56 protein-coding genes (2 of these 56 only partly in view) are annotated in these 56131 nt (G+C 62.1%); 32 read left to right on the top strand and 24 right to left on the bottom strand.

The window, feature by feature from the left end:
• The 3 genes from HJ536_RS15330 to HJ536_RS15320 form a co-directional block, all read left to right on the top strand.
• Positions 1-543, top strand: the end of a protein-coding gene (locus HJ536_RS15330) for an aldo/keto reductase (protein ID WP_177158377.1). Its footprint begins 579 nt before the window's first position; 543 of the gene's 1122 nt are visible here — the last part of the coding sequence; the start codon falls outside the window, past its left edge; it ends in the stop codon at positions 541-543.
• A gap of 159 nt (positions 544-702) precedes the next feature.
• Positions 703-1437 carry a HupE/UreJ family protein gene (locus HJ536_RS15325; RefSeq protein WP_177158376.1) on the top strand — a complete coding sequence of 245 codons (735 nt, stop codon included), beginning with the start codon at positions 703-705 and terminating at the stop codon, positions 1435-1437.
• 18 nt (positions 1438-1455) lie between these two features.
• Positions 1456-2118, top strand: coding sequence for a transmembrane anchor protein (locus HJ536_RS15320; RefSeq protein ID WP_228028741.1), 663 nt, complete (start codon positions 1456-1458; stop codon positions 2116-2118).
• A 45-nt stretch (positions 2119-2163) separates the two neighbouring features.
• On the opposite strand, the gene HJ536_RS15315 is transcribed toward HJ536_RS15320, so the two are convergent.
• On the bottom strand, positions 2164-3177 hold the full coding sequence (locus tag HJ536_RS15315; RefSeq protein ID WP_177158375.1) for an alpha/beta hydrolase family protein: 1014 nt from the start codon (positions 3175-3177) through the stop codon (positions 2164-2166).
• Between the two features lie 138 nt (positions 3178-3315).
• On the opposite strand from HJ536_RS15315, the gene HJ536_RS15310 reads away from it, so the two are divergent.
• Together HJ536_RS15310 and HJ536_RS15305 are read left to right on the top strand one after the other, a co-directional pair.
• Positions 3316-4302 (top strand): helix-turn-helix domain-containing protein, encoded by a 987-nt coding sequence (locus HJ536_RS15310; RefSeq protein WP_177158374.1) that lies wholly within the window; start codon positions 3316-3318, stop codon positions 4300-4302.
• Positions 4303-4428: 126 nt separating this feature from the next.
• A complete protein-coding gene (locus tag HJ536_RS15305; protein WP_177158373.1) occupies positions 4429-6726 on the top strand; it encodes a xanthine dehydrogenase family protein molybdopterin-binding subunit in 2298 nt (765 codons plus the stop codon).
• A gap of 360 nt (positions 6727-7086) precedes the next feature.
• Here the strand turns inward: HJ536_RS15305 and HJ536_RS15300 are convergent, their stop codons facing one another.
• From HJ536_RS15300 to HJ536_RS15285, 4 genes are all read right to left on the bottom strand, one after another.
• Positions 7087-7719 carry a hypothetical protein gene (locus HJ536_RS15300; protein WP_177158372.1) on the bottom strand — a complete coding sequence of 211 codons (633 nt, stop codon included), beginning with the start codon at positions 7717-7719 and terminating at the stop codon, positions 7087-7089.
• On the bottom strand, positions 7716-8573 hold the full coding sequence (locus HJ536_RS15295) for an SDR family oxidoreductase (protein WP_177158371.1): 858 nt from the start codon (positions 8571-8573) through the stop codon (positions 7716-7718). Before HJ536_RS15295 ends, HJ536_RS15300 begins: the two co-directional genes overlap by 4 nt.
• A 75-nt stretch (positions 8574-8648) precedes the next feature.
• Entirely contained in the window at positions 8649-9011 is a 363-nt protein-coding gene (locus HJ536_RS15290; protein WP_177158370.1) for a glycine zipper family protein, read from the bottom strand.
• A gap of 79 nt (positions 9012-9090) precedes the next feature.
• Positions 9091-10140 (bottom strand): GlxA family transcriptional regulator, encoded by a 1050-nt coding sequence (locus tag HJ536_RS15285; protein ID WP_228028740.1) that lies wholly within the window; start codon positions 10138-10140, stop codon positions 9091-9093.
• 128 nt (positions 10141-10268) lie between these two features.
• Here HJ536_RS15285 and HJ536_RS15280 point away from each other — a divergent pair, with 128 nt between their 5' ends.
• Both HJ536_RS15280 and HJ536_RS15275 read left to right on the top strand, forming a co-directional pair.
• Positions 10269-11456 (top strand): efflux RND transporter periplasmic adaptor subunit, encoded by a 1188-nt coding sequence (locus HJ536_RS15280; protein ID WP_177158369.1) that lies wholly within the window; start codon positions 10269-10271, stop codon positions 11454-11456.
• A 10-nt stretch (positions 11457-11466) separates the two neighbouring features.
• On the top strand, positions 11467-13401 hold the full coding sequence (locus HJ536_RS15275) for a MacB family efflux pump subunit (RefSeq protein WP_177158368.1): 1935 nt from the start codon (positions 11467-11469) through the stop codon (positions 13399-13401).
• 4 nt (positions 13402-13405) lie between these two features.
• Here the strand turns inward: HJ536_RS15275 and HJ536_RS15270 are convergent, their stop codons facing one another.
• Positions 13406-14407: a LacI family DNA-binding transcriptional regulator gene (locus HJ536_RS15270; RefSeq protein WP_177158367.1), complete on the bottom strand. Its 1002-nt coding sequence runs from the start codon at positions 14405-14407 to the stop codon at positions 13406-13408.
• 243 nt (positions 14408-14650) lie between these two features.
• Between HJ536_RS15270 and HJ536_RS15265 the strand changes: the two genes are divergently transcribed.
• From HJ536_RS15265 to HJ536_RS15245, 5 genes are all read left to right on the top strand, one after another.
• Positions 14651-15952, top strand: a complete 1302-nt coding sequence (locus HJ536_RS15265) for an extracellular solute-binding protein (RefSeq protein ID WP_177158366.1) — start codon at positions 14651-14653, stop codon at positions 15950-15952.
• 79 nt (positions 15953-16031) lie between these two features.
• Positions 16032-16913, top strand: coding sequence for an ABC transporter permease subunit (locus HJ536_RS15260; protein ID WP_177158365.1), 882 nt, complete (start codon positions 16032-16034; stop codon positions 16911-16913).
• Positions 16914-16923: 10 nt separating this feature from the next.
• Positions 16924-17784, top strand: coding sequence for an ABC transporter permease subunit (locus tag HJ536_RS15255; protein ID WP_177158364.1), 861 nt, complete (start codon positions 16924-16926; stop codon positions 17782-17784).
• 12 nt (positions 17785-17796) lie between these two features.
• The gene (locus HJ536_RS15250; RefSeq protein WP_177158363.1) at positions 17797-18834 is read left to right on the top strand and encodes an ABC transporter ATP-binding protein; all 1038 of its coding nucleotides are present in this window, start codon (positions 17797-17799) and stop codon (positions 18832-18834) included.
• Complete coding sequence (locus tag HJ536_RS15245; protein WP_177158362.1) at positions 18831-19865, top strand: endonuclease/exonuclease/phosphatase family protein; 1035 nt, start codon at positions 18831-18833, stop codon at positions 19863-19865. Before HJ536_RS15250 ends, HJ536_RS15245 begins: the two co-directional genes overlap by 4 nt.
• Before the next feature lie 33 nt (positions 19866-19898).
• On the opposite strand, the gene HJ536_RS15240 is transcribed toward HJ536_RS15245, so the two are convergent.
• From HJ536_RS15240 to HJ536_RS15225, 4 genes are all read right to left on the bottom strand, one after another.
• Complete coding sequence (locus HJ536_RS15240; RefSeq protein ID WP_177158361.1) at positions 19899-20567, bottom strand: GntR family transcriptional regulator; 669 nt, start codon at positions 20565-20567, stop codon at positions 19899-19901.
• A gap of 14 nt (positions 20568-20581) precedes the next feature.
• Entirely contained in the window at positions 20582-21025 is a 444-nt protein-coding gene (locus HJ536_RS15235) for a MaoC family dehydratase (protein ID WP_177158360.1), read from the bottom strand.
• Entirely contained in the window at positions 21022-22164 is a 1143-nt protein-coding gene (locus HJ536_RS15230) for an acyl-CoA dehydrogenase family protein (RefSeq protein WP_177158359.1), read from the bottom strand. Before HJ536_RS15230 ends, HJ536_RS15235 begins: the two co-directional genes overlap by 4 nt.
• Before the next feature lie 65 nt (positions 22165-22229).
• Positions 22230-22595 (bottom strand): hypothetical protein, encoded by a 366-nt coding sequence (locus HJ536_RS15225; protein ID WP_177158358.1) that lies wholly within the window; start codon positions 22593-22595, stop codon positions 22230-22232.
• Positions 22596-22732: 137 nt separating this feature from the next.
• On the opposite strand from HJ536_RS15225, the gene dapA reads away from it, so the two are divergent.
• The 14 genes from dapA (at position 22733) to HJ536_RS15155 (ending at position 34990) form a co-directional block, all read left to right on the top strand.
• The gene (gene dapA / locus HJ536_RS15220; protein WP_177158357.1) at positions 22733-23605 is read left to right on the top strand and encodes a 4-hydroxy-tetrahydrodipicolinate synthase; all 873 of its coding nucleotides are present in this window, start codon (positions 22733-22735) and stop codon (positions 23603-23605) included.
• A gap of 70 nt (positions 23606-23675) precedes the next feature.
• Positions 23676-24653 (top strand): TRAP transporter substrate-binding protein, encoded by a 978-nt coding sequence (locus tag HJ536_RS15215; protein WP_177158356.1) that lies wholly within the window; start codon positions 23676-23678, stop codon positions 24651-24653.
• Between the two features lie 78 nt (positions 24654-24731).
• On the top strand, positions 24732-25250 hold the full coding sequence (locus HJ536_RS15210) for a TRAP transporter small permease (protein ID WP_176855663.1): 519 nt from the start codon (positions 24732-24734) through the stop codon (positions 25248-25250).
• Positions 25250-26536: a TRAP transporter large permease gene (locus HJ536_RS15205; protein ID WP_177158355.1), complete on the top strand. Its 1287-nt coding sequence runs from the start codon at positions 25250-25252 to the stop codon at positions 26534-26536. Before HJ536_RS15210 ends, HJ536_RS15205 begins: the two co-directional genes overlap by 1 nt.
• Positions 26537-26554: 18 nt before the next feature.
• A complete protein-coding gene (locus tag HJ536_RS15200; protein ID WP_176855661.1) occupies positions 26555-26965 on the top strand; it encodes a DUF3830 family protein in 411 nt (136 codons plus the stop codon).
• A gap of 18 nt (positions 26966-26983) precedes the next feature.
• Positions 26984-28483, top strand: coding sequence for a class I adenylate-forming enzyme family protein (locus HJ536_RS15195; protein WP_177158354.1), 1500 nt, complete (start codon positions 26984-26986; stop codon positions 28481-28483).
• 175 nt (positions 28484-28658) lie between these two features.
• Positions 28659-29861, top strand: a complete 1203-nt coding sequence (locus tag HJ536_RS15190; RefSeq protein WP_177158353.1) for a CaiB/BaiF CoA transferase family protein — start codon at positions 28659-28661, stop codon at positions 29859-29861.
• Positions 29862-29889: 28 nt separating this feature from the next.
• The gene (locus HJ536_RS15185) at positions 29890-31053 is read left to right on the top strand and encodes an acyl-CoA dehydrogenase family protein (RefSeq protein ID WP_177158352.1); all 1164 of its coding nucleotides are present in this window, start codon (positions 29890-29892) and stop codon (positions 31051-31053) included.
• 15 nt (positions 31054-31068) lie between these two features.
• Positions 31069-31464: an acyl dehydratase gene (locus tag HJ536_RS15180; RefSeq protein ID WP_177158351.1), complete on the top strand. Its 396-nt coding sequence runs from the start codon at positions 31069-31071 to the stop codon at positions 31462-31464.
• Between the two features lie 3 nt (positions 31465-31467).
• The gene (locus HJ536_RS15175; RefSeq protein ID WP_176855656.1) at positions 31468-31902 is read left to right on the top strand and encodes a MaoC family dehydratase; all 435 of its coding nucleotides are present in this window, start codon (positions 31468-31470) and stop codon (positions 31900-31902) included.
• Entirely contained in the window at positions 31899-32828 is a 930-nt protein-coding gene (locus HJ536_RS15170) for a dihydrodipicolinate synthase family protein (RefSeq protein ID WP_177158350.1), read from the top strand. The genes HJ536_RS15175 and HJ536_RS15170 overlap by 4 nt, the downstream gene beginning before the upstream one ends.
• A complete protein-coding gene (locus HJ536_RS15165) occupies positions 32828-33751 on the top strand; it encodes a dihydrodipicolinate synthase family protein (protein WP_177158349.1) in 924 nt (307 codons plus the stop codon). Before HJ536_RS15170 ends, HJ536_RS15165 begins: the two co-directional genes overlap by 1 nt.
• Entirely contained in the window at positions 33748-34035 is a 288-nt protein-coding gene (locus HJ536_RS15160; protein ID WP_177158348.1) for an EthD domain-containing protein, read from the top strand. Before HJ536_RS15165 ends, HJ536_RS15160 begins: the two co-directional genes overlap by 4 nt.
• Before the next feature lie 46 nt (positions 34036-34081).
• Positions 34082-34990: a LysR family transcriptional regulator gene (locus HJ536_RS15155; protein WP_228028739.1), complete on the top strand. Its 909-nt coding sequence runs from the start codon at positions 34082-34084 to the stop codon at positions 34988-34990.
• On the opposite strand, the gene HJ536_RS15150 is transcribed toward HJ536_RS15155, so the two are convergent.
• Positions 34980-35765 carry an HpcH/HpaI aldolase family protein gene (locus tag HJ536_RS15150; protein WP_177158347.1) on the bottom strand — a complete coding sequence of 262 codons (786 nt, stop codon included), beginning with the start codon at positions 35763-35765 and terminating at the stop codon, positions 34980-34982. The genes HJ536_RS15155 and HJ536_RS15150 overlap by 11 nt on opposite strands.
• A 218-nt stretch (positions 35766-35983) precedes the next feature.
• Between HJ536_RS15150 and HJ536_RS15145 the strand changes: the two genes are divergently transcribed.
• The 4 genes from HJ536_RS15145 to hydA all read left to right on the top strand — a co-directional run bounded on the left by HJ536_RS15145 (position 35984) and on the right by hydA (position 40333).
• Positions 35984-36553, top strand: coding sequence for a TRAP transporter small permease (locus tag HJ536_RS15145; RefSeq protein WP_177158346.1), 570 nt, complete (start codon positions 35984-35986; stop codon positions 36551-36553).
• Positions 36550-37827: a TRAP transporter large permease gene (locus HJ536_RS15140; protein ID WP_177158345.1), complete on the top strand. Its 1278-nt coding sequence runs from the start codon at positions 36550-36552 to the stop codon at positions 37825-37827. The genes HJ536_RS15145 and HJ536_RS15140 overlap by 4 nt, the downstream gene beginning before the upstream one ends.
• Before the next feature lie 54 nt (positions 37828-37881).
• On the top strand, positions 37882-38844 hold the full coding sequence (locus HJ536_RS15135; RefSeq protein WP_194245711.1) for a TRAP transporter substrate-binding protein: 963 nt from the start codon (positions 37882-37884) through the stop codon (positions 38842-38844).
• A 79-nt stretch (positions 38845-38923) separates the two neighbouring features.
• Positions 38924-40333: a dihydropyrimidinase gene (hydA, locus tag HJ536_RS15130; RefSeq protein ID WP_177158344.1), complete on the top strand. Its 1410-nt coding sequence runs from the start codon at positions 38924-38926 to the stop codon at positions 40331-40333.
• A 93-nt stretch (positions 40334-40426) separates the two neighbouring features.
• Here the strand turns inward: hydA and HJ536_RS15125 are convergent, their stop codons facing one another.
• Together HJ536_RS15125 and HJ536_RS15120 are read right to left on the bottom strand one after the other, a co-directional pair.
• Positions 40427-40756: a DUF2322 family protein gene (locus tag HJ536_RS15125; protein ID WP_177158343.1), complete on the bottom strand. Its 330-nt coding sequence runs from the start codon at positions 40754-40756 to the stop codon at positions 40427-40429.
• Between the two features lie 168 nt (positions 40757-40924).
• Positions 40925-41752, bottom strand: coding sequence for a phosphogluconate dehydrogenase C-terminal domain-containing protein (locus HJ536_RS15120; protein WP_176855649.1), 828 nt, complete (start codon positions 41750-41752; stop codon positions 40925-40927).
• A 115-nt stretch (positions 41753-41867) separates the two neighbouring features.
• Between HJ536_RS15120 and HJ536_RS15115 the strand changes: the two genes are divergently transcribed.
• Complete coding sequence (locus HJ536_RS15115; protein WP_338082442.1) at positions 41868-43217, top strand: four-carbon acid sugar kinase family protein; 1350 nt, start codon at positions 41868-41870, stop codon at positions 43215-43217.
• Here the strand turns inward: HJ536_RS15115 and HJ536_RS15110 are convergent.
• The 7 genes from HJ536_RS15110 to HJ536_RS15080 form a co-directional block, all read right to left on the bottom strand.
• Complete coding sequence (locus HJ536_RS15110) at positions 43214-43942, bottom strand: transcriptional regulator NanR (RefSeq protein ID WP_177158341.1); 729 nt, start codon at positions 43940-43942, stop codon at positions 43214-43216. The two genes, HJ536_RS15115 and HJ536_RS15110, sit on opposite strands and share 4 nt — an antisense overlap.
• A 72-nt stretch (positions 43943-44014) precedes the next feature.
• Positions 44015-45706 carry a D-apionate lactonase family protein gene (locus tag HJ536_RS15105; protein WP_177158340.1) on the bottom strand — a complete coding sequence of 564 codons (1692 nt, stop codon included), beginning with the start codon at positions 45704-45706 and terminating at the stop codon, positions 44015-44017.
• The gene (locus HJ536_RS15100) at positions 45703-46722 is read right to left on the bottom strand and encodes a Gfo/Idh/MocA family protein (protein ID WP_177158339.1); all 1020 of its coding nucleotides are present in this window, start codon (positions 46720-46722) and stop codon (positions 45703-45705) included. The genes HJ536_RS15105 and HJ536_RS15100 overlap by 4 nt, the downstream gene beginning before the upstream one ends.
• 12 nt (positions 46723-46734) lie before the next feature.
• Positions 46735-47793: an ABC transporter permease gene (locus HJ536_RS15095; protein ID WP_177158338.1), complete on the bottom strand. Its 1059-nt coding sequence runs from the start codon at positions 47791-47793 to the stop codon at positions 46735-46737.
• Positions 47790-49337 (bottom strand): sugar ABC transporter ATP-binding protein, encoded by a 1548-nt coding sequence (locus HJ536_RS15090; RefSeq protein WP_228028738.1) that lies wholly within the window; start codon positions 49335-49337, stop codon positions 47790-47792. Before HJ536_RS15090 ends, HJ536_RS15095 begins: the two co-directional genes overlap by 4 nt.
• A complete protein-coding gene (locus tag HJ536_RS15085; protein ID WP_177158336.1) occupies positions 49337-49984 on the bottom strand; it encodes a DUF2291 family protein in 648 nt (215 codons plus the stop codon). Before HJ536_RS15085 ends, HJ536_RS15090 begins: the two co-directional genes overlap by 1 nt.
• 65 nt (positions 49985-50049) lie before the next feature.
• Positions 50050-50997, bottom strand: a complete 948-nt coding sequence (locus tag HJ536_RS15080) for a D-ribose ABC transporter substrate-binding protein (RefSeq protein WP_176855641.1) — start codon at positions 50995-50997, stop codon at positions 50050-50052.
• A 138-nt stretch (positions 50998-51135) separates the two neighbouring features.
• Between HJ536_RS15080 and oiaX the strand changes: the two genes are divergently transcribed.
• A complete protein-coding gene (oiaX, locus tag HJ536_RS15075; RefSeq protein WP_177158335.1) occupies positions 51136-52383 on the top strand; it encodes a 3-oxo-isoapionate-4-phosphate decarboxylase OiaX in 1248 nt (415 codons plus the stop codon).
• On the opposite strand, the gene HJ536_RS15070 is transcribed toward oiaX, so the two are convergent.
• From HJ536_RS15070 to HJ536_RS15055, 4 genes are all read right to left on the bottom strand, one after another.
• Positions 52380-53105, bottom strand: a complete 726-nt coding sequence (locus HJ536_RS15070) for an NAD(P)-binding domain-containing protein (protein WP_177158334.1) — start codon at positions 53103-53105, stop codon at positions 52380-52382. The two genes, oiaX and HJ536_RS15070, sit on opposite strands and share 4 nt — an antisense overlap.
• The gene (locus HJ536_RS15065) at positions 53105-54133 is read right to left on the bottom strand and encodes a trans-3-hydroxy-L-proline dehydratase (protein WP_177158333.1); all 1029 of its coding nucleotides are present in this window, start codon (positions 54131-54133) and stop codon (positions 53105-53107) included. Before HJ536_RS15065 ends, HJ536_RS15070 begins: the two co-directional genes overlap by 1 nt.
• Position 54134: 1 nt before the next feature.
• On the bottom strand, positions 54135-54737 hold the full coding sequence (locus tag HJ536_RS15060) for a dimethylsulfonioproprionate lyase family protein (protein ID WP_177158332.1): 603 nt from the start codon (positions 54735-54737) through the stop codon (positions 54135-54137).
• Between the two features lie 155 nt (positions 54738-54892).
• On the bottom strand, positions 54893-56131 hold the 3' portion of the coding sequence (locus tag HJ536_RS15055) for a calcium-binding protein (protein WP_177158331.1). 747 nt of this gene lie beyond the right edge of the window; only the last 1239 of its 1986 coding nucleotides appear in the window; the start codon falls outside the window, past its right edge — the gene reads right to left on this strand; the stop codon is at positions 54893-54895.

Raw genomic sequence — 56131 nt, 5'->3', positions numbered from 1 at the left:
GGTCTTAGCGAAATGGGCCTTGGCACCCTGCGCCGCGCCCACGCCGCCCAACCGCTGGCGGCCGTCCAAAGCGAATATTCGATGCTGTGGCGCGGCCCCGAAGACGGCACGCTCGACATCTGCGCAGAGCTTGGCATCGGCTTTGTCCCGTGGAGCCCGCTCGGCGTCGGCTTCCTGACCGGCACAATTGACCCCGCCACCCGCTTTACCGAAGGGGACATTCGAGGGGTCGAGGGCCGCTTTGCCCACCTGACCGCGAACCTCGCCCTCGTCGCGCTCCTGCGCGAATGGGCCCAGCGCAAGGACGCCACCCCCGGACAGATCGCGCTGGCTTGGCTGCTGGCACAAGCGCCCTTCATCGTCCCGATCCCCGGCACAACCCAGATGCCCCACATGGAAGAGAACATCGGCGCCGCGAATGTCCGCTTCACAAGCGCTGAACTGGCAGAGCTGAACACCGCTGTCCGCGCAATCGAGATCAAAGGCAGCCGCCTGCCAGACTGGGTCGCGTCCCTGTCCGGGGTGGAGGCTGCCAGCCGTTAGGCACGGATCGCAGCGGAATACCGGCCTTCCGAGAGCCGCAATTCGACCAATGTAGACCTCGTTCCAAGGCGCTGATTTCGCGATGATATCGCCAAAGCAATGCACTGGGATTGAGGTGCGGGTCCAAAGCCCCCTGCCACAACGCACAAAGGTCAATCAATGAGAGCACCCACCAAACCCGCCGCGGCCAATGCCCTCTCGGCTGTGCTGGCCAGTCGGGTGTTCTGCGTGTTGGCGGCCATCTCGCTGCTCTTCTGGGCCGATAGCGCCATGGCCCACGCGGTCACGCTGGGGGACAAGGGCTATATCAAAGAGGTGACGGGCGTGAACCTGATCCCGTTCCTCTACCTTGGCGCCAAGCATATGGTGACGGGCTACGACCACATTCTGTTCCTGCTCGGGGTGATCTTTTTCCTATACGGGATGAAGGAGATCGCCATTTACGTGACCCTTTTCGCCATCGGCCATTCTACCACGATGCTGGCGGGGGTTTGGTTCAACTTCGGGATCAACAGCTACATCATCGACGCGATCATCGGGTTTTCTGTGGTCTACAAGGCGCTGGATAATCTGGGGGCCTTTCGCACATGGTTCGGAGTGCAGCCCAACACCAAGATCGCGACGCTGGTGTTCGGCTTCCTGCACGGGTTCGGCCTGTCGTCCAAGATCCGTGATTACAACATCTCGCCCGAGGGGCTGTGGCCGAACCTTCTGGCCTTCAATGTCGGGGTCGAGATTGGGCAACTGATGGCTTTGTCCGCGATCCTGATCGTGATGACCCGTTGGCGCGCCACGCCTTCTTTTGCGCGGCAGGCCTATGCCGTGAACGTTGCCATGATGACCGCCGGTTTTGCCCTGATGGGCTATCAGATCGCCGGTCTGATTGTTGCCTGAACCTGACAGGACAAGACGATGACCAAGACCCAATTCGATGCCTCCGGCCATATTCGCGGCGTAAATGCCTCGGGCGGCAGCCTGATCCGCGCTACCCTTGGCGCGGCTGTTGCGGCGGGGGTGATCCTGACGGTGTTCTGGCTGCCCGCCGAATACGGCATCGACCCGACCGGCCTTGGCCGCACCATGGGCCTGACCAAAATGGGAGAGATCAAGCAGGGTCTTTATGCCGAGGCAGAGGCCGAAAAGACCAAGCCCGTGACCGATCCGCAAATCCTGAATCGGCTCGACGCGATCGAAGCCCAACTGGCCGCGCTGGTTGCGAGTGGCGGCGTTGCTGTGACTGAAAATGTCGCGCCAGCCGAGGCTTCGGAATGGCACGACACCTGGAGCTTCACGCTGGAGCCAGAGGACAGCATCGAGGCCAAGCTGAAAATGACCGAAGGCCAGCAGGCGACCTTTGAGTGGACGGCGAATGGCGGGCTGCTCAACTATGACATGCACGGGGACGGCGGCGGCGAGATCAGCTATGAACAGGGCCGCAACCAGCCCGGCCAATCGGGCGTTCTGACCGCCGCCTTTGACGGGAACCACGGCTGGTACTGGCGCAATCGCACCGACCAAGACGTGACCTTCACCCTGCATGTTCGCGGGGATTATGAGCGGTTGCTGACCCCCTAAGGTTTTCAGGGGGCGCCTTGAAACGCGCCCCCGATCCGCTGCCTGTTACAGGCCAAGTTGCTGCGCAAGTGCATCCACAATCTCAGCATGGATTTCGGCGCGGTCCGTGCCCTCGGGGTCGGTGCAGACGGGATCATCCTGCTCTTCTTTCAGGATCGCCTCACCTTGGGGCGTGCAGACGGGCATGGCCGTGAAGTGGATCGCCGAAGGCATCTGAACCACCGTTGCATCGGGCAGCAGCCCTGCCAGCCCGCTGTCCTCAAAGTTGGTCGCCGACATCCGCGTTTGCGCGTCCCCGAAGCCGATCAGTTGGACATCCCCGACCAGCCCCTCCGCATTTTTCGCGTTCAGACCCCAGACAAATCCCGGATCAATGGCCGCCACCTGCGTGACACGGGGATCAGAGTAATCCGCGTTCCACAGGGCCGGATCGACTGCCTGCATTTGCACTTTGTCCGACAGCAGCATGTCGCACGCCTCCATCGTGGCGCGCTGATCCTCGCAGGTCTGGACAAACCCCGCGTGGTTGCCGATTAACCCACCCAAGGTCAGCGCCGTCCAACCGCCATAGGAAAACCCCGCTGCCATGACGTGGCCAAGGTCCAGTTGGTTGGCAAACTCGGGGGCCGCGCTGACACTGTCCAAAGCGGCAGAGAGGTCCTGCGCGCGGGTCCAGTGCTTGACCCCTTGGGACATGTCGAAATCACCCCAAGTCGAGTTGGGGTGGTTCACCATGATGACGACGGCCCCACGTTTGGCCAATTCCGATCCCAACCAAGCCTGAGCGCGGTCGGTGCCGCCGATCCCGTGGCTGAACAGGACCACGGGATGTTCGCCTGCCGCGATCGCCGCGTCCTGCCGGACTGGAACGCCGACGAAAACGGGACTGTCTGCATAGGTGGTCGTCTCGCCGGTGCCTTCGGCGGGATACCAGATCGCCACGCGGGCGGGCTTGTCGTGATGGGGCAGGGGCAGTTCACTGATCCGCAAACCAGCTCCCTCGGCCGAGGCACAGTTGGCGGCGGTTGCAAGGGCGATGGTGCAAAGGATGGTCTTCATAATGTTGGTCCCGTTGATGGTGTGGATGCCACCAACTGGGCCCTAACCGAGGGCGCTGGCGTCCTTTTTCCGGATTTAGGTCGCCAAAATCGCGATTTAGGCCTATCGAGGGGTCATTACCCCAGAGTTCATTTCCCGATGCCGGCCTTTCCCATTCCCGTTTTCGTCTCGATCGTCCTGAGTTTTGCCGCCCTGCGTCTGTGGCAGGAACGCCAGCAAGTCTCGATGCTGGCACTGCTGCTGATGGTTTGCGCAGCGCAGGCGATGATCATCGCGCTGGCGCAACATTACGGGGTCAAGTGGCTGCTGCCCGTGCAACCGGTGACGGCAGCGATGATCCCCGGTCTGGCGTGGCTGGCCTATCAATCGACCGCCGTGCGCCGCATGTCCCCCAAGGACCTGATCCACGGGGTTGTCCCTCTGGCGGCCCTGCTGGTGCTGGCGGTGGCGCCCGCGCTGGTGGACTTGCTGCTGCCCTGTGCCTTTGTCGGCTATGGGCTGGCGATCCTGATCCACGCCCTGCGCGGGACCGACGCGCAGCCCTTGATGCAACTTGGGCATGGCAACATGCCTACGCGGGTCTGGGTGGTGATCGGCGCGGCGCTGACCGCCTCGGCCATCAGTGATGTGCTGATCGTGGCGGCGCAAATTCAGGGCTGGCAGCATCTGCGGCCATGGATCATCTCGGTGTTTTCGGTGGGTAACCTGCTACTGATCGGGATGCTCAGCCTGTCCCCCTATATCCGGACCGAAGAGCCCCCCGCGCCAGAGCCCGAACCCGCAAAAGAGGACCCGGACCCAGAGCTGTGGCACCGCGTGACCACTCTGATGGCGCAGGAAAAGCCCTATCTGAACGCCGACCTGACGCTCGCCCAACTAGCCCGCAAACTGCGTGTCCCGGCCAAGACCCTGTCCAGCACGATCAATAGAGCCACAGGCGAAAACGTCTCGCGCTATGTGAACGCCGCACGGATTGCCGAGGCCCAGTCCGCCCTGATCGCCGGCAAATCCGTGACCGAGGCGATGCTGAGCGCGGGCTTCAACACCAAATCCAACTTCAACCGCGAGTTTCTGCGGGTGTCTGGCGCCAGCCCCAGCGACTGGTTGAAATCGCAGTCCACCTGACGCCCGACCCCACTTTCGCGCACAGGCGTATCGCGCATCCGGTGCGGCCACGGGGCTGGACAGATGCGAAACCGCGCCTACTCTGCACATCTGGAAACAGGGCCGCATAAGGGGGAGAGCAGGCGTATGGAAAAGTTCGGGAAAAGCCAGTCGGTCACACGCCGCGAAGATCTGCGCTTTCTGACCGGAGAGGGGCGCTATGTGGATGACATCGCCCCCGAAGGCGCCCTGCGCGCTGTGTTTGTGCGCAGCCCCGTGGCCCACGGGCAGATCACCGGTCTGGATGTCAGCGATGCCGCCGCGGCCGATGGGGTGCGCGCCGTCCTGACCGCCGCCGATCTGGAAGCCGCTGGCATGGATATCTCGATGCGCGGAATGGTGGCCAAGAACCGCGATGGCAGCCGTGCCGCCGCGCCCGTTCGCCCGATGCTGGCCAAGGATCGTTTGCGCTTTGTCGGAGAGCCTGTCGCGATCATCGTTGCGGACACGGTGCAGCAGGCCCGCGATGCCGCCGAACGGGTGGTGCTGGACTATGACGAACTGCCTGCGTCATTGGACTATGCGCCTGGCGGTCCACTGATCCACCCCGAGGCCCCCGACAACCGCGCCTTTGATTGGGCCACGGGCGACGAGGCGGCGACCGAAGCCGCCATCCAAAGCGCCGCCAAAGTCGTCACGCTGGAGGTCGAGGATAACCGCATCATCGTGAACTCGATGGAACCGCGCGGCTGCTTTGCCGAATGGGACGGCACCCGCCTGCACTTTGCGTTCAACGGCCAAGGCGTGTGGAACATGAAGCGCGACCTGTCCAAGGCAATGGCGCTGGCCCCAGAACAGATCCGCGTGACCAACCCAGATGTTGGTGGCGGCTTCGGCATGAAGGCCATGGGTTACCCCGAATATTTCGCGGTGGCGCAGGCGGCCCGTGCCTTGGGGCGACCAGTGCACTGGATGGCCGAACGGACGGAATCCATGCTGTCGGACAACGCGGGGCGCGACTTGGTATCGGTGGCCGATCTGGCCTTTGACGCTGGGAACAAGCTGATCGCCTATCGCGTGCGGACTCGGTGCAATCTGGGGGCCTATAACTCGGAAAACGGGCAAATGATTCAGGCCGCCCTCTTTGCCAAGGTTCTGACGGGCACCTATGACGTGCAAACCGTCTGGCTGAACGTCGAAGGCTATTACACCAACACCACGCAGGTGGATGCCTATCGCGGCGCGGGCCGCCCCGAGGCGATCTATCTGCTGGAGCGTTGCATGGACCGCGCCGCCCGTGAGCTGGGGGTTGATCCTTGGGAACTGCGGCGCATCAATTTCATTGCCAAGGATGCCTTCCCCTATGTCTCGGCCACCGGAGAAACCTATGATGTGGGTGATTTCGGGATGGTGCTGGATGCCGCGGGCCAAGAGGCCGATCTGGCCGGTTTCCCCGCCCGCAAAGCGGCCAGCGAAGCCGCAGGCAAACTGCGCGGCATGGGACTGTGCTATTACATCGAAAGCATCCTTGGCGATCCGTCCGAGACGGCCAAGGTGGTGTTCAACGAGGATGGCACCGCCAGCATCTATGTGGGCACTCAATCGAACGGGCAGGGCCACGAGACGGTCTATGCCCAGTTCCTGAGCGACCAGACCGGCATACCCGTGGACCGGATCACAGTGATCCAGGGGGACAGCGATCTGATCGCCACGGGCGGCGGCACAGGCGGATCGCGTTCGGTGACCACGCAGAATACGGCGACCTTGGCCACGGCCACCCGCATGATCGAAGCCTTCAGCGCCTATTGGGCCGAGAAAGAGGGCTTTGACCCCGCCGATGTCCAGTTCGATGACGAGCGGTTCCGCAAGGATGGCTCGAACCTAGCCCCCACCATGCTGGAGCTGGCCGATATGGCCCGCGCCGATGGGCGGACCGACCTGTTGGTCCACGAGGCCCGCACAACGCTGGACGCCCGCAGCTATCCCAACGGCGCGCACGTGGCCGAGGTCGAGATTGACCCCGAAACCGGCGTGACCTCTGTGGATCGCTACACGGTGGTGGATGACTTCGGCAACCTGATCAACCCGCTACTGGCCGAAGGTCAGGTGCATGGCGGCGTCGCCCAAGGGATCGGGCAGGCGCTGTCAGAGCGAGTCGTTTATGACGCCGATGGCCAGCTGCTGACGGCCAGCTTTATGGACTATGCGATGCCTCGGGCTGCGGATTGCCCTTGGATCGGGTTCAGCACCCGCGCGGTCCCCTCGACCGGCAACCCCATGGGCATGAAAGGCTGTGGCGAGGCTGGAACCGTTGGCGCCTTGGCCGCCGTGGCGAACGCTGTGCAGGACGCCCTGTGGTCACGCGGGGTGACTCGGGTCGACATGCCGCTCACGCCGATGCGGGTGTGGGACATGCTGAATCAGAGCGACATCGCCGCAGAATAAGGGCGATTCCATCGGCCAAAGGGGGCGATCGGCCCCCTTTTTGCTGCGCAATTCATGGCGCTGGATAAGAAACCCCAAATCCGCATGTTTTTGCTGAATTAATGGGCGATTTAGTGAATTTCAAATCAATTCCGTGCACTTATGGACGCACAGGTTGCTGCGACACATCCTTTAACCTGTGGCCATTCTGCATCAATACGACCGTTTCTGCGGGCGCAAAGCTGCACCGCAGCATTAATTCTTGTCCCTTCGGTCAGAGTCGGGCATCTTCTAGAGGTAGATGATGTCTCTCCTCCTCCCTGACATCATCTTGGAAATACAGGCGGCACACATCTCCTCCTCCCTTGTGTGTCGCCTTTTTTATTTCCCGCCACGCAGTAGCGTCAGCCCCACCGCCAGAAACCAGACAATCGCCCCAAGGCCAAAGGCCGCGCCCGCCGTGTCGCCCATCATCGGCACCACCGTCGCCAGCCCCGATACGCCCGTCAGCAGCCCCAAAGCCGCAATAGAGCGGGGCAGGCCAGTCCCGCTAACCAGCGCGATCCAGGCACCACCGGCTATTTCGTTCCCGCCGCCAAGACCCAATTCAACCGCGTGCAAAGTCGCCCACAGGTCTGCTGCCCCCGCTGGGTCGGCAGGATACAGAGACGCCGCACGCTCGACAGCGACATTGGCGATCATCCCCGCCCCGATGACCAAGGCGGCCCAGATCAGCCCTATCCCTTGGGCCACGGCAGCAGCATCCCCCGACCGCCAGCGGGCCAACGCCATAACCAGCACGGCCAAAGACAGCCCGTTCACCAGATAGATCACGCTGTTCCACGCAATCAGCACGCCCGGCGCCGCGTGAATGAAGGCGACCACTTTGGCCGCATCAATATCCGCACTGCCGTAGCCCAACGGGGCCAAAACAGTGAGCAGCAGCGCGAACCCCACCACATAGGTCGCGGCGCAGGTCAGGGCGGCGATGCCGCCAATCTTGGTCAGGGTCAAGACGGCTGCTCCCCTGCGGCAAGGGCCGCGAAATGGTCGCTCAGGTGGCGGGTGCCGTGCTGCTCGCCCACCATGTCCTGCCCCATCGCCGTCAGGAAAAACTGCGTGGGCCCGCTGATATGGGAGGGCATGACATACGGCACCACGGTCAGCGCGGCGCGGCGCAGCCAATCGGGCAGGCGCGTGATGCGGGCAGGTTGGCGCAACGCGGCAAAGGCGGTTTGCGCCAGTTCCGTATGGCTCAGCACATCGGGTCCCCCGATATCGATCCAGTCGCGGCCCGCATCAATCGCCTCGGCGCTAGCAAGGGCCAGATCGGCCCCGTGGATCGGGTTGATCCGCAGCTTGCCATCCCCGAACAGCCAGACGCGCCCCGCCTCGGACATCGCGAAAAAGTCCCCCATATCAGAGAAATAGCCAGACGGCGCTATCACCGTCGACCGGATCGCAGCCCCCTGAAGTGCGCGGACAAAGGCAGATTTCGCGGCGACCAGAGGCACTTCTGGCATCCGATCTGCGTTCAGCACATGGACATAGGCGAAATGGGGAACGCCCGCGTGCAGGGCCTCTTGCAGCAGGTTCAGGTTGGCCTGATAGTCCACATCGTGGTAGGTCAGCCCATCCCGCTGGCGCGTGATGCCAAGGGCCGAAATCACCAGATCAGCCCCCGCCATCACGCCTGTCAGGGTCTCGGGGCGGGTGGCCTCGGCCTGAATATGCAGATCGGCAAGGGGCAGGTCAGGGCGGGATTTGCTCCGCACCAAGGCATGGACCCGCCAGCCACGTTCGCGATAGGCGCGGCACAGATGGCGCCCCAGATAGCCGGTTGCACCGGCGACAAAGACCGTTTTCATATCAACCTCATTCTTGTGGTCACCCTAGCGGGGCCGCCGCTCGAAAACGCGGCGACCCAAGGGCGCAGTCGGCAATTAACCAACCACGCGGTGACCACGCCCCCGCAGACACTCGATCACGATGCTTTCGCGCCGCTCGCTGGCATTCACCGCGCTGGCGATCCCTCCGGCGAGGGCGCCAGCGATGGCGCCATCGGCCGCGGTGCTGTCGTCATCGGCCTCTCCCAGGAGGGCACCGGCCCCCGCGCCCAAAGCGGTCGCGCCAATCGTCTCTTGATCGAATTGGGTCTGGTTGCGGGCCAGCGCCTGACAGGCGGACAGATCGCTCTGAAACGCGGGCGAGGGCGCGCCATCAAGGATCGGGGTATAGTTCGCCCCGCTGTCGCCACAAGCGGCCAGAAGAACGGGAAGAAGAGCAGTAAGGTAAAGCGATTTCATGATGTTTTCCTGTGTTTAGACAATAGGTTAGGGATCGCGCAGGCGCGGTCTTCTGGAGGGTTGAGGTAAAGTCAGTGGGTTAGGGGTGGTCCGGCCCGTCACGGATCAGGGCGTCATCGGCCCGCACTTCCCGAAACCGGTCGCGATAGTCCGAGGCCGACACCCCCAAGTGTCGCTGAAAGGCACGGCGCATCCGTTCGGCGCTTTGGAAACCGGTGGCATAGGCGATTTCCTCGATGCCTTTGGGCGTTGTTTCCAGTGCGACGCGGGCCGCCTGAATGCGCGCCCGCTCGACATAGGCGGCGGGGGTCAGACCGGTTTCATCCTTGAATCGGCGGGCAAAGGTGCGCTCGGACAGGCCGGCCTTGGCCGCCAGCGCGGTGACTGTCAGCGGATCGGAAGGCGCGCCCATGATATATTCGAGCGAGGCGTTGATCGCCGGATCCTCGGCCCGCTGCGCCACGAGGTATGCGCTGAACTGGGACTGCCCGCCGGGGCGGATCATGTACATCACGTTAAACCGCGCGACCTCGAGGGCGATGGCGTGGCCCCAGTCCATCTCGACCAGGGCCAGCGCCAGATCCATGCCCGCCGTCACACCGGCCGAGGACCAGATATTCCCGTCGCGCACATAGATCGCGTCGCGGTCCACCTGCACCGCGGGATGGCGCTGCTCCAGAATGGGGCACCACCACCAATGGGTCGTGGCCCGCCGCCCATCCAGCAGCCCGACCTTGGCCAAGATCATCGCGCCGGTGCAAATGGAGACCACGCGCCGCGCCCGCTGCGCAGCATGGCGGACATAGTCCAGCAGTTCGGCATTCCCGAGCGCGGCGCTGGTCCCGTGTCCACCGCTGATGATCAAGGTGTCGATCTCGGACGTATCCGTGGCTGCCTCGACGATCGAGCGGTGCGCATGAAGGCTGAGCCCCGACGCCATCCGCACCGGCCCCGCCTGCGGCGCTACCACCGTCACGCGATAGGGCTCCGGCCCGTCGGGCAAGAAGTAGCGCGTACCGTTCAGCACTTCGAGCGGGCCAACCACATCGAGGATATGCGCCTCGGGGTAGGTGACCATGACCACGCTGCGGTCGCGTATGCCTGTCTGATATGTGGGGTTCCGTGTCATGGTCCGACACTAGCCCGAAACCCGCGAGGACGGTTAGGACAAAGACCCCACCATTTCTGCCAGCTCAGGGACGGAACGCCCCAACCCATGCGTATAACCAGCGACGGACCCTAAACCGGAGGTATACCATGTCGAAGCGGACCCTATTGGTCACGGCGCTGCTGCTCGCGGGCGCGGCAGGTGCGGCGTGGGTGTATTACGACAAGGGCACCGAAGCGACTGCCGCCCTGCCTGCAACCGTTTCGGCGGGTCGCGGGGATGTGGAAAGCACCGTTCTGGCAACCGGATTGATCGAGGCAGAGAGCCTTGTTTCCGTGGGGGCGCGGACTTCGGGGCAGATCGAGGAGTTGCTGGTCAAGGTCGGGGATGAGGTGACCTCTGGCGCGCTGATCGCGCAGATTGACTCGCTCGAACAGCAGAACGCCCTGAAACAGGCCGAGGCCGACTTGGCGCAGATCGAGGCAGAGATCGCCTCGAACGCGGCCGAGATCAAGCTGGCCGAGTTGAACCTTGCGCGGATCAGCAAGCTGTCGGGCAGCAAGCTGAGCACAGCCGATGATCTGGACAGCGCCGAGGCGGCTCTGGCGGTGGCGCGGGCGGCTGCGGACAGTCTGGCCGCCCAGAAATCCCGCGCCGAGGTCGAGGTTGCCGCCGCCCAACTGGATCTGGACCGCACCCGCATCACCGCGCCTATGGATGGCACCGTGGTGGCCGTGGTTAGCGACGAGGGGACGACCCTGAACGCCTCGACCGAGTCTCCGACGATTGTGAAACTGGCCGCTCTGGACCGGATGGAGATCAAGGCCGAGATTTCCGAGGCAGACGTGGTGAATGTCCACGCGGGCCAAGCGGTGCGCTTTTCGCTGCTGGGGGCGACGGACGTGGAATATGACGCGGTGCTGGACGCGGTCGAACCCGCGCCTTCGTCCATCGCGGACAGCGACGAGGTGTCTACCGACGAGGCCATCTATTACAACGCCCGCTTTATTGTTGATAATCCCGACCGGATTTTACGGATCGGCATGTCGGCCAACGTGACCGTGGTGCTGGACAGCGTAAAAGACGCGGTAACGCTGCCCTTGTCCGCGCTGCCGGAACGGGCCGAAGCGGACGGGCGCTATGCCCTGCCGGTGATGGACGCCAGCGGCAAACCAGCCCGGCGCATGGTCGAGGTCGGCGTCAGGGGCGCGACCGATGTGCAGATCCTCTCGGGGTTAGAGGACGGCGATCAGGTGGTGGCTGCGGCGGGCCTGCCGGTGGATGTGCCGTCGGCCCAGATGGGCGCGGGCGGGCCGCCTCCGGGCATGGGGTTCTGAGGGCACGGCTATGGCGCTGATTGAAATCACAGGGCTTGGGCGCAGTTTCACCGCAGGGGACCAAGAGGTCACCGTGCTGGACGGTGTCGATCTGTCGATCGAGGCTGGCGAGATGGTCGCGATCATCGGGCAATCTGGCTCGGGCAAGTCGACGCTGATGAACATCCTTGGATGTCTGGACCGGCCAAGCCGTGGCAGCTACCGCTTTGACGGGCAGGACGTGGCCGCCATGAGCGATCTGGAGCTGGCCGAACTGCGGCGCGACCACTTTGGATTTATCTTCCAGCGCTATCAGCTGATGCCAGATCTGGATGCGGTCGGGAACGTGGAAATCCCTGCGATCTATCGCGGCGATCCCCGCCGTGCCCGCCGTCAGAGAGCGCGCAAGCTGTTGACGCGGCTGGGGCTGGGGGACCGTCTGGGGAACCGGCCCGGGGCCCTGTCTGGCGGCCAGCAGCAGCGCGTTTCGGTGGCGCGGGCGCTGATCAATGGCGGCGAGGTCATTCTGGCGGACGAACCCACGGGCGCTCTGGACACCCAGTCCAGCGCCGAGTTAATGGCCTTGCTGCGCGAACTCCACGCCGAAGGGCACACGGTGATTATCGTGACCCACGACCCGACAATTGCTGCCAGCGCCGACCGTGTGGTCGAAATCTCGGACGGTGCGATCACCAAAGACACCCGAAAAGGGCCCGCCCCCGAACCCCGCCGTATTTCCAAAACCCCGCCGACAGGCACGGGGATAGGGGCGTCCCTTGACCGGTTCCGAGAGGCCACGCGCATGGCACTGTGGTCGATGGCCGCCCATAAGCTGCGATCCTTTTTGACGATGCTGGGGATTATCATCGGGATCACCTCGGTGGTGTCGATGGTCGCGCTGGGGAATGGCAGCCAGCAGAAGGTATTGGAAAACATCACCAATATCGGAACGTCCACCATCGACATCCGGCCCGGCACAGGCTTTGGCGACCGGCGGTCCAACCGCGTTCAGACGCTGGTGGGCAGCGATGCCGACGCGCTAGAGGGGCAGCCCTTTGCCGCGTCCGTCTCGCCCGAGGTCTCGACGACCGCGAACGTCATTCACGGGGCGACCACGGCCTCGGCCCAGCTAAAGGGGGTGTCGTCCGGTTACTTCCAATTGGGGGCCTATTCGCTGGTCGAAGGGGCGACCTTTACCCAAGCCGATGTTGAAACCCGCGCCCAAGTCGCCGTGCTGGACGAGGATGCCGCAGACACCTTTTTCGCCAATGAAAACCCCATCGGTCAGCGGGTTCTGATCGGTCGCATCCCCTTGAAAGTGATCGGGGTGGTGAAATCCTCGGGCACCAGTTTCGGGCCGCAATCCATCCGCATCTTCACCCCGTGGAGCACCGCTATGGTCCGCATCACTGGGGGCGAGACGGTGGATTCCATCTCGGTCCAGGTGCCAGACGATTACGACATGACGCAGGCCGAGCAGGAAATCACACGCATTCTGACCCGCCGCCACGGGACGGTGGACTTTTTCCTGACCAACACCGACACGATCCGCGAAACGATCCAGTCGACCTCGAAAACGCTGACCTATCTGATTTCGGCGATTGCGGTGATCAGTCTGGTCGTCGGCGGGATCGGGGTGATGAACATCATGCTTGTCTCGGTGACCGAGCGCACCCGCGAAATCGGCATCCGCAAAGCCGTGGGTGCCCGCCGGTCCGACATCACCGAGCAATTCCTGATCGAGGCCGTGCTGGTCTGTCTGGTCGGCGGGGCGCTGGGGGTGGCGCTGGCCTTCGGGTTCGGCGCGTTGATGGGCGTGATCTCGCCCGATACGCGGCTGGTTTATTCCGTGGGCACCATCGGGGCGGCCTTCGCATCCGCGATGATGATCGGGGTGGTGTTCGGCTATCTGCCCGCGCGGTCCGCCGCCCGGCTGGACCCAGTGGTGGCCTTGACGCGCGAGTAGGGGCCTAGTGCGTTTCGCGCAGGATGACCTCGGGCGTCAGCCAGCGCGTTTCGCCCGCCTTGCGGGGCGCGTTGATGCGCGCCTCTAGCAGGTCAACAATCGCGGCGACCATATCGTTGATCGGATTGCGAACGGTGGTCAGACGATATTCCGGCCAACCGGCCATCTCGACATCGTCAAAGCCGGTAACGGCCACATCCTCAGGCACCCGCAGGCCACGCTGCCGCAGCCCACTGATCGCGCCGATCGCCATGGCGTCATTGGCACATAGGATCGCGTCAACGGGGGCTTGGGACAGCAGCGCCTCGACCGCCCGAAAGCCACTTTCGACGGTGTAGTCGCCGGTGACTTCGGCGGTCAGGTCCAGCCCCGCCTTGGCAAGGGATTGCATCATCCCAGCGCGGCGCCGACCCGCTGAACCAAACCCCGACGGCCCCCCGATGAACCCAAAGGCCTTGCGCCCCCGAGACAGCAGCAGGTCCGTGATCATCTCCATGCCCGCTTCGTTCTGGACGCAGACGTTATCGACCAGCGGACGGTCCATAATCCGCCCCGAGGAAATCAGCGGTATCCCCAGTTTCCCGCAGGCATCCGCGAAATCCGGCGACAGACTGCCCGTGCGCAGGATCATCGCGTCCAAGGGATAGCGCAGCACGTCCGACACCGCCGCCCGCGACACTGCCTGACTGCCGCCAATCATGATCGGATATTTGCCAGCCGCGTTCAGGCCGGCGGCCAGCGCGGTCGCGACCTCTTTGTCAAAGGGGCTAGGGGTATCCCCCACCACAATCGCGACCAGATTCGACGAAGCCCCCTGCAATGCGGCCCCGATCGCGTTGGGCCGATACCCCAATTCGTCCGCGACCTGTAAAATCGCCCGACGTTTGTCCGCGTCCAGATAGGCCTCGGGGGTAAACGCCCGAGAGACCGCCGACCGTGACACCCCTGCCGCGCGCGCTACATCCGCTGCGGTCACCCGCCGATTTCGTTCCTGCGCGTCTGTCATCCGAATTCCCGAAGCCCCGTTTTGACCGGAAAGTCAATTTAACCAAAGTGACACTCGACTGACACTTAGTCGTTACATCCTGCCGCTATGTGAACACGTGTTCATAGGTGGCGCAACCGGAATCATCCCAGCGTCGCAAAGAACTTTTGCGGTGCGGTTTCCGGTCCGCAAACGCCGTCTTTCGCCGCGTTTTCGCGGGCTTAGTCATCTCTGCCCGTTGGGCAAATAGTGTGGAGCACTACAATGATCCGTTTCTCGTTCGTTTCGACGGCCGCCCTGATCCTGGCCGCCAACACCGCCTTCGCCGAAACCGAAATCACCTGGTGGCACGCAATGGGCGGTGCCCTTGGCGAAACCGTTAACCAGATCGCAACCGACTTCAACGCCAGCCAGTCGGACTACAAAATCACCCCCGTCTTCAAAGGCTCCTACGAAGAGACCCTGACCGCAGGCATCGCAGCCTTCCGCGCGGGCGAGCAGCCCAACATCATGCAGGTGTTCGACGCTGGCGCAGCGACCGTCATCGGTGCCAAAGGCGCGACCATCCCCGTTCAGGACCTGCTGACCGAGAACGGCGTCAACTTCGACATCAATGACTACATCTCGGGCGTGCGCTACTTCTACGCGGATGCAGAAGGCAAAATGATCGGCATGCCGTTCAACTCGTCCTCGCCCATCATGTACTTCAACACCGACGCGCTGGCCAAAGCCGGTGTCGAAGCCCCCAAAACCTGGGAAGAGTTCGAGACCGTCACCGCCCCCGCGCTGAAAGAAGCCGGCTACATCCCGCTGGCGCAGTCGCACTCGCCCTGGATCTTTGTCGAGAACTTCGTGTCGCGTCACAACCTGCCCTTCGCGACCAATGACAACGGCTACACCGGCACCGACACCAAGATCCTGGTCAACAGCCCCGAGCTGAAGATGCACTGGACCAACGTCAAAGAATGGCAGGACGAAGGTTTCTACGCATGGTACGGCGCATCGTGGGATGACAACCAGGCGCCCTTCGAAGAAGGCAAAGTCGCGATCTGGCTGGGTTCGTCGGGTTCGTTCGGCGGTCTGATGAAAAAAGACCTGCCCTTCGAATTCTCGGCCACCTATCTGCCCTACTGGGAAGAAATCACCACCGAGCCCAAGCAGACCTTCATCGGCGGCGCGTCGCTGTTCGCAATGGCCGGCCACCCCGCAGAAGAAAACAAAGCAACCGCTGCGTTCTTCCAGTACCTGACCTCGCCCGAGGTTCAGTACATGTGGCACAAAGAAACCGGTTATGTTCCGATCACCACCGCGGCCTACGAACTGGCCAAGGCTGACGGCCACTACGACCGTTTCCCCGCTGCCGAAGTTGGCATCCAGCAGCTGTCGCTGCCCGCAGGTGAGTACACCAAGGGCTACCGCATGGGCTTCTACCCCCAGATCCGCGACGTGATGAACCGTGAATTCGGCCGCATCCTGTCGAACGAGACCGACGTCGAAGCCGCCTTCAGCACCATCGAAACTGAATCGAACGAGCTGCTGGCACGCTTTGCACTGACCCAGAACTAATCCGGATTTCCGGATTATCCCCGGCGGTCGCTTGCTCCTGAGCGGCCGCCGACTTTGTTTTTCCCTTATCGGAGGGTGCATGAAACGCGCTGGCTTTTCCCACCGTTGGCTGCCGATCCTGTTTCTGGTTCCACAGCTCGCGATCATCTTCGTTTTCTTCTACTGGCCCGCGCTCCATGCGATCCGGTCCTCGTTTTTCCTGCAGGACCCCTTTGGCTTTGGCGAAAACTTCGTCGGGCTGAAAAACTATACCGCCATGTTCAAATCCGCCGCCTATATGCGGTCGGCATGGTTCACGGTGATTTTCACGGTTCTGGTGACGGTCCTGTCCCTGTCGATCGCGCTGCTCTTGGCGGTCAAGGCGGACAAAGTGATCCGCGGTGCGAAGACCTATCGCACGCTGTTGATGTGGGCCTATGCGGTTGCGCCGCCGGTTGCGGGCGTGATCGGGCTGGTGCTGTTTGACCAGTCCTGGGGCCCGATCAAGGATTTCGTCGCCCTGTTCGGCTGGGATTTCCGTCTGGGGGTCAACTACTTTGACACCGCGTTCGCGATGATCTTCGTCTCGGTCTGGAAGCAGCTTCCGGTGAACTTCATCTTTTTCATGTCGGGGCTGCAATCCATCCCCAAATCCGTGCGCGAGGCGGCCCTGATCGACAACCGCTCGGCCTCTGGCCGGTTCTGGGATGTGACCTTTCCGCTCTTGGCACCCACCGGGTTTTTCCTGCTGATCACCAACATCACCTACGCGCTGTTCGACACCTTTGGCATCATCGATACAATCGTAAAGGGCAAGCCCGGCAATAACCCGATGACCCTTGTTTACAAGGTCTATGTGGACGGGTTCCGCGGCAATGACCTTGGCGGGTCGTCTGCACAGTCGGTCGTTCTGATGATCCTTGTTCTGGCGCTGACCGTCTTCCAGTTCCGTCTGGTCGAACGCCGCATCCACTATACCTGAGGACACGCTGATGACTGTTTCAAAACGCTTCCGCTGGTCCGCAGTTCTGGACCATTCGATCCTGATCATGGGCGCGCTGCTGATGATCCTGCCCGTGGTGATGCTGCTGCAAATGGCCTCGACCACGGATGTGCACACGATGAAAAACGGCCCCGGATTGGTGTTCGGGGACCAACTGCCGCTGAACTTCCAAAAGGCGATGTTCAAGGCCGACGGCTTTACCGGTGCGAATACCGGCGTGCGGATGCTGTATAACTCGATGATCCTCGGGTTCGGGTTCGCTATTGGCAAAATCGTCGTCGGGATGATGGCCGCCTATGCGATCGTCTATTTCCGACTGCGGTTCGCCACACTGGCCTTCTGGGTGATTTTCACCACGCTCCTTTTGCCGCTCGAGGTCCGCATTCTGCCCTCCTATGAGATCGTGCAGAAACTGGGGATGCTGAACACCTATCAGGGTCTGATCATCCCGCTGATCGCCTCGGCCACGGCGACGTTCTTCTTTCGCCAGTTCTTCCGCGCCATCCCCGAAGAGCTGGTCGAGGCCGCCCGCATCGACGGCGCCGGTCCCATCAAGTTCTTCGTCGATATTCTGGTGCCCCTGTCGCGCACCATGATCGCGGCGATGTTCATCATCATGTTCATCTATGGCTGGAACCAGTACCTGTGGCCCACCATGATCACCACGGACGAGGGCATGTACACGCTGGTCCGCGGCATCAAGCAGATCACCCAAGTGAACGAAGGCACTAACCTGCCGGAATACGGCCGCTCCAACCTCTTGTCGATCATCGCGATCCTGCCGCCGGTTCTTATCGTCATCTTCTTCCAGCGTTGGTTCGTCAAAGGTCTGACGGAATCCGACAAGTAAGGAATTTTACCCATGGCTCAGGTTACTCTGAACAACGTCCGCAAAGTCTATCCCAACGGGTTCGAGGCCGTGAAACCCGCCAGTTTCGCCATCAATGACGGTGAATTCGTGGTGCTGGTCGGCCCGTCGGGCTGCGGCAAGTCCACCATGCTGCGGATGATCGCCGGGCTCGAGGATATCAGCTCGGGCGAGCTGAACATCGGCGACCGCGTCGTGAATGACGTGGACCCGGCGGATCGGGACATCGCGATGGTGTTCCAGAACTACGCGCTCTACCCCCATATGACCGTGGCGAAAAACATCGGCTACGGGCTGAAGAACCGCAAAATCCCCGCCGATCAGATCGCCGCCAAGGTGCAGGAAGCAGCCACCATGCTGAACCTGACTGAATATCTGGACCGCAAGCCCAGCCAACTGTCTGGCGGCCAGCGCCAGCGTGTCGCCATGGGCCGTGCGATCGTCCGCGATCCGTCCTTGTTCCTGTTCGACGAACCCCTGTCGAACCTCGATGCCAAACTGCGCAACCAGATGCGGATCGAGATCAAGGCCCTGCAGCGCCGTCTTGGTGTGACCTCGGTCTACGTGACTCACGATCAGGTCGAGGCGATGACCATGGCCGACCGCATCATCGTCATGAACGGCGGCGTGATCGAGCAGATCGGCACCCCGTCCGAGGTTTACCACTCCCCCGCATCGACCTTTGTCGCCAGCTTCATGGGCGCGCCGCCGATGAACCTGTTGAACGGCCACGCTGCTGGCGGGCGTGTACGTGTGGGCGACCATGACCTGCACCACCACGATCAGGACCGCCCCCTAACCGTCGGCATCCGCCCCGAGGATATCGTTCCCGACACCACCGGCCCCCTGCAAATCAACGTCTCGCTGATCGAGGAATTGGGTGCTCATCGTCTGCTGCACGGCACCCTTCAGGATCAGGCCATCACCATCCATGTGGGCAAGGATCACCCCGTCACCACCGGCCCGATCTATGCCGCAGTCAAGCCGAACGCCGTGTCCCTGTTCGACGTCGAAAGCGGAATGCGCCTATGAGCCTCGACATCACGTTCCCCTTGGCCCGCGCGTCGGGCCAGCCCGTGGCCGCCCTGACCAAAGTCACCGAGGCTGAAAAGGCGCGCATCCTGAACGCCCCCCGCACCAGCGAGGCGCATCGGGGCCTGCTGGCCGCAACCCCCGCGCTGCACCAGATCCAGACCGGCGGGTCTGCGGACCTGACCGAACTGCCCGCTGCGCCCCGCGTTCTGGCGTGGAACCTAGAGCGATGCCTCTTTCCGCAGGCCTCGGCCGATCTGGTCCGCGCCCAAGGGGCAGATGTGGTACTCCTGTCCGAAATGGACCTTGGCATGGCCCGCACCGGCCAGCGCAACACCACCGCCGAAATGGCCGAGGCGCTGGGGATGACCTATGCCTATGGTGTCGAGTTCTTTGAGATGGGCCTCGGCAGCCCGACCGAACTGGAATTCTGCACCGACGATTTCAACGCCCAAGGCTGGCACGGCAACGCCATCCTGTCCAAAGCCCCGCTGACCCGCGTGGCATTGCTGCGGCTGGATGATCACGGCCACTGGTTTGCCTCTGATTTCGGGGCCGACCCGCTGCAACCCCGCATCGGCGGGCGCATGGCCCTGCTGGCCGAAGTGCCCACCGAAAGCGGCCCGATCTGCGTGGTCTCGACCCATCTGGAAAGCAATTCCGGCCCCCAGCACCGCCAGCGCCAGATGGAGCTGATCCGTCAGGCCGTGGCCGATTTCGCAGGCGATATGCCGGTGATCATCGGCGGCGATCTGAACACGGGCAACCATTGCCCGCCGGACTTTGACTGGCGGGGCGAGGGGCTGTTCGACTGGATGGAAGGGCAGGGCTATCGCTGGGATGCCACCCCCGAAGGCATGACCACCCGTCCCAGCCTGATCACCCGCCACCCCGACCGCCAGATGAAGCTGGACTGGTTCGCCCACAAAGGGCTGATCGGGACGGATATAGACCTGATCCCCGCGCTGGATGCGGCCGGTCAGCCGCTGTCGGACCACGATCCCATCGTGGCGCGCTTCTATCGGGACTAAGGGAAAAGACCGAGGCCAATCAATGGCCTCGGGTCACGCCTTGATGCGGGAAATCAGGTCGTCCATCACGGCGGCGTTCTGCATCCGCAAGATCGCCTCGGCGGCGGACATGTCCTGACGGCGCATGGCGTCGATCAACAGGGTCATCTCTTCGGCCATAATTTTGCGTCGACCCGCACCATATCCATAGTTCCGGCGGAAGGCGAAAATCGTGTCCCACCCGCGCAAGAACACGCGCAGGGCTTCTTGGTTGCCGCCGAACTCCATGATCCGGGCGTTAAAGCGGCGGTTGCTCTCGATCGCTTCGGTTTCGTTGCCCGAGTCGATCTGCTTGCGATAATCCTCGGCCAAGGCCTCCAACTCTCGGATCCGCTCCAGCGTCAGCTTCCGCATCCCGCTGCGGACGGCAAAGATGCGCAGCTCGGTGTTCAGTTCGAACAGGTCGGTGACATAGCTGCTATCGAGCTTGCGCACGGTCGCGCCGCGGTTGGGCTCAATACTGACCAGCCCTTCGCCCTCGAGCTTTCGCAGGGCCTCACGCAGGGGCATGGTCGAAAATCCCAGCCGCTTGGCCAGTTCACTGGTTTTCAGGCGCTCGCCGGGGGTGACCCGACCGGCAAGGATGTCCTCGCGGATCAGGTTGGTCACCTGATCCACTGAATTTACGGCACTATCGGCTGGCAAATCTGCTTCGTCTTCCATACGCTGAATGTTGATCAACCCGCCTTGCGGATCAAGGAGATATGTTCGGCGTCGATCAGGATCGTCCCGTCTTTGCGACACAGGCGCACGGCCTCGGTGATAACGCCCGCAGGGCGCGAGCTGCTCTCGCGCTTGGCGGTGAAGTCCATTTCCACATAGACCTCGTCCCCCGCCAGAATCGGCGTTTTGAACCGCACGTCATTCCAGCCCAGCGACGCGATCGAGGTATCCTCATAGAGCCTCAACTCGGTCTTCAGCCCCTCCATCAACGACAGGCCATAGAGTCCGTGTGCGATGATTCCGGGGAACCCAGCCTTTTTCGCGTAGGCCTCATCCGTGTGCAGGGGATGGTGATCCCGCGTCAGGCGACAGAAATCTGCAATGTCCTGTGCTGAAATTTTGTGCGTTCCGGTCGTGTACGTCGTGCCGACCACCACATCTTCGTAAAACAGGTTCATGCGTAAGCCTTCTGCACCTGACGCGCGATGATCATGCGCTGGATCTGGTTGGTGCCTTCGTAGATCTGGCTGAGTCGCACATCGCGGAACAGGCGCTCGATGCGGAACTCGCGGGAATAGCCGTTGCCGCCGTGGATTTGCAGCGCGTTCGAGATGTGGACCTGCGCCATATCGGTGGTGAACAGTTTGGCCTGCGCGGCCTCCATCGCGATGGAATGGCCCGCGTCATAAAGCTTGGCCGCATGGTGGATCAGCAGGCGGGCGGCCGAGATATCCTTGGCCATATCGGCGATCATGAACTGGATCGCCTGGTGTTCAAAGATGGGCTTGCCGAACTGCTTGCGGTCGTTGGCGTAGGTGATGGCGTCTTCCATCGCGGCCTGCGCCATGCCCAACGCCATCGACGACATCATCAAGCGGGCAAAGTTGAAGTTCCCCATGGCCATCTTGAACGCGCCGCCTTCGGGGCCGATCAGGTTGATGACCGGCACGCGGACCTCGTCAAAGGTGACCATGCACTCGGCCAGACCGTGCATTCCCAGCAGGTCTTCGGACTTGCCTTTGATCACGCCTGCGCGGTCGGTTTCCACGAGGATACAAGAGATGCCTTTGTGGCCAGCATCGGGGTCGGTTTTCGCGAATACCATGATCACGTCGGCAATCTGGCCAAAGGTTACCCACGCTTTGGTGCCCTTGATCACATACTCGTCGCCATCGCGGATCGCCGTTGTTTTCATGGCCGCCACGTCAGATCCAGTGTCCGGTTCAGTGACCGCAGTGGCCGGAATGACGGAGCCATCGAGGATGCCGGGGATCCAGACCTTGGTGGTTTCTGATCCGTGGTGATCCAGGAAAATCGCGGCCTCGACTGGAATCGCGAACGCGTTGCCAACGGCGCCAGAGCCGCGCGCGATCTCCTCCATCACGATGCAGGCGGCCATCGCGTCAAGGCCCACGCCGCCCGCCTCTTCGCTGAGTGCAACGCCGAACAGACCCTGTTCAGCCAGTGCGTTGTAGATTTCGCGGGGGAATTCATCCTCGCGGTCGATGGTGGCGGCCACTGGGGCGACCACGTTTTCCGAAAGCTTGCGCGCGGTGTCCCGCACCATGCGCTGCTCTTCGCTGTAGAACTGATCCAATGTGATCTCCAAATTCCGAAAACTGATACGATCCGATCAAGAGCTAACTCTGCGACTCGCTTCGGTCAAGCCGAGGCAATGCCCGCGTGAAAGGCATCGGAGGGCTCTCTGTCGCAAAAATAGACGATCACGTGCTTCGGATCGGCCGAATAGGCCTGCACAGCTGCCGCTGTGATTGCGCGCGCGGCCTCTTCTTTCGCCTTCTGGGGTCTCGGAAAGGCGTGAACTTTTATGAATATGCGGTAAATTTCAGCACGTTTGCCAAATTTTCCAGCATGCCCGTAGGAATTTTCGGGGGCCGAAAAATAATAGCAGGTCACGATATCGGCGCTGATCCCATAGGCATCACAGAGCCCTTTGGTCATGGATTCCGTCGCAACCTCCCGTATTTCTTGGGAACAGTCGTTGTCGATGATTTCGATGAAAGGCATGCGGGGTCTCCTGTTGGTTGAGCATGCGCCGCATTAGATACGAATAACGGGCGTTGACTTATTATCTGATCAGAAGAAGGCTGAGTGCAACAGATTTGCGAACAGGCTCGGATCGGGCCGCGGAAGGAAAGACCAAGATGACGTTCAAGGGCAGCTATACAGTGTGCGTGACACCCTTCACCGCCGAGGGCGCGGTCGATCTGGAGGCGCTGAAGTCCTATGTCGATTGGCAGATCGAAGAGGGCGTGCACGGCCTGATCCCCCTTGGCAGCACCGGCGAATTCCTGTCCCTGACCCGCGATGAACGCACCGCTGTCGCCGAAACGGTGATCCGTCAGGCCGATGGCCGCGTGCCCGTCCTGATCGGCACCGCCGCCGAATGGACCGACGAAGCTGTGTCCCTGAGCAAAGAAGCAGAGACCCTTGGCGCGGACGGGGTGATGCTGGTGCCACCGTATTACTCGTCGCCCACCGACGCGGAACTGGTGGCCCACTTCACCCGCGTGGCCGAGGCGATTTCGATCCCCGTGATGCTGTACAACAACCCGTTCACCGCGAATGTGGACCTGTCGGCAGATCTGGTCGGGCGCCTGTCCGAAGTGGACAATATCTCTTACATCAAGGACACGTCCAAAAACGTGCACCGCGTCACCGAATTGCTCGAGGCGTGCCAGGGCCGGTTGACTGTTTTTGCGGGCTATTACCCGTGGGAAAGCTATCTGGCGGGCGCCGAGGGGTATAGTTCGGTCATGTCCAACATCGCGCCGAAACTGTCGGCCGAAATGTTCGACAAGACCGTCGATGGCTCGGGGCAGGGGCGTGATCTCTATGTCCAGAGCCTGCCGCTGATCAACGCGCTGGCCGGAGACCTGTATGTCTCGGCCACCAAGGCCGCGATGAAATTGATCGGTCGCTCGATGGGCGATCCCCGCCCGCCGCGTCTGCCCTTGCCCGAGGCCAAGCGCGCGGAGCTTGAAGGAATTCTACGGACACTCGGGTTCATCGCCTGAGCGAAAGGCGCCACGCGCCACAATAACAAAGACCCCCTCCCCAACAGTGAGTTTAACAAGGAAACGCATGATGAAACTGACCAACATTGCACTTTGCGCCGCCATGGCGATCACCGCTGTCGCCGCACCTGCCTTTGCTCAGGACATCACCCTGAAAGCCAGCCACAACGCCAACGCCGAAGAGCCCTATGGCGTCGGCCTGCGCAAAATGGCCGAAGTTCTGGAAGCCAAGACCGACGGCGCGGCCACGATCAACGTGTTCGACAACGCGACCCTCGGCGACGAGATGGAAAGCATCCAGGGCACCCAGATGGGCACCGTGGACATCGCGGTAACCGCAAACTCGACCCTTGCGAACTTTGTGCCTGATCTGTCGGTTCTGTCGCTGCCCTTCATGTTCGAAAACGCCGAACAGATGGACCGCGCCCTGAGCGATCCCGCCGTCCGCGACGCCATTCAGGCGGAACTGGACAAGCAAGGCTTCCACCTGCTGTCGATCTTTTCGGCGGGCACCCGTCACATCATGACCAAGAAGCCGATTGAATCGATGGCCGACATGCAGGGCCTGAAGATCCGCACCATGCAGACCCCTGCACACGTGGACACCTTCAACGCCTTTGGCGCGAATGCGACCCCAATTGCCTATACCGAGCTTTACGGCGCGCTGGAAACTGGCGTTGTTGACGGCGCCGAAGCCGCGAACACCAACTTCTACTCGCAGAAATTCTACGAAGTGGCCCCCGATTGGGCCGTCGTCGGCTGGCTGGAACTGGTCTCGCCCGTCATCATGGGCAAAGCCGCCTACGAGGCGCTGCCTGATGACATGAAAACTGCCCTCGACGAAGCGGGCCTTGAGGCCGGCAAGTTCGAGCGCGCCACCTACCTGGCCAGCGACAACGCGCGTTTCGCCGATCTTGAGAAGGCCGGCGTGAAAATGACCCACCCCGACACCGCCGAGTTCCGCGCCGCCGCCGCCCCCGTCCAGCAGAAATATCTGGAAACCGACGGGCAAAAGAAAATCTTCGAACTTCTGAAATCGGTCAAGTAACCCTTCCTTACTTGATCCACTTCCCCGGCTGTGCTGCTTCCCGTGCAGCCGGGGCTTTACGACCGGAAAGTTTCGCCCATGTTCGCCCTTCTCGAACGTCTTTGTCTGGTATTGCGTGCTGTTGCCTCTGCGGCAGTGATCCTCTTGTTTACCGTGATGATGATTGCGGTTCTGGTGCAGATCGGCGGGCGATACGTCTTTAATTATTCCATCGCCGCCGCGTCCGAGATCGCGACCTTCAGTCAGATCTGGCTGGTGCTTCTGGGGTCCGGTGTGGCCTTGGCCCGCGGCCAGCACGTGGCGATCGACATGCTGCCGGCCAAACTGCCGCTGCCCTTGGCCCGTGTGGCCCTGATCATGATCGCCGCCGTGATCGTCAGTTTCCTGTGGGTGCTCGCCTATGGCACCCAGCCCCTGATCAAGATGGGCGCGTTCCAACTGTCGCCCGCCCTGCAACTGCCCATGAAGTATGTGTACTTCTGCCTGCCCATCGGCGCTGCCTACATGACGCTAGAGCTTCTGCTGTCCGTCATCCAGCGCTGGGACAATCCCTTCCCCCCGCCCGAAGCCGACCCAGACCCCGAGGAGGCCATCTGATGCTGGTTATCGCACTCGCCTTCCTGTTCCTTCTTGCCCTTGGTGTTCCTGTTGTCTTCGTTCTTGGGGCCTCGGCGGTGCTGGCGCTGGTCACCACGACCGACGTACCCGTCGCCATCGTCAGCCAGCGCGTCTTTGCCGGACTGAACTCATTTACCCTGATGGCGATCCCGTTCTTTGTCTTCGCTGGCGTGATCATGGACGCAGGCGGCATCTCGCGCCGGATCGTGAATTTCGCCTCGGCGCTGATCGGCTGGGTCGTTGGCAGCCTTTACCAAGTCAGCTGTGTCGCGGCGGCTGGTCTGGCGGCGATTTCCGGCTCGGGCTCGGCGGATACCGCGGCAATCTCGGCGATCATGCAGCCCCAACTGCGCCGCAAAGGCTATGACGTCGACTTCGGCGCGGCCCTGATCGCCTGCGCAGGCTCTATCGCGCAGGTCATCCCGCCAAGCCTGACCATGGTGATCCTTGCGGTCGTTTCCAACGTATCCATCGGCGCGCTTTTCATCTCGGGCATCCTGCCGGGCGTGATGTGCATCCTGATGCTGATGGTCATCTCCTACTTCAAGGCCAAGAACGGCGGTGACGCCTACCGCGACAGCGAACCCTTCACCCTGCCGCGCCTTGGTCGAGCCGCATGGGCCGCGCTGCCCGCCGCCGGTATGCCCTTCCTGATCCTCGGCGGTATCCTAGGCGGGGTCTTCACCCCCACCGAAGCGGCGGCTGTCTCGGGCTTCTATGGCCTCTTGGTTGGCGCGTTCGTTTACCGTGATCTGAAGCTCTCGGCGCTGCCCGGCCTGATCCTAAAAACCGCGTCCCTCTCCGCCGCCGTCATGCTGATCATCGGCACCGCGAGCGTCTTCTCCTGGCTCATCGCCAACGCGAACGTGCCGCAAATCCTTGGCGAATGGATCAAGAGCGTCTCCTCCAGCCAAGTCGTGTTCCTGATCATTGCGAACCTGTTGTTCCTGTTCGTGGGCATGTTCCTCGAAACCATTGCGGCGATCCTGATCATGGTGCCCGTACTGGCCCCGATCGCTGTGACCATGGGCGTCGATCCGCTGCACTTCTCACTGCTCGTCATCCTGAACTGCGCAATTGGCACCGTGACCCCACCCTATGGCGTGTCCCTGTTCGTGGCTTCGTCCGTCGCAGGACGGTCCGTGATGCAGGTGTCCCGCCGCCTCGCGTGGCCGCTGGCAGGCCTGTTTGTCATGCTGATCGCCGTGACCTTTATTCCCGAACTCACCCTGTTCATGCCCCGCATGTTCGGCCTGATTGATTAACCAGAAAGACCACCACTCATGACCAAGCTCAAAGTCACCATCGCGGGCATCGAATTCGACGCCAAGTTCGAAGATGCCGCCCCCAAAACCGTCGCCGCCTTCCGTGCGCAACTCCCCTACAAAAGCCAGGTCGTCCATGTGCGTTGGTCGGGCGAGGGCGTGTGGATCCCCCTTGGCGAGACCGATTTCGGCGTCGATTACGAGAACCACACCAGCTATCCCGCGCCCGGTCAGTTCGTCCTGTATCCCGGTGGCATTTCGGAAACCGAGATCCTGCTGGCCTATGGCGGCGTGAACTTTGCCTCCAAGATGGGGCAGCTGGCGGGAAACCACTTCATCACCCTGACCTCGAACCTCGACAAGCTGAAAGAGATCGGCCCCAAGGTTCTGTGGGAAGGCGCGCAGGACATCCTGTTCGAAGAAGTTTAAGCGACAGAAAGGCACGCCATGACCGCATCCCCCATCAGCTTTGGCGCCCGTCTGCGCCAGTTGGCCGCCGAGCGCGGCGACCAGACCGCCTTGGTGTTCCTGCCGGGCGTGGGGGAGGCGCAGACCTATTCATGGCGTGATCTGAACGCGATGGCCGACCGCTTTGCCCGTGCGCTGATGGCGCGCGGCGTGGGGCAGGGGGATGTGGTGGGCTTTGCCCTAGGCAACGTGCCCGCCCACATCGCGCTGGCCATTGCGGTCTGGCGCGTCGGCGCGACGACGATGGTGCTGGACCCCGGCATCAAACCCGAGACCGCCGCCGCCATGAAAGAGCGCAGCGGCGCGGCTTTGGTCGTGTCCCAACGCACGGGCGTCGGCGACATGACCCAGTGCGATTTCGAGGCTTTGGCAAGCAGCCTGCCAGATACCGAGGTCGCGGATCACATCTCGACCCCCGGCAAGATCGTTTTGTCCGGTGGCTCGACCGGCCTGCCCAAGATGATGTGCGACGAACGCCCTTTTACCCGCGTGCCGGGTGCCAGCTGGGGCCGCGTGGCTCCGCGCTTGGGGTTCCGGTGCGATCAGGTGCAACTGGTCTGCGGGGCGATGTCCCACAACGCCCCTTTCACTTGGGCGCAGAACGGCCTCTTCGAAGGCAACACGCTGGTGCTGATGGAGCGGTTCGACGCCGTCCGAGCCTTGCAAGTCATTGACGAATATCAGGTTGGCTTTGCGATGGTCGTTCCCACCATGATGGTGCGGATGTACGATCGGCTGGCCGAAAGCGGCGCGTCTTTAAGCAGCCTTCACGCCATGTACCACACCGGCGCGCCCTGCGCCGCGTGGCTGAAAGAGGCGTGGATCAATGTCCTCGGCCCCGAGCGCGTGACCGAGATGTACGGCTCTGGCGAAAACACCGGCCAGACCACGATCACGGGCGCCGAGTGGCTGACCCATCGCGGGTCGGTCGGGCGCGGGTTCGAGACGGACATCCGCATCTATAGCCCCGATGGCACCCTGCTGCCCGCAGGCGAGGCCGGAGAGATTTTCATGCGTCCCGATGACCTTGGCGGGCGCAGCCACTATGCGGGCCCGAACGCGCCGGAGCCCGAGCGGGACGCGGACGGGTACCAGAGCATCGGCGATGTTGGCTGGCTGGATGAAGAGGGCTACCTCTACCTCGGCGGTCGGCGCGATGACGTGATCAACACCGGCGGGGTCAAGGTGCACCCCGAAACCATTGAGGCCGTGTTGCTACAGTTCCCCGAAGTCGCCGATGCGGTCGTTTTTGGCGCTACTGACCGCGAATGGGGGCAGCGCATCGTGGCCTGTCTGGAGCCCAAAGCAGGCGCAGAAATCAACCATGCCGCACTGCGGAAATTCTGCGCGGAAAAACTGAGCCCTCAAGAGGTGCCCAAGGATATTTCCGTGCTGGATGCATTGCCCCGCGACGGGTTCGGCAAGATCCGCCGCAAGGCCTGCGCCGCGGAATGGGCAGAGATAAAGGCCGACGCCTAACGCGCAAAGCCACACACCCAGAAAACCACCGAAGGTATTGAAGTAAAACAACAACCTCCCTCGGTCCAAACTATTTGAAAATCAAATATCAGGCACATGAATGATTATCGCAGGCTATATTAACAGCCGCTTTTGATTGCTCTAGCCTGATCTCAGACAACACAAAGGGATCATCATGGGCGCACTCGACGGAATCCGGGTACTCAGCTTTAACCACTTCCTGTCCGGCCCCGCTGCGGCGCAGCATTTGGGCGATATCGGCGCGGATGTGATCACCATCGAGCCCTTGACCGGCGCGTTCCAGCGCAACTGGGCTGTGGCCAACCGTTTCGTGGATGACACATCGGTCAACCACATCACCACAGGGCGGAACAAACGCTCGATCGCGGTCGATTTGAAGTCGCCCGAGGGCATCGCGGCGGTCAAGAAACTGATCGAAACAGCAGACGTGGTGATGGAGAATTTCCGCCCCGGCACTCTGGATAAACTCGGCTTGTCCGAGGCCGAGATGCGCGCCGTGAACCCGCGCATCATCATCGCGACCACCACCGGATATGGCGTCGATGGCCCCTACGCCAAGCGCCCCGGTCAGGACGTTTTGCTGCAGGCGATGTGCGGTCTGGCCGCCCATACCGGCAGCATGGAGAGCGGTCCGGTTGCGGTGGGATCTGTCCCGATTGACCACCACGCCGCAGCACTAACTGTCGCGGGCATCATCGCGGCGCTATTCGAGCGTGAGCGCACCGGAGTGCCTCGCCGCGTGGACGTGAACATGTTGCAGGCCGCAATGGACTTGCAGGGGGAATCCATCACCGCCTGGATGAACGGCGCCGAAAAAGCCGGCCCTCGTGGTCAGGACGGCATGGCCAACTGGTTCAGCCCCGCGCCCTACGGCATTTACGCGACCAAGGACGGGCACGTGATGATCTCGATGTCCACGCCGCCGCAACTGTCGGGCGCCCTTAGCTTGCCGCAACTGGCGGAGCTGAGCGCGGACGAAGGGTTCAGCAAACGCGGTGAAATCTCGTGTCTGGTGGCGACTGGCATGGCCGCGCTGACCACCGACGAAGCCGTGTCTAAACTAACTGATGCAGGCGTCTGGCACGAGGTTGTCCGCGACTATGACGGGCTGCTCGACAACCCTCAGGTCGAACATTTGCAGGCGTTCACGGATACCACGGGCTCTCAGGGCTCGACCTTTAAAATGCTGTCCCACCCCGTTCGCTACGACGGCGAGGTGCCCCCCATCCGCACGATGCCCCCCGCCTTGGGCGAGCAGAGCCGCGAGGTTCTGGCCGAGGCCGGCTTTGACGCCGCCGAGATCGACCGCCTGATCGACGCGGGCGTCGTCGTGCAAACCAACAAGATGCGCAACTAAGCCTGCGCCCCGAGACTTGGAGTAAGTTATGGATTTTACGATTTCCGACGAGATGAAGATGGTCACCGAAGCGGTGGGCAAGTTCGTCCGCGAAAAGGTGCAGCCGCTCGAGATCGAGACCGAAGAGAACGCCAAAATTCCCGCCGACAAGCTGGCCGCCGTCCGCGCCGAAGCGCAGGCGCTGGGATTCTATGCGATGAACATGTCCGAAGAGGTCGGCGGCGCTGGCCTTAGCGTGATGGACATGTGTCTGGTCGAAGAGCAGTTGGGGCAGACCTCTGACGCCTTGATCCGCCGGATTTTCGGGCAGGTCTACCCGATGCTGGAACAGTTCGAGGATGAGGCGCTGCGTGAAAAGTACCTCTATCCCACTGTCAAAGGGGACAAAATCTGCGCGATGGCGATCACCGAGCCGGGCGCAGGTTCGGACGCGGCGGCGATCAAAACCAACGCGCATCTGGACGGGGACGAGTGGGTTCTGAACGGGACCAAACACTTTATCTCAGACGGTGATATCGCGGATTTCGTGATCGTCATGGCCGTGACCGACGCCGAAAAGGGTGCGCGGGGTGGCATAACCCTGCTGATCGTTGACACGGGCACCCCCGGTTTTCAGGTCACACGCAACCAGCCCATGATGGGTCACCGTGGGTACGGCCACGCAGAGCTGTACTTTGATAACGTCCGCATCCCCAAAGGCAACGTGCTGGGAGAGGTCGGGAACGGCTTCAAGGTGATGATGGCGAACGTGGGCGGCATCCGTCTGGGCCACATCGGGGCCCGCGCGGTTGGCATGGCGTCCCGCGTGCTGGAGATGATGCGCGAACACGCGGCCACCCGCAAACAGTTCGGCCAGCCCATCGGCGACTTCCAGATGGTTCAGCAGATGATCGCCGACAGCGCGATGGAGATCTTTGCCACCCGCATGATGGTGCTGAACACCGCATGGGAAGAAGATCAGGGCATGGACCCGCGCGACAAGGTCTCGATGGTCAAGGTTCAGGCCTCGGAAATGCTGGGGCGCGTAGCCGATCGGGGCATTCAGGTCTTTGGCGGCTACGGCTTTACCAAGGAACTGCCGCTGGAGCGCATCTACCGCGATGCCCGCGTCACCCGCATCTACGACGGCACCTCCGAAGTGCACCGCATGCTGATCGCCCGCTCGGTGATCAAGCGCGGCCTGACCCTGTAATCGAAAGGACTTCCCATGACCACGCTTCCCGCCACCGGCGACAGCATCACCTTTCGCAAGACCATGACCGTGGCCGAGCAGGGGTTCTTTACCGGCATCACCGGCAACATGACCAAATCCCACGTGGACCGCGCCTATGCCAAATCCGTGGACCTGCCCGACATGTCGGTCTTTGAACTGGCTGCTGCGGGCCTGTTGACCACCGCCCTCGGGCGCCTGTGTGGTGCGGACTGGCGGATCGGCAATTTCACTGTGGCGTTCGGCGCGTCCTTCCCCGTGGGCTCGTCTTTGGCAGCCACTGCGACCGTGACCGAGGCCACCTATCAGGCCATCGACTGCACCCTGACCATCGCGGTCGAAGGGACAGAGACCATCACCGGCGCCGCCCGCATGGTCCCGCTGAAGGGGTAAGCCATGTATGACATCCGCAACATTGACGAGCTGACCGTGGGCGACCGCGTGAGCGTCTCGAAAACCGTGACCGAGGCGGACGGCGCCATGTATATCGCCGCGACCGGTGATTTCGGCCCCGTCCACGTGGACGAAGGCTATGCCAGCACCACGCGCTTTGGCGAACGCCTTGCCCCTGGCATTCTGGTCGCGGGCATCTGCACCTCGGTCCTGACGGCCGAACTGGTGGGCACCGTGGGCGTGTCGATCCGCGACAGCTTCTGGTTTACCGGCGCGGTGCGCTACGGCGACACGATTACCTTCGACATCTGGATTTCCTCGAAGGACGAAGAAAACCGCACCGTCGACTGGCAGGCCAGCGCCCGCAACGAAGAGGGCGTCGAAGTCCTCAAGGCCGATGCCACCCTGAAATTCCCGAGAAAACGAGTGACCCAATGACCATTTCCGCCAAAGACCTGCGTGGCATCACCGTCGCGACCGTTCTGCCCTTTGACGAGGCTGGCGCGATTGACTGGGATGGCTACAGCGCCGTTCTGGACCACTGCGCCAAGCCCGAGACCACCGATTGCGTCTTCGTAAACGGCCACGCGGGCGAAGCGACTGCCCTGACCGACGCCGAGAAGACAGAGGTTATCAAGCGCACCCGCGAACAGATTTCCCCCGACCAGCCGCTCTTGGCAGGCGTTGTCCCCACCGGCATCCCCGACGCCCTGCGTCAGGCCGAAGCGGTGCGCGAAGCGGGCGCCGATGTGGCCGTGATCTTCCCGCCCGAAGCCCTTGGCGGCGGCAATGCCAATACCATGGCCGCGGTCAAGATGTACGAACTGTTGGCCAAAGAGCTGCAAATGCCCCTGTCGCACTTCCAGTTTCCGATTGCGTCGGGCTTCGGGCTGGCGACCAACGTGCTGGCCGAAATCGCGAAAATCCCCGAGGTTATCGCGGTGAAAGAGGGCTCTGCTACCCTGCTGGCCTATGACGAAAACCGCCGCGCGATCAAAGCGGCGGACGACAACACCGCGATCCTGCCCTCGAACTTCCACTGGTTCTTTGCGCAAGTGGCTTTGGGGGGTGACGGTATCCTGTCGGGTCTGGCCAGCCTTGTCCCCGGTCTGCTCAAGGACCTGTGGGATGCGTCTGAAAACATGGACTTGGCGGCGATGCGCGCGGCGAATGATCGGCTGTATCCCGTGGTCCGCGCGATCTATGGCCCTGCGCCCGTGGTCGACATGCACACCCGCATGAAGGACGGCCTTCAGATGATGGGAGTGATCAAGAACGCGGCCCCCCGTCTGCCCCTGCTGCCCCAGTCCGACGCAGTACGCGACGGCGTCCGTCAGGCCCTGATCAAAGCCGAGGTGCTGTGATGACAGCGGCGCTGAATGGCGGTCTTTATGCGGCGACCATCTGCCCGATGCACGACATGGGCGGTCTGGATTTCACCGGCCTTGAACGGCATTTCGCTCAGGTTCTTTCCGATCCCGGTCAGGCGGGCCTCTTGCTGAACGGCCACGCGGGCGAGGGCATCCACATGTCCCGTGCAGAGCAAGCCGACGTGGTCCGCATTGCCCGAGAGGTCGCGGGCAAGCGCCGCATCCTCGCCGCTGTCAGCGCCGAGAACACCGAATTCGCAGCCGCCGACGCTCAGGCCGCGCTGAAGGCTGGCGCCGATGCGATCATGGTTTTCGCGCCGTTTTCGTGGGCTTTGGGCGTGGACCCGCGCGCGGTCGTTGCCCACCACCGCGGCATCGCCGAAGCCACAGGCGCCCCGATCTACCTGTTTCAGGGGTCGGTCGCCTCTGGCGGTTTGCACTACGACACGGACCTCCTGAAACAGCTGCTCGAAATAGACGCCGTCGCAGGCATCAAAGAGGGAAGCTGGGAGGTCAAAGCCTATGAGACCACCCTGCGCACAGCCCGCGCGATGCGCCCTGATGTGGCCGTCATGGCCTCGGGCGATGAGCATCTGTTCGGCTGCTACATTCTTGGCAGCGATGGCTCTGCCGTTAGCCTGTCCGCCTTGGTCCCTGAGCTGATCACTGCGCTGGACACCCATGTCCGCCAAGGCCGCATCCCCGACGCCCTGAAAATGCACACCACGCTCTATGATCTGGCGCGTCTGGTCTACGCCCGCCCCGGCCATCTGGCCGCCGCTCGGCTCAAGGCCTGCCTTGCCGCGATGGGCCGGATCGACAGCCCCGCCTGCCGCGCCCCCACCCCCCGCATTTCCGACGCAGAGCTTGACGCCCTCATGGCCGCTCTGCGCCCCAGTCTGGAGCTTTCCGTATGACCGCCCTGCAAACCCATATCGTGTTCGTCGACGTCGCCCCCGAGGACGAAGCCGCCTTTGACGACTGGTACGAAAACACCCATCTGCCCGATATTCTGGCCTGCCCCGGTTGGCTCGATGCCCGCCGCGAAAAATGCCTCGAGGGTGGCCCGCGCCACGTGGCGATCTACACGATCACCGGCCCCGAAGCCTATGAAACCCCCGAATTCGAGGCTATCAAAGGCTTTGGACCCTTTACCGACAAGGTAAAGAACTTCAAACGCATCCGCCTGACAAAGTCCTGAGAACCAAGGGGTTAGAGCCATTCCCGATATCCTGAACCTTCGCCAGTTGGAAATTTTGCGCGCCGTTGTGACCTATCGCACGACGGTCGGCGCGGCAGAGCGGCTGGGGATGTCCCAGCCTTCGATCTCCAACACGATCCGGCACATTGAAACGGTTCTGGGATTTCCCTTGTTCGAGCGGGTCAGCAACCGCCTGTCCCCCACGGACGAGGCAATGATCCTGCTCGAAGAGGCCGAGCCCCTGTTCCACCTGCGCGACGCGGTTAACCAAAGGGCAGGGGACCTGCGCACGGGCCGGATTGGCCGCATTCGCATCGCGGCCACCGCCGAACTCAGCGAGTCCGTCTTGCCACGCGTGATCGCCGATTACGCCCGCGATTACCCCCGCATTCAGCTGTCACTGGAAACGCGCCCTTTGGACAGTGTCCTGCAAGTGGTCGAGAATGGCGTGGCTGATGTGGCATTTGCCATGGCCCCCTATGAACGGCAGGCGATGAACTATGAACAGATAGCGGTGTTGCGCCCGGTTTGCCTGCTGCAAGAAAGCGATCCGCTGGCAAAACTGGACGTGATTACAGCCAAAGACTTGATGGGTGCCGCCCTGATCGGACCCCAAGTGTCCACCCGGATCGGCCTGATGCTCGCCGACAGTTTCCGCGCGCAGGGCTTGGAATATCGCCCTTCGATCGAGACGCGGTTTATGAACGCCGCCGTGCGGATTGTGCGCGATGGCTGGGGGGTGGCCTTGGTCGACGAGCTGTCCGCCCACACCGAATTGCGCCCCGGTCTGGTGATCCGCCCCTATGGGTCGGACCAGAGTTTCGACCTCTGCGCGGCGATGCAAAAGACCAAAGTGCCCTCGCGCCAGACCCGCCGCTTCATCGAAGTGTTCCGCGAACGGGTCGCATTGCGTCTTGCCGAAGTGCGCGAGGAAAGCCAGCGTCCTATCGTCTGACCTTGGTTAACGCGGCCGCGCCGCCTTCGACGATCAGGTTGGTGTCATTGGTCACCACAATCGCGGTCGCCCCCAATTCCAGCGCATAGCTGTTAACCAAACCCGCCGGCAATCCCATCACCCCGAAGGCGCAATCGTTGTCCCGCGCGGCCTGCGCGATACGTTCAAAGGCCGCAAAGACATCCGCGTGCTCCAACTGCCCGCGCCGCCCGATCCCATCGGCCAGATCATTGGAGCCGATCATCAGCATGTCGATCCCTTGGGTCGCCGCGATCTGATCCACATTTTCCAAACCTTCCGCACTTTCGATCATCGCAATGACCTGCGCTCCCGCTTCGGCCCGGGCGCAGAGTTCTGCTGCAGGCACGATCCCATAGTCCAATCCGGGCAACGGACCGGGCAAGGCGCGCCGTCCAACGGGGCCAAACCGGCACCACGATGCAATGTGCTGCGCGTGCTCTGGCGTATCCACGTGGGGCACGATCACTCCGGTCGCGCCGCAATCCAGAACCCGCGCGATGTCCCCCGAAGTGGGCCCCGTGACCCGCCCGAACACCGGCATCCCAGCGGCAAGGCCCGCTGCCGCGACCTGACCCAGATTCCCCAATCCTAGGGGGCCGTGCTCCATATCCACGACCACAAAATCAAACCCGGCCCCCCGCGCTAGCAGGATCGATTCTGCCCGCCCCAGCAGACACAGAGCGAGGCCAAAATGTGATCTACCATCGCGGGAATTTCCGCCAAAACATGATCCGTTTTTCAAATCAACCACCATTTATGATCTTATATTGCCTAAATGCTGATCAGTTAAGATCACAAAATTCAAGTAAATCGCGCTTTCAGTGGCATTAAATACTTTGGGACGCGATATTAATAGTCAGCCCCCTTTACTGCGCAAAGACCTACGCGCAGCATCAGGGAAAGGCGCATAAAACCAAGTTTTCCGAGTGATTAATTCCGCTTGGACCGTGCCGAGTGAACGAGAGGTCCACCATGCAAACCCCTGCACCCCCTGTTACGCATGCGTCCAAGAACACACCATCAGGCACCTCGTCCGATGTGATCAGATTTTTCAAGGGCGCCTTAGCGATCCTGCGGAGGCTGGTCGACGGCATCGCGCTGCTCCTGCTGGCCTACATGGCGGGCGCCATTCTGGTGCAGATCATCGGCCGCTACTTCTTCAACTACTCTATCGCCTGGAGCGAAGAGACCGCCACCTTTGCCCAAGTCTGGCTGACTCTCCTAGGGGCGGGGATCGCAATGCGCTACAACCAGCACGTCGGCGTCGACGTCCTGATCCGCAAAGCGCCGCTGCCCGTTCAGCGCATTTGTAACGCGGCGGGCCTCGGGCTTGGGGTCTGGTTTCTGGCGGTCGTCGTGGTCGGATCGCTGTCGATGCTCAGCATCGGCATGATCGTCAAATCGCCCGCGCTGCGCATCCCGATGGCATGGCCTTACATGGCACTGCCGGTAGGCTTTGGATATTTTCTGATCGAATTTGCGATCACCTTTGCCCCCAAAATTCTGCGCCCCGAAACCGATAAAACCGAGGTGCCCGCATGATCGTCGCTGGCGGAGGCTTCCTTCTACTCCTTATTTCGGGCGTCCCGATTGTGCTGGCACTTGGCATCGCGGCGCTGGTGGCGATCGAACTGACCACCACGGTGCCCCTGTCGATCGTGGCGCAGCGGGTCTATGGCGGGATCAGCTCGTTTACCTTGATGGCCATTCCGTTCTTTGTCGCCTCGGGCCTTTTGATGGAGGCAGGCGGGATCGCACGCCGCTTTGTTAACCTTGCCAGTGCGCTGGTCGGGTGGATCACCGGCTCGCTCTATCTGGTCGCTATCGTCACAGGCACGGGACTGGCCGCGATTTCCGGGTCGGGTTCGGCGGACACCGCCGCCATCAGCGCCGTCATGACTCCCGAGATGCGCAAGCGCCGGTATGACATCGATCTGGCCTCTGCCGTGATCGCGGCGTCGGGTTCGCTGGCGTCGATCATCCCGCCCTCGATCGTCATGATCGTTATCGCCATCACGTCGAACCAGTCTATCGGGGCCATGTTCCTTGGCGGGATCGTCCCCGGCTTACTGGTCGTCGCGGGGCTCATGTCCGGCTGCTGGCTGCACGCCCGTCAGGACGCCGCCGTTCAACAGGACCGCGAAGATTTCAGCTTTGACAAATTGGTCAAAGCGTTCATCGCCGCTCTGCCCGGAATGTTGGTTCCTGTGGTGATCATCGGCGGCATCATAGGCGGTATCTTCACCGCGACCGAGGCCGCCTGCGTGGCGCTGTTCACCACGCTGATCGTCACCATGGGCATCTACCGAGAACTGAAGCCCAGCGATCTGCCCCGCATCTGCCTCAAGGCGATCAGCCTGTCGGCCACCGTTCTGATCATTATCGCAACGGCATCGGTCTTTACCTGGTTCATCGCGACCCAAGGCCTGCCCGCCCTGCTGCGCGACTGGCTCACTGGTCTGACCGACAGCCCCTTTGTTTTCTTGCTGATCGTGAACATCCTGCTGCTGATCGTCGGCATGTTTATGGAGAGCATCTCGGCCGTCCTGATCCTGCTGCCGATCCTGCAACCCATCGCCCAAAGCTATGGCATCGACCCCGTGCAATTCGGCGTCATCACTGCGCTGAACCTGTCGATCGGCCTGATCACACCGCCTTACGGCATCTGCCTCTATGTCGCGGCTACCGTGGCCGGCCGCCGGATCGAACAGGTGTCGCGCAAGGTGTGGCTGCCCCTGATCTGCATGTTGGTCGCGCTGATGCTGGTGACCTTTGTGCCTGCTGTTTCTCTCTGGTTGCCGTCGGTCCTGATGTGACCTGCGGGGGCCAACCCCTTCCTCCTCCAACTCACTCCACAACAGGGAATAATCATGAAAACCGTATTCACCTCTTTCGCCGCCGTCGTGGCGCTGACCGCCGCTGTGCCTGCGTTCGCCGCCGACTATGTCTTCAAGGCAGCGCACACCAACGCTGCGGGCGAAGTGCAGGACATGGGCCTGCAAAAGATGAAAGAGCTGCTGGAGGCCAAGACTGACGGCGCTGCAACCATCGAAATCTATGCAGGCGGCCAACTGGGTGACGAACAGCAAACCGTCGAAGGCGTCATGATGGGCACCGTCGACATTGCCATGACCTCGAACGCGATGCTCTCGAACTACGTCGAAGACTACAAAGTGTTCGATCTGCCGTTCCTGTTCCCCTCGATCCCCGCGCTGGGGGAAAAGGTCGATGCGAACTGGGATCTGATGGAAAGCGATGCGAACGAGGCGGGCTTTGAGCTGCTGGCCGTCTTTTCGTCGGGCATCCGCCACCTGATGACCGCAGAGCCCGTGAACTCCATCGCGGACCTCGAGGGGATGAAAATCCGCACCATGCAGAACCCCGTGCATGTCAGCGCCTTCCGTGCGTACAACGCGAACCCGACCCCCATGTCCTATTCCGAGCTTTACGGCGCGATGCAGTCGGGCGTTGTGGACGGGGCCGAGGGTGCCTCGACCGGTTACGACGGCATGAAGTTCTATGAGGTTGCGCCCAACTTTGCGCTGGTCGGCTGGCTGAACATGACCGCCCCGATCACCATGCAGAAGGGTAAATTCGACGCTCTGCCCGCAGATATCCAGACCGCCCTGCTGGAATCCGGCGCCGAGGCCGCAACCTGGCAGCGCCAATACGTCGTTGATCAAGAAGAGCCCCTGCTGGCCTCGTTCCGCGAAAAGGGCGTGAACATCACCACCCCTGACACCGCCCCCTTCATCGAGGCGTCGAAACCCCTTTATGCATCCGAATTGACCACCGATGGCCAGAAAAAGCTGTTCGAAGCACTGACCAACTAAGTCAATCCAAGGTCAGGGCCCGCATCTTATCTCTCGTTCGTCAGCGGGCCCTGACACAGACATTCCTGAAAGTTTTCCCATGCTCGATATCGCCATCCGCAACGCAGAAATTGTTACCGCCGGTGACCGCATCCACGCCGAAATCGGCATCCGTCAGGGGCGCATCGTCTCGATCGCCGAAAACGTCGGACTGGCGCGGCAGGATATCGACGCCAAAGGTCTGCTGGTTCTGCCCGGCGGGATCGACGCCCATGTGCACCTAGAGCAGCCCCAAGGTGGCGGCGTTGTCATGGCCGACGGGTTTGAAAGCGGCACGCGCTCTGCGGCGGCGGGCGGCAACACCACCGTCATGCCATTTGCCCTGCAGCAAAAGGGCCAGTCCCTGCGCGAGGCGGTGGATGCCTATCATGCTGCGGCCAAGGGGAAATGCTACGTCGATACCTCGTTCCACCTGATTATCACCGACCCGACCCCGCAGGTTCTGGGGCAGGAACTGCCCGCGCTGGTCAAGGCTGGCTACACGTCCTTCAAGGTCTTTATGACCTATGACGATATGGTGCTGAATGACCGCGAACTGATCGAAGTCTTCGACGTGGCCCGCCGTGAAAAGGCGATGGTCATGGTTCACGCCGAGGGCTACGACGCCATCAAATACATGGCCCGCCGTCTGGAAGAAGCCGGCAAAACCGCGCCATACTACCACGCCGAAAGCCGCCCCCAGAGTGTCGAGCGCGAGGCCACCCACCGCGCCATTTCCCACGCCGAACTGACCGATGTACCTATTACCATCGTCCACGTCTCGGGCCGCGACCCAATGGAGCAGATCCAGTGGGCCAAGAAGCGCGGGATGAACGTTTATGCCGAAACCTGCCCGCAATACATCGCCCTGACCGCCGAAGACCTAAAGGGTCTGAACATGGACTTCGAGGGCGCGAAATACGTCTGCTCACCGCCACCCCGCGATCTGGACAGCCAGAAAGCCATCTGGGAGGGGCTGCGTGACGGCACCTTCGACATCTTCTCGTCCGACCACTGCCCCTTCCGGTTCGAGGATGCGCAGGGCAAGGATGCCCCCGGTGCGCGGACAAACTTCAAATGGGTGCCGAATGGCATTCCCGGCGTCGAAACGCGCTTGCCGATCCTGTTCTCCGAAGGGGTCAGCAAGGGTCGCATTTCCATCGAGCGGTTCGTCGAACTGACTGCGACCAACCCCGCGAAGCTGTTCGGCCTCTACCCGAAAAAGGGCACGATTGCCGTGGGCGCGGACGCGGACCTGAGCTTCTGGGACCCCGAGCGCGACGTCACGATTTCCCAGTCCCTGATTCACCACGATTGCGACTACACCCCTTATGAGGGCCTGCAGGTCAAAGGCTGGCCCGTGCGCACCATCCTGCGCGGTCAAACCATCATGCAAGATGGCGAAGTCTTGGGTGCGCCGACAGATGGGGAATATCTGGAGCGCGGCACTAGCAAGGCGTTCAGCAAGTAAGTCGATGCCCACGCATCCGTCCGGAGCAGTAGGTCTGCTTCGGATGGCCTTGGAGCGCTGCTCTAGAGATGCGGCCTCGCGAGGCCGCTCGCTTTAATCAGCGATAACCTTTAGCTGAAGCGGGCTCGCACCCTCAATGATCGCGACAAGCCGATCAATATTCGGATGGGCACCGGGCCGGTTCTTGGCATCCTCGGTGTGCTCGGCAAAGATCGACAGCCCCAGCTGCGCCGCCTCACTATCCAGCGCCCCAAATTCCTGAGCAAGGTACTGATAAACCGCCAAAGAGCCCTGCTTGCCCGGCTGGTTCTCGATGGTCGCAACCACATTGCCCGAACCGTCAACCAGCTCGATACGCGATAGCCCATCGATCGAAGGCAGAAGCATGAGGTTTTCTTTGAACGAAGCGGTCGGCTGGATCATGGTGCGGTCCTTTGTCGAGTTTGGACCGTTGGTTAGCAGGTCACTGTCACCCACGCCACCTTTTTGCAGCCGCTGGTGCGAGCCGCTCGGACGCAAAACACCCTCCGCCCTACAGAGCGAAGGGTGCTTGTCGATGTTTAAGCTGGGTTAAGTAGCCCAGAATAACCGTCACGTAATCCGGCGGATTGACGCCATGATCTCGTCGCGCTCGAATACGCCTTTCCAGTCGTCGCGCATCAGGGCGGGGATGCCGAACTCGATCGCTTTGTTGCAGGCGTCCGAGAACACGCCCTCTTGGACGTTAAAGATCACCGCGCCAAGGATGTTCATGTGCCCAAGCAAGAAGTCGCGGGCGCACTCTTCGGAGACGCCGGTTTTCACCACTTCGTCCATCGCCTGCTTCATCACTACCAACAGAGAGGCGCAGACGGTTTCCGACAGGCCCGGCTCTAGGTAGGCCATCTGCTCGACCGTCACGCGATAGGTCGTGCGGACGGGGGCGTAGATGGCTTTGGCAACCGCGTCACCGACAGCGTAATGCTCTTCGGGGCCTTGCATCAGGGCGTTAACCACGCCCTGGGGGTGCGCGACGCCGCCGAAACGGTCCAGACGCGCCGCCTCGGTCTCTTCGTTATGGTAAATCATCGGGTGGCAGGGGTGCGTCACGAAATAAGTGATGTCCGCACGCTCTGGCAGGTGACCGGCAAAGGGCGCCGCCGCGTCCAGAATGACGACCATCGTGCCGGGCTTCAGCTTGTCCACGATGCCTTTGGCCACAACGCCAATCGCAGTGTCTGGGACGGCCAGCAGAACCACATCCGCATTGGCAATCGCGGTGTCCGCATCCACGCAGTCCACGCCGACAGCCTCTTTCAAACGGGCGCGGCCAACCTCGCTGACCTCGACATGGGAGACGGTGAAATCGGTCTTGGCCAGGTTCAAGGAACACCGCACCCCCATTTTCCCGCCAGCGCCAAATACAGCCACGTTCGTCATCTTAATCTCCTCCGGAGCCCCTCTAGGGCGTCTTGCATAACTGGTATGATCAGATAATATTATCATCACGATGTCAATCAGCCGATTGCGTCGCACAAGGACGGGAGGAAAATCGGTGAACCCATTGATAACGTGGTACGGGGACGACTTTACCGGCGCCGCTGCGGTGATGGAGGTGCTGGCCTTTGCCGGGATCGAAACCGTGCTTTTCTCTGACCTCCCCGACGCCGAGATGCTGGCGCGGTTTGATGGGGCAGGGGCAATCGGCGTGGCATCGACCGCCCGGACCGAAGGGCCGGATTGGATGGATCGGGAACTGCCACAGGCGTTCGGCTTCCTCAAATCGCTTGGCGCGCCATTGCTGCATTATAAGGTGTGCTCGACCTTTGACTCGTCGCCTCAGACCGGCAGCATCGGGCGGGCGGCCGAGATCGGATTGCGCGTGACGGGCGCGCGGGCTGCGCCGGTTCTGACCGCAGCGCCGCAGATGCGCCGTTATCAGGCCTTCGGCCACCTGTTCGCGGGGACGTTCGATGGCGTCTACCGTCTGGACCGGCACCCCGTGATGGCCCGCCACCCTGTTACCCCTATGGCCGAAGCGGATTTGCTGCGGCATCTGGCGGTGCAAACCGATCTGCCCTCGGGTCTGATCGACCTAGAGGCGCTGTGGTCCGACCCGCAGCCCCGATTAACCACGCTGCTGGAAAGTGGGGCGAAAATCCTGTCCATTGATAGTATGGAGGAGCGGTCCGAAACCGCCGCCGGCCGCTTGATCTGGGAGAACCAAGAGGACCTGTCCTTTGTCATCGGGTCCCAAGGGGTAGAGTTCGCACTGGTCCGCCATTGGCAGGAAATCGGGCTGATCCCCCGCGTTGCGCCGCCGGGCTCGGCGGGGCGGGTAGACCAGATAGCGGTTGTGTCGGGCTCGGTTTCCCCCAGCACCGCGCAGCAGATTGAGTGGGCCGTGCAAAACGGATTTACCCTGATCCGGCTCGACGCCGCGCGGATGATCGAGGCTCCGGAACAGACCGATGCACTGATTGATCAGGCGGTTGCCTCTGCCCTGAGCGCCGTTTCAGACGGCCAAAGCCCGCTGGTCTGCTCGGCCACTGGCCCCGAAGACCCCGCCGTCGCGCAGGTTCGTCAAGCCGCCGCCAAAACCGGCACATCCATGGAAGTGGTCAACAAAACCATCGGCATCACGTTGGGCAAAATTCTGGACGGCATCTTGCGCGGATCGAACCTGACCCGCGCTGTGATTTCCGGCGGCGATACGTCGGGCCACGGCATGAGGGCCCTCGGGCTGCAGGCGATCAAGGCCATTGCCCCGACGATTCCCGGCGCCTCGCTGTGCATCGGATACGGCGGAGAACACCACGACGGCCTGCAAATCGCCCTCAAAGGCGGGCAGATGGGCAGCATGGATTTCTTCGGTTGGATCCGCGAGGGCGGCGGCGCGCGTTAACCTTTGGGCTCGAACACCGAGGCCGAGCGCGCAAGGTGGCGGGTCATCATCGCCACCGCGCCATCCGCATCGTGCTGCTCTATCAGGTCGATCATCTGCGCGTGTTCGGCCAAGGTCACATCCTCTTTGCCGTTCCAGTGCAGCAGACTGACGTGATATTCAAAGAGCCAGCCAAGCATCGCCTCGGATACGGCAATGATGATCGGGTTGCCGGTGATCTGCGCCAGACGGGTGTGAAACCGCATATCCGCCGCGATAAAGGCATTCGCATCGTCCAGATTTTGCGCCTGCTCGGCCTGAATGGCGCGTAGATCGGCAATGTCTTCGGCGGTCGCGTTTTGGGCGGCCACTCGGATCATCCCCAGTTCGAACATCTGGCGGGCTTGCTTCAGGTGTTCCAGATTGGCGGGAACGGTGCTCAGGACCAGGCGCGCGATCTCGTCGGATTGGCTCAGGACGGTGCTGGCGTCGATAGCATTCACACGGGACCGTTCCCCATGATTGATGCTGATCAGCCCGCTGTTGTGCAAGGATTGCAAGGCTTCGCGCACGGCAGGACGGCCCACGCCGAACCGCTCCATCAATGCGCGTTCCGACGGCATAAAGTCCCCCGGCTGCAGCTCATGGGACAGGATCATCTCGCGCAGTTTGTCCAGCACCTGATCCGACAGCTTGCGTCTGACAATTTTGTCCGTGTCGGTCTTTCTGTTTGCCGTCGAAGCCATGCCCGTCTCCACCTCATGCGATCATGGGCGCTTGTTTATAGGGGCTGTCCTCATCAGTCCAGTAAGGCCCGTTTACGCCCATCCATAAGGGCCCAGATCGCCCAATTCCTGCGCGGTCAGATTGGCGCGGAAGGTTCGGTCGCCGACCCGCAGCATTGCCAGCCCGTTGCAAATTTCGGCATGGTGCACCGGCTGACCCGCACATTTTGCCAGCGCCGCGATGGCCTGCACGATGGGGCCGCTAAGCCCGCGGGGGCCATAGACGGCAGCGGGGGTCCAGACGGTGATGCCCGCACTGGCCAGAGCAGTTGCCAGCCCGATCACATAGGCCGCGCCGAATTGAGCCCTATGCCGTGGATCATCGTCGGCCATGCACAGGCGTTCGCCATTGGGGTTCGGGATTGTTCGGTTGCCATAGGGGTTCTGCCGCATGGCGATGGTCGCCGGCCCGATACGATAGTCCCGATCCCCGATAATTTCGCGGGCAGAACGGGTGATATGGGGGATCGCTTCCAACGTCTCCATCACCGAGACATCGTCCGCCGCGTGCACAATGGGGCAGAGGCCGTGGCTGACGAAATCCAGATGCTCCAGCGGCGGGCGCTTGCGGTTCAGTTCGGGGAAGAAGCTGACCATACCGCCACCGCGCGTGAGCCCTTGGAACACCTCGGCCGCCGCGGCGTGAATGTCATCAAGCGGCGGGCAGTCCGGCCACTCCGATCCGGGCGGCGTGGATTGCCGGTCGACCGAGGGGCAGACCAGCACACTGTCGGGGCGAAAACCGGATTGGACCATGGCGCCATGTAGGTCGGTTAATTCCCCGTGGACCGAAGGGGCGAAGGTGCAGATCAGCTCTGCATCAAAGGTCAGATCGGGCAGGGCGGACTGCAACTTGGCAAAGGCCTCGATTTGCCCTTTGGCGTCACTTAAGGCGCAATCGATATGGCACAGCAGTCGCTGCGGGGCCACTTCGGCAATGTCGAGCGGATTTTCAGCCAACCGCAACGCGTCCTGCGCCATCAGAACCAAGGCCGTCTCAGGAAAGGTCACATTCGCAGGCGTTTCGGGCAGTCGGACCGGATCGGTTACCACAGGCTCCCACGTCAGATGAACGGATTGCTGCAAAGGGGCATTGGCGCTCAGGTCATAGGGCCAAGGCAAGGCCAGCGGACGGTTATAGGTTTTGAAGGATGCGTCCCCCCATTGGCGCTGGTCCTCCATCTCGAACGTGTCGCCCGACAACAGGCAGCGGACGCGCAGGCCATCACGCTGATGCTCAAGCGCAACGATATCCATGAAGGGCTGCCAAGGGTCGATCAGCACCGGAAACTGCGCGGCATCAGTTGTTCCATCGGAATGGCCGACCATGGCAGGGCAGCCCGCAACGCTTGCCGGATGCAGCAGGGTAAATCCGGCGCGGTTCGTCTCGAACGGGCCATCGACAGCGCCGGTTGCGGAAACCTCTAGCCCCTGATCATCCGCCACGATTTTCACCGTCACGTCCAGTTCCGCGCCGCCGCTTTGGTACTGCATCCTCAGATGCAGATTGAACCGATCGCCGGTTTCACGCAGCAATTCCGTATTGCGCGGCACCAGCGTGCCCCAGTCCCGATCCCGCACCAGAAAGGCAATGCCGCGGATCATCTCGACCCCGCCATAGGCGATGTGCCGCAGCGCGCCCCCTTGCAGGGAAAAAGCCAGTTTGCCGACCGAAATTCGCTCGGACAGGGTGTCGGGCTGGTCGGTACCGTAGAGCGCGTTCATAGGTCGGCCAAAGTGACAGTGCGGTGTTCGCGGGCCGAAAGATAGGCAGCCTCGACCAAAGCAAAGGTGTGGAGGTTGTCATGGCCGCTGGTCTCGGGGTCGCGGCCGTCGCGCAGGCAATCCACAAAGTGCTGCTGGATGATCTGCACGCTTTCCTGAATGTTGTGCCATGGCCGCGATGCCCAAGGCAGCACGGGCGGGGACACATCGCGGGTTGTCACTTGGTTGCCGATCTGGACCGACAGCTGATAGCCCGCGTCCAGCCGGATCGAGCCCAGTTCGCCATCAATTTCCAGCAGGCTCTCGGGAAAGGTCTCGGGCGCGCGGCGGGTCGCGTAAGAGCAATCCACGACAGAGGTCGCGCCGCCCTCGTGTTCCAGCAGCATGGTAGCGACATCCTCGCCCTTGATAGCGGGGTTGATGCGGCGGGTTGTGGCGGTGATCCGCGTGGCATTCCCGAACAGGGCGCGGGAAATGTCCAGAATGTGGATGCCCAGATCCTCGATGATGAACCGCTGGCCCTCGGCCAGATAGGGCTGGCCGGAGTAGACGTCATAGCCCGACCGGAAACTGATCCGCCCAAAGAACGGCGTACCAATAACGCCGCTGCGCACTTCGTCGATGGCCGCACGGACGGCCGATTGCCAACGGAAATTCTCGTGCACCATCAGGGTTTTGCCTGTGGCCGCGACCGCGTCCACCATGGCCCGCGCATCGCTCAGGGTCAGGGCAAAGGGCTTCTGGCAGATGACGTGCACCTTATGGCGCGCGGCCAGCTCGACCAACGGGCGGTGCGAGCCAACAGTGGTCGCGATGTCCACCGCGTCGAACCCGCCCTCGGCAAACATCGCCTCGGCGTCGGTATAGGTCCGCACCCCGTCGAACATCGCCGCGGCCACGTCGAGCCGCCCCTGATCACGGTCGCAGAGGGCGACAACTTCGGCGCCGTCAACGCCCTTCCAGCCGTGCAACTGGTTGATCGCAAAGAACCCGCAGCCGATCAGTGCAATTTTCATCCCCGGGGCTCCTTATTGAATGGCGGCTTGGGCTTGGAGGGCGACACGCGCCTGAACCCGTTGCTGCGCCTGATCGATGACCACTGCCGCGATGATAACCAGCCCCTTGATCACCGTCTGCCAGAAAGACGACACGCCCATCATCACCAGACCGTCCGACAGCACGCCGATCACAAAGGCGCCCACGATGGTGCCGCCGATCTTGCCTCGGCCACCCGCCATCGAGGTGCCCCCCAGAACTGCCGCCGCAATCGCGTTCAGTTCGAACGTATCGCCGGTGGCGGGGTGCGCCGCGACCAGTTGGGACGAGATGATGATCCCCACCAGCGCCCCGCACAGACCCGAGAACATGTAGACAAAGTACTTGACCCGATTAACCTTGACCCCCGACAGGCCCGCCGCGCGTTCATTCCCGCCAACGGCGTAGATAAAGCGCCCCAGCGGCGTGCGGCTGGCGATATAGGCCGCGACCAGACCCACCACGATCAGCATCCAGATCGAGACGGGAATACCCAGAATATCCCCCGCGCCAATCCAGCGATAGCTGTCAGAGCCATAGTCCGCATTGCCGTTCAGGTTCGGAAAGGTCCGCCCGTCCGACGACAGCATCGCCGTGCCCCGCGCCACATAGAGCGTCCCGAGGGTCGCGATAAACGGGGCCACGTTCAGCTTGGTGATCAGAAAGGCGTTGATCGCCCCGATGAACACCCCGACCGCAGTCACGATCAGACAAATCTCCAGCGTGTTGAACTGGATTGACCAGCCAAGGCCCACGTCGATCCCGTTCAGCACCAGATATCCCGCGACCATCCCACACAGGCCCACAATCGACCCCACCGACAGGTCGATCCCGCCGGACACGATCACAAACGTCATCCCGATCGCCAGAAAGGCGTTCAGCGCCACGTGCTTGGACATAATCACAAGGTTCGCCGCCGACAGGAAATTCGGGGCAAAGGCCGCAAAGAACGCCGTCACAAGGATCAGTGCAATGAACGTTCGCGCCTTGAGCAGCACCAGAAGCGCGCTGGAATTCCCCGCCGCAGCGGTCGAGGTGGAAATGGCCGTCATGATACGGTTTCCTTTTGATGAGGGACTGCGTGGCCGACCGCGGATGCTGTGATCAGGGCGGTCTCGGTCGCGGTTTCTTTGGTGAATTCGCCGGTGATCCGGCCGTTCGACATGACGATGATGCGGTCCGAAAGGCCCATGACCTCTTCCAGATCAGAGGTGACAAAGATGATCCCCAGCCCCTCGGACGCCAGTTGGCGCATGACGCGGAACACCTCGGCCTTAGCGCCGATGTCGATGCCGCGGCTGGGTTCGTCCATCAGCAGGACCTTGGGCTTGGTCATCAGCGCCTTGCCGATGACGACCTTCTGCTGGTTGCCGCCCGACAGGGACGACACCGGATTTTCCGGCGAGGCGATCTTGATCAGCAACTGTTTGACATAGTCGCCCACCGTCTTCCGTTCGCGCGGCAGGTCCAGATGCCCCATCGTCGACAGATCCCCAAGCGAGGACAGCGTCATATTCTCGCGGATCGACAGGATCTGGACCAAGCCGTCCTGCTTGCGATCCTCGGGGATGATTGCCAGACCCATTTTGATGCGGTCGGACACGTGGGGCGAGGTTGCCTCTTGGCCATCCACGGTGAAGCGGCCCCGCGCATGGGGATAACGCCCCATTGCTGTTTCCACGAACTCGGTCCGGCCTGCGCCCATCAGCCCGTAGATGCCCAGGATTTCGCCCGCCCGCAGAGACAAAGACACCCCGTTCACCGAGAACCCGCCAGAGCCGTTGGGCAGATACACATCCTCGGCGCGGAACACCTCGGGACCAAAGGGGTGGTCGATGGTTTTGGGAAAATCCTTGCTGGCGTCGCCGATCATGTTCAGTACGATCCAAGGGATATCGACCCCTTGCATGGACCGCGCGCCGGTGATCACCCCGTCCCGCAGAACGGTGATATAGTCGCCCACACGGATCAGTTCCTCGAGCCGGTGACTGATATAGACGATGCCAACACCGTCGCGCTTCAACTCCTCGATCACGCGGAACAGAATTTCCACCTCTGCCGCGGACAGGGCCGAGGTCGGCTCGTCCAAGATCAGGATACGCGCGTCCTGCGCGAGACTTTTCGCAATCTCGACAATCTGTTGTTGACCGACCTTCAGATCCCCGACCAAGGCATCGGGATCAATGTCATGCTCCAGCCGCCGCATCAGGGCGCGCGTGGCCTCTCTCTGTGCGGTGCGGTCGATATCCACGCCATAGCGGGTCTTTTCGCGGTTGATAAAGATGTTGTCGGCGACGGTCATGTTCGGAAAGAGGTTCAGCTCCTGAAACACGATGCCGATCCCGTGGCGTGCGGCATCCTCGGTGGACGCCAAGTGCACCTCTTGATCCCCGACATAGATCGCCCCCGAGGTCAGCTGTTCGACCCCCGCGATGACCTTCATCATGGTGGATTTGCCCGCACCGTTTTCGCCGACCAGCACGTTGACCGCCCCCATGCGCAGGTCAAAATCGGCGTTCTTCAGCGCAACGGTGCCGGGGTAAACCTTGGTACCGCCGCGAATGCGCAGGCCGACCGGATGGGTGTCCTGCTGCATCATTTCACCGCTAGCCGAGTGGGCACCAATTCAATGGCGTCGCCCTTGTTGCGCAGGGTGAAAACGCCCTCGAAGCTGGCCGTTTTGCCGACCAGATCGCCCTCGGGCAGGGTGATCGCCGCGTTCGCCAGATCATTCAGGGCCCGCGCCAGTTTCGCAAATTCGATCTGGTCGCGGAAATCGGTAAAGGTCAGGAATGGCATCGCATCCCGCAGCGCCGTGCCGCGAATAACCGGCCCCAATTGCAGCGTCACATCCGCCGCACCGTCCGCATCGGTATCAACCATCAGCTTGGCCGCGCGGCTGGCGGTGTTCGCCTCGATGATCACACCCTCGCCAGTGGCGGCAAAGTTCCACGGGTTCGCCTCGCCCTCGGGGCGCAGGCCGTAGGCGGCACCGGCGGGCTCCAGCCCCTCGGTGGCGACTTTGGCGCGCAACTCGGTCAGGGGCACCGCGTGTTCGCTGACCACGGGCAGCACTTTGTCCGCCCAGATGTCTTTGGCGTAGGCGGCCATGCGGGCCTCGTCCGTTGTGCCTGCAGCTTCGGTCGTGGCGGCTTCGGGATCAGGATTTTTGACAATCTTACAGCCTGCCAAGGGCAGCAATGCACAAGACAGGATCGCGAGCGGCGTGAAAAGATCGCGCATTCTGGGTCCTTCGGAAATGGAAAAGGGCGGGCGCGGGAAACCCCGACGCCCGCTTGGGAGAGAACTCAGGCCGTCAGGGCAAAGGTCTCGAGCTTGGAAGCGTTGTCGCCGTTGATCAGCACGCAATCCATCAGCTGTTTTTCGTCCTGGCCGGTCGAGCCGCTGCTCAGGTACTGGTCGGCCTGTTCGACCGCGATCTGCGCCTGACGATAGGCCGGTTGCAGAACGGTGGCCTTGATGCCGCCCGCCAGAATAGAGTCGCGCACGTCATTCGATCCGTCAAAGCCCACAACGATCACATCGGTGCGGCCAGCGGCCTCGAGCGCGGCCCAAGCGCCCATCGCCATGGTGTCGTTGCCGCAGATCACGCCCTTGATATCGGGGTTGGCCTGCAGGATGGTTTCCATCTTCTCGTAGCCCTCGGTCTGGGACCAGTTGGCCGACTGCTGCGCGACCATGACCATATCGGGATACTGATCGATGATGTCGTGATAGCCCGAGGACCGGATGCCCGCGTTGGTGTCTGCCTCGCGGCCGACCAGCTCGACATAGTTGCCGGCCTCGCCCATGAGGCGCACGAACTCTTCGGCGCCCAACTGCGCGCCCTGATAGTTGTTCGACACGATCTGGCTGACAGCGATGCCGGATTCCTTGATTTCGCGGTCGATCAAGAAGGCGGGGATTCCCGCATCCTTGGCGCGCTGAACGGCGGCCACGGTGGCATCGGCACCGGCGTTATCCAGCACGATCGCCTTGGCGCCCCGTGCGATAGCGGTGTCGAACAGTTCGGACTGTTTGTTCGGATCGTCGTCATGGACCATGATCAGGGTCTCGAAGCCCAGTTCCTTGGCGCGCGCTTCGGCGCCAACGGCTTCGGCCTTGAAGAAGGGGTTATCGTGGCTGGGGGTGATGATCGCGATCAACCCCTTGTCCGCAGCGAAAACAGGGCGTGCCAGCGGCAGAACAGCCGCAACCGCAACGCCGGACATAAAATGACGACGAGTAAGTTTCATAATAATCCTCCAGATGACCGCCTCACACGTTTGCCGTGTGTCCTCCACCGGTCATGGTTGAGCGTGAGTTATAATTATCGCCTTGTCAACTGGTATGATCACTACTACTCTTGCCGCAGAATTCCCAAGGAAAAGCCCATGTCCCGCAGTACGATCAACGTCACCTACCGCATTGAAACGAATGGAGATATCGAGGCTTTGGCCGCCAAAATCGCCTCGGATCAGTCCACAGGGACGTTCACCGCACTGCCGAACGAGACCGAAGAGGTCCGCGCCCGCTGCGCCGCGATCGTTACGGGGATCACGCCGCTGGATTCGACCGACACGCCGTCCTTTCCCGACCCTTCGGGGACCGGCCCGTATCGCCGCGCGGACATCACCATCGCCTATCCGCTAGAGGCTGTGGGCACCGATATCGCCGCCCTGATGACCATCGCGGTGGGGGGCGTTTACGCGGTGCGCGGTTTGACCGGCATACGGGTGCGGGACATTGATCTGCCGCCCGAATGGGCCTGCCATCCGGGGCCCCAATTCGGGATCAAGGGTTCGCGGCAACTGATGGGCGTCAGTGACGGCCCGATGATCGCGTCAATCATCAAACCGTCCCTTGGCTTGACCCCCGAAGAAACCGCCACCGTGGTAAAGACCCTGTGCGAGGCGGGCGTGGACTTTATCAAGGATGACGAAAAGCTGATGAGTCCCGGCTATTCGCCCTTTGAGGCGCGGGTCAAAGCGATCATGCCTGTCATCCACGAGCACGAGCAAAAGACCGGCAAGAAGGTGATGTATGCGTTCGGCATCTCATCGGCCGATCCGGACCTGATGATGCAGCGCCACGATGTGGTGGTCGAAAACGGGGGCAACGCGGCGGTCATTAACATTAACTCGGTCGGCTATGGGGGCATGAGCTTTCTGCGCAAGCGGTCTGCCCTGTGCCTGCATGCGCACCGCAACGGCTGGGATATCCAGACCCGCCATCCGGGGCTGGGGATGGACTTCACGGCCTATCAGAAAATATGGCGTTTGCTGGGGGTGGACCAGTTCCAGATCAACGGCATTCGCGCCAAATACTGGGAGCCGGACGACAGCTTTGTCGCCTCGTTCAAAGATGTGATGACCCCGATTTTCAACGAGGACGACCGGCCCTTGCCCGTTGTTTGCTCGGGGCAGTGGGGCGGACAGGCGGTGGACACCTATCGCCGCACCGGCCGGACCTTGGACCTGATGTATTTGGGCGGCGGCGGCATTCACGGCCACCCCATGGGGATCGCCGCAGGGGTCAGAGCCATCCGTCAGGCGTGGGACAGCGCCGTCGCGGGCGTTGAACTGGCGGATTATGCCAAGGATCACCGTGAACTGGCGGCGTCCTTGGCCAAATGGGGTTAACCCTGTTGCAGTTTGACCAGACCGGCCATCAGGCGGCTGGTCATGCCGGTTTCGACCATATGCTGGCGCAGGCGCTGATTGTACCCGCCGGGGGTATCCAGCGCCCTGAGCGTCGCATCACAGGGGCTGGCCAGCAGGCTGGACCCGACGAGTTCGCGCAAGAACCGCTCTGACTCCACGGGTTCCGCGCCCTGTTCTGCCAGCCAAGCGGCGGCCTCGCGGACCATCAGAACGGCGGGGGACAACACGGCTTGGGCGCAGATCCAGTGGTGCAGCTCCTCTTCGCTGCCGATCTGGAAGATCGAATTGCGGGCCCCTAGCAGCTCTGTCACCAAGGCCATTTCACCGCAAGCCATCACCTGCGATCCGCCCTGCGCAATCGACGGAAAGGGCAGGACTTTGGCGACGACATGGGCGGGGCTGACCAGCGCCTGAACCGCGGCGATGCTTGGTCCGCCCATCAGGGAAATGACCTGCTGCCCCTCGCGGAACGTCAGCCCGCCAAGAGCTGCCTCATAGATATCATCCGTCAGCGCCACGATCAGCACGTCGCTGGCATCGACAACCGCTTGGTTCGGGGCGACCGTCACGCCGTGTTCTGCGGCCAGTCGGGCAGCGTTCGCGGCGCTACGTTCGGACACCGTGATCTGGTGCCCGTCCTGCGCGATCCCCTCGACAACCGCCGTCGCGATGGTGCCCAATCCCAGAATACCAATCAGCATCAGCGTGCTCCCCAAGTGTCTGACAGCCGGTATCCGCTCGGCCAGGGATCGGACGGGTCCAGCATGTGTTGATGGATGCCGGTGATCCACCCCCGACCCGAGATTTCGGGCTCGATCGCGGGGCGTCCGCCGACCTGCGTTTCACCTACGATCCGGCCCGAAAAGGTCGAGCCGATCACCGAGCGTGCGGTCAATCTATCGCCGGTTTTCATAACCCCGCGGGCGTGCAAAACGGCCATCCGCGCCGATAATGCGGTGCCCGTGGGCGAGCGGTCGACTTTGCCGGGCTGAATCGCCACGGCCGCACTGGTTTGCAGACCGTCCGGCCCTTCGGTCAGCGGACCTGCGAACAGGCAAAAGGAAATGTGCCGCCAATCGGGATTGTCGGGGTGGTGAAAGCCAAGCTGCGCGTTGGCCGCATTGGTGATCTGCACCCCGAGTTTGGCAATGGAATGCGCCTCGTCCTCGGTCAGTTTGAACCCCAGCTTTTCGGCGTCCACGATCACGAAACTATCCCCGCCATAGGCGGTATCCACGGTCAATGTGCCGATCCCGTCGACGGTCAGGGGCACGTCCAGCTGCGCGGCAAAGGACGGGACGTTGCGCACGAAAATCCGCTCGGCCTTGCCATCGCGGCACTCGGCGCGCACGCGGACCAGGCCGCCCGGTGCCTCGAGCACCAGATGGGTTTCGGGCTCGGTCATCGGGATCAGGCCCCCATCCAGCAGCACCGTCGCCACGCAGATCGAGTTTGATCCGGACATGGGTGGGGTATCCTCTGGCTCCATGATGATCCATGCGGCTTGGGCTTCGGGGTGTTTGGGCGGCACCAACAGGTTCACGTGCCTGAAAACACCGCCACGCGGTTCGTTCAGCACAAAGTTGCGCAGGGTCTGATCGCGGGCGATCCAGCGGCTTTGCTCCCAGATGGTGTCGCCGGGCGGGGGCAGGACGCCGCCCACGATGACGTCGCCGACTTCGCCTTCGGCATGGGCAGAGATGACGTGGATGGTCTTGATGGAACGCATGTCAGATATCCTTGGCGCGGAGGAGCCAGAAGGCAAACAGAAGGCTTTCGCCCGACCGCATGGCATGAAGAATGCCGGGGGTGTTATGAAAGGACCCGCCCACACCGGGGGTGAACCAGGGCCCGTCATTCTGGCTGAAATCGCCATCGGTCAGGACCAGATAGGTTTCCTCGGGCGGGTGGGTGTGATCGGGGTAGCGCACATGGGGCGCCAGCAAAGACGCGCCAAGCAAAACATCCGTGCGCGGCTCGATCCCGCCCGGGCCAAGGATCATCGCGTTCGCGTGGCCTTGGGCGAAATTTTCGGAGGCATTGGTGGTGTCACCCGTTCGCGGGCGCCAGTGGATCTGCGGTTCGATCGCCAGAAAGGTTTGGGCCAAGGGGCGCAGGGGGACGGGCAGGGTGTCGGGCTGGATCACCTGCGGCAGCCATTCGTCACAAACGGGCAGGCGGTGGCCCGCCTGATCGCCGATCGGGGCCACTTCCCTCAGCGCGGCAAAACAACTGTCAATGCTGACGCGCGAGGCATCATCCTGCGCGTAGTGGCGAAACGCAGCCTCTGCCGCGTCAACGAATGATTGAAGGGCGGAGTCTCTGGTCGTCATCACGGCTCCCTTGACGGACGGGCGGTAAACGCCCGCCGGTTGCAAAGGGAGTTTCAGACAAAATGTTCACATGTGTCAATAGGGACGACAAGGGTGGCTATTTCTTCGTGCCACCCGTCCGCACGATGCCTTGATTTCCCGCAAAATCTGAGGGCTCAGAGGATAAAGTCATCCTCTGACATCGTGCTAAGCCGCGTCACGAGGATCTGGAAATCCGCCGCGCCGTCCCCATCGGTGTCGCCCGAGACCACGACATTGCGACCCGATGCCGTCACCCAGACGCTGTTCGCATCGGCCCGATCGCTGAATTCGAAACTCTGGTCTCCGGTCAGGCGCAGGTTGGCGTCGATGCCGCTCAGGTCGATCAGGTCCTCGCCCCGGTCGAACTGGTAGATGACATCGCGGTTGCGCCCCGTGTCGCTGTCGCCCGCATTTACGAACACAAACTTATCCACGTCATTGTCACTGCCCGCATACATCCGGTCCCGCCCACTGCCCCCTTGCAGGGTATCGGCCCCCGATCCCCCCTTCAGCGTGTCATTCCCGGTGTTCCCGTTCAGCACGTTGTCCCAAGTATTCCCCGTCAGCTTGTCGTTATGGATGCCGCCAGTCAGGTTCTCGACCCCCAAGGTCTGAAGCCAGCCCTTGGCGTCAATGTCCTGCGCACCGCGGGGGGCGGCGAAGTTCTGCAGAAGCCCCTTGTGCGCCAAGGAAAACGTGATCCGGTCCTCAAAGCCCGAGAAATCTACCGTGTCCGAGCCATAGCCCCCGCGCACGGTCAGCGCGTAATCGGGCTGGGACTCGCCAATCAAAATCCGGTCGTCATCCCCGCCCAAAGAGACCGCCGTGGCCCCGCCACTGCCCATGATCACCAGATCGTTGCCATCGCCAGTGGCGATGAACTGGACATAGCCTTCGCCGGTGGTGACCGTGTCATCCCCCGTCGACAGGCGCATGGTGCCTGCGCCTGCCGCGCCGATCGTCACATCGCACTGCGCCCCGTCATAAACCGAGAGCTGCCCCAAATAGCCCTCGGACGCGATGGAGTGGGTGTCCTCCTCAGACCCGGAAAGGGCAATCTCGGTCACGCCGCCGGTGCCGATGGACATGGTGGTGCTGGTGTCGTGGCCGTAAAAAGCCTCGAGGTTACCGCGGGCGGTTTCGACCACCTGCTCGCCGCGGTTTGCCTTGATGATATAGTTGCGGCTGGTGTCGCGCACGTCGATGGTCGCATCGCCGTCCACCTCGAGGTACCGGATGGTCGAGGCTCGCTGCACCGTGAAATCACCCGTGCCTTCGTCGATCACAGATGCCACGTGCGAGCGGTTCCTGACCACCAGACTGTCCTCGCCTGCGCGCAAATTCAACGAGGCGACATACCCGCCGTCCACGTC

The sequence above is a fragment of the Donghicola mangrovi genome (assembly GCF_013377535.1).
Lineage (GTDB): Bacteria > Pseudomonadota > Alphaproteobacteria > Rhodobacterales > Rhodobacteraceae > Donghicola > Donghicola mangrovi.
This window is presented reverse-complemented; position numbering and strand designations above follow the sequence as displayed.

Coding starts and splice junctions, on each gene's coding strand:
- HJ536_RS15245 (WP_177158362.1), top strand. CDS start 18,831: ATGAGCCTCGACATCACGTTCCCCTTGGCCCGCGCGTCGGGCCAGCCC.
- HJ536_RS15145 (WP_177158346.1), top strand. CDS start 35,984: ATGCAAACCCCTGCACCCCCTGTTACGCATGCGTCCAAGAACACACCA.
- HJ536_RS15235 (WP_177158360.1), bottom strand. CDS start 21,025: ATGAACCTGTTTTACGAAGATGTGGTGGTCGGCACGACGTACACGACC.
- HJ536_RS15135 (WP_194245711.1), top strand. CDS start 37,882: ATGAAAACCGTATTCACCTCTTTCGCCGCCGTCGTGGCGCTGACCGCC.
- HJ536_RS15210 (WP_176855663.1), top strand. CDS start 24,732: ATGTTCGCCCTTCTCGAACGTCTTTGTCTGGTATTGCGTGCTGTTGCC.
- HJ536_RS15295 (WP_177158371.1), bottom strand. CDS start 8,573: ATGAAAACGGTCTTTGTCGCCGGTGCAACCGGCTATCTGGGGCGCCAT.
- HJ536_RS15180 (WP_177158351.1), top strand. CDS start 31,069: ATGACCACGCTTCCCGCCACCGGCGACAGCATCACCTTTCGCAAGACC.
- HJ536_RS15100 (WP_177158339.1), bottom strand. CDS start 46,722: ATGAAAATTGCACTGATCGGCTGCGGGTTCTTTGCGATCAACCAGTTG.
- HJ536_RS15200 (WP_176855661.1), top strand. CDS start 26,555: ATGACCAAGCTCAAAGTCACCATCGCGGGCATCGAATTCGACGCCAAG.
- hydA (WP_177158344.1), top strand. CDS start 38,924: ATGCTCGATATCGCCATCCGCAACGCAGAAATTGTTACCGCCGGTGAC.
- HJ536_RS15190 (WP_177158353.1), top strand. CDS start 28,659: ATGGGCGCACTCGACGGAATCCGGGTACTCAGCTTTAACCACTTCCTG.
- dapA (WP_177158357.1), top strand. CDS start 22,733: ATGACGTTCAAGGGCAGCTATACAGTGTGCGTGACACCCTTCACCGCC.
- HJ536_RS15250 (WP_177158363.1), top strand. CDS start 17,797: ATGGCTCAGGTTACTCTGAACAACGTCCGCAAAGTCTATCCCAACGGG.
- HJ536_RS15270 (WP_177158367.1), bottom strand. CDS start 14,407: ATGACAGACGCGCAGGAACGAAATCGGCGGGTGACCGCAGCGGATGTA.
- HJ536_RS15310 (WP_177158374.1), top strand. CDS start 3,316: ATGCCGGCCTTTCCCATTCCCGTTTTCGTCTCGATCGTCCTGAGTTTT.
- HJ536_RS15125 (WP_177158343.1), bottom strand. CDS start 40,756: ATGATCCAGCCGACCGCTTCGTTCAAAGAAAACCTCATGCTTCTGCCT.
- HJ536_RS15290 (WP_177158370.1), bottom strand. CDS start 9,011: ATGAAATCGCTTTACCTTACTGCTCTTCTTCCCGTTCTTCTGGCCGCT.
- HJ536_RS15315 (WP_177158375.1), bottom strand. CDS start 3,177: ATGAAGACCATCCTTTGCACCATCGCCCTTGCAACCGCCGCCAACTGT.
- HJ536_RS15195 (WP_177158354.1), top strand. CDS start 26,984: ATGACCGCATCCCCCATCAGCTTTGGCGCCCGTCTGCGCCAGTTGGCC.
- HJ536_RS15260 (WP_177158365.1), top strand. CDS start 16,032: ATGAAACGCGCTGGCTTTTCCCACCGTTGGCTGCCGATCCTGTTTCTG.
- HJ536_RS15240 (WP_177158361.1), bottom strand. CDS start 20,567: ATGGAAGACGAAGCAGATTTGCCAGCCGATAGTGCCGTAAATTCAGTG.
- HJ536_RS15225 (WP_177158358.1), bottom strand. CDS start 22,595: ATGCCTTTCATCGAAATCATCGACAACGACTGTTCCCAAGAAATACGG.
- HJ536_RS15150 (WP_177158347.1), bottom strand. CDS start 35,765: ATGGTGGTTGATTTGAAAAACGGATCATGTTTTGGCGGAAATTCCCGC.
- HJ536_RS15085 (WP_177158336.1), bottom strand. CDS start 49,984: ATGCGCGATCTTTTCACGCCGCTCGCGATCCTGTCTTGTGCATTGCTG.
- HJ536_RS15215 (WP_177158356.1), top strand. CDS start 23,676: ATGAAACTGACCAACATTGCACTTTGCGCCGCCATGGCGATCACCGCT.
- HJ536_RS15305 (WP_177158373.1), top strand. CDS start 4,429: ATGGAAAAGTTCGGGAAAAGCCAGTCGGTCACACGCCGCGAAGATCTG.
- HJ536_RS15120 (WP_176855649.1), bottom strand. CDS start 41,752: ATGACGAACGTGGCTGTATTTGGCGCTGGCGGGAAAATGGGGGTGCGG.
- HJ536_RS15205 (WP_177158355.1), top strand. CDS start 25,250: ATGCTGGTTATCGCACTCGCCTTCCTGTTCCTTCTTGCCCTTGGTGTT.
- HJ536_RS15320 (WP_228028741.1), top strand. CDS start 1,456: ATGACCAAGACCCAATTCGATGCCTCCGGCCATATTCGCGGCGTAAAT.
- HJ536_RS15090 (WP_228028738.1), bottom strand. CDS start 49,337: ATGCAGCAGGACACCCATCCGGTCGGCCTGCGCATTCGCGGCGGTACC.
- HJ536_RS15280 (WP_177158369.1), top strand. CDS start 10,269: ATGTCGAAGCGGACCCTATTGGTCACGGCGCTGCTGCTCGCGGGCGCG.
- HJ536_RS15095 (WP_177158338.1), bottom strand. CDS start 47,793: ATGACGGCCATTTCCACCTCGACCGCTGCGGCGGGGAATTCCAGCGCG.
- HJ536_RS15140 (WP_177158345.1), top strand. CDS start 36,550: ATGATCGTCGCTGGCGGAGGCTTCCTTCTACTCCTTATTTCGGGCGTC.
- HJ536_RS15175 (WP_176855656.1), top strand. CDS start 31,468: ATGTATGACATCCGCAACATTGACGAGCTGACCGTGGGCGACCGCGTG.
- HJ536_RS15255 (WP_177158364.1), top strand. CDS start 16,924: ATGACTGTTTCAAAACGCTTCCGCTGGTCCGCAGTTCTGGACCATTCG.
- HJ536_RS15080 (WP_176855641.1), bottom strand. CDS start 50,997: ATGAAACTTACTCGTCGTCATTTTATGTCCGGCGTTGCGGTTGCGGCT.
- oiaX (WP_177158335.1), top strand. CDS start 51,136: ATGTCCCGCAGTACGATCAACGTCACCTACCGCATTGAAACGAATGGA.
- HJ536_RS15275 (WP_177158368.1), top strand. CDS start 11,467: ATGGCGCTGATTGAAATCACAGGGCTTGGGCGCAGTTTCACCGCAGGG.
- HJ536_RS15185 (WP_177158352.1), top strand. CDS start 29,890: ATGGATTTTACGATTTCCGACGAGATGAAGATGGTCACCGAAGCGGTG.
- HJ536_RS15060 (WP_177158332.1), bottom strand. CDS start 54,737: ATGACGACCAGAGACTCCGCCCTTCAATCATTCGTTGACGCGGCAGAG.
- HJ536_RS15160 (WP_177158348.1), top strand. CDS start 33,748: ATGACCGCCCTGCAAACCCATATCGTGTTCGTCGACGTCGCCCCCGAG.
- HJ536_RS15170 (WP_177158350.1), top strand. CDS start 31,899: ATGACCATTTCCGCCAAAGACCTGCGTGGCATCACCGTCGCGACCGTT.
- HJ536_RS15325 (WP_177158376.1), top strand. CDS start 703: ATGAGAGCACCCACCAAACCCGCCGCGGCCAATGCCCTCTCGGCTGTG.
- HJ536_RS15110 (WP_177158341.1), bottom strand. CDS start 43,942: ATGGCTTCGACGGCAAACAGAAAGACCGACACGGACAAAATTGTCAGA.
- HJ536_RS15285 (WP_228028740.1), bottom strand. CDS start 10,140: ATGACACGGAACCCCACATATCAGACAGGCATACGCGACCGCAGCGTG.
- HJ536_RS15265 (WP_177158366.1), top strand. CDS start 14,651: ATGATCCGTTTCTCGTTCGTTTCGACGGCCGCCCTGATCCTGGCCGCC.
- HJ536_RS15070 (WP_177158334.1), bottom strand. CDS start 53,105: ATGCTGATTGGTATTCTGGGATTGGGCACCATCGCGACGGCGGTTGTC.
- HJ536_RS15065 (WP_177158333.1), bottom strand. CDS start 54,133: ATGCGTTCCATCAAGACCATCCACGTCATCTCTGCCCATGCCGAAGGC.
- HJ536_RS15105 (WP_177158340.1), bottom strand. CDS start 45,706: ATGAACGCGCTCTACGGTACCGACCAGCCCGACACCCTGTCCGAGCGA.
- HJ536_RS15165 (WP_177158349.1), top strand. CDS start 32,828: ATGACAGCGGCGCTGAATGGCGGTCTTTATGCGGCGACCATCTGCCCG.